Genomic DNA, 56,902 nt, shown 5'->3' on the forward strand with positions numbered 1-56,902 from the left:
GGCTACACGCTGGCCGAGATCAGGGGCAAACATCACCGGATGCTTTGTCCGCCGGACTTCACCGGCTCGCCCGCCTATGGCCAGCTTTGGGAACGACTGCGCGGCGGCGAGTTCGTGGCACAGGAATTCGAACGCCGGAGCAAGAGCGGTGCCCCGGTGTGGATTCAGGCGTCCTACAATCCTGTGACCGATGGCCGGGGCCGGGTCTGCAAGGTCGTGAAATTCGCAACCGACATTACCGGCCGCATTACCGCTGCCGACCGCCTCGCTTCTGGGCTTCAGGCTCTCGCCGAGCGTAACCTGGCATTCCGCATCGATCAGCCGTTCATTCCAGCCCTCGACAGGGTTCGCAACGACTTCAACACCTCCGTCGGCATTCTGCAGGATGCGCTTTTGAGGGTGCTGGAGAGCGGCGACATGATCAGCGAACGCGCCGGCACGCTGCTCGGACTGAATGCCGACCTTGCCGACCGCACCGGCAAGCAGGCTGCTGCGGTGGAGGAGACAACCGCCGCCATGCAGCAGATCGCCATCAACATCAAGGACAACACCCACCGCGCCGAGGAAATGGGCGATATCGTCAGGGAAGCGCAGGTTTCGGCCAACCGCTCCGGCGAGGTGGTGGGCAAGACGATCAGCGCCATGGGCGCCATCGAGGAATCCTCCCAGCGCATTTCCTCGATCATCGGCGTCATCGATGAAATCGCCTTCCAGACGAACCTGCTGGCACTGAATGCGGGCGTGGAAGCTGCCCGCGCCGGAGAGGCCGGCAAGGGCTTTGCGGTGGTGGCTCAGGAAGTGCGCGAACTTGCCCAGCGCTCCGGTAACGCCGCCAAGGAAATCAAGACCTTGATCAACGCTTCGTCGGATCAGGTCAGAAGCGGTGTCGCGCTGGTGGATGAAAGCGGCAAGGTGCTATCCACCATTGCCAGCCAGGTCGACCGCATTGGTGCCAATATCGCCGCCATCGTCGTCTCGACGCGCGAACAGGCCACCGGGCTCGATGAGATCAACCGCGCGATTAAGGACATCGACCGTAGCGCGCACGAAAACCGCGAAATGGTGAACCGCAGCCGCACGGCAAGCGAAAGCCTTGCCGGCGATGCGGAAGACCTGCGCCGCATGGTCGGAGCCTTCCACCTGGGCGGCGGCGCCGCGCCTCGCCGGACGGCACCAGCACCAACACCCGCGCGGCGCACTGAAAGTCGCCCTGTCCACCATTCCGTTGCATCGGTTACCGCCCACGCGGCACCAGTGCAACCCGCCCCCTCGCCTGCCCGCGCCTTGCAACAGCGTGTCGCAGCCGTGACTTCCGCTTCAACAGCCGCAGACACCAACACCTGGGAGGAATTCTGATGGCATTGCCTAACACCACCAATGACGCGAACGAACCGCTGGAACTGATCGCATTTCGCGTCGGTGATCAGGAATTCTGCATGCGCACGACCTCGATCCGCGAAATTCGCGGCTGGTCACCCGTGACCCCGATTCCACAGGCACCCTATGATGTTCTGGGCGTCATCAACCTGCGCGGCTCGGTCATCCCGATTGTGGATCTCTCCCACAAGCTCGGCATGGGCCCAACCGCCTCGAACGACCGCAGCGCCATCATCGTCGGCGAAGTGCATGACATGGTCGTCGGCATGCTGGTGGATCGCGTGTCCGATATCCTCACGGTTCCCGCTTCCAGTCTGCAGCCGGTACCGGAACTGACGACCTCCTTCGACAAGTCCATCGCCGAAGGCATTATCGCCGCCGAAAGCGGCATGATCTGCTTCCTCAACCTGCAGCGCCTGTTCCGCGGCAAGGAGCTGGACGAACTGGCCGCCTGAGGCACTTGAAAAACGCCAACATGAACGCGATGGAATTTTCAACGATTCCATCGCTTCAAATTTCATTTTGAGCGCATAAATTCGAATTTTCTGCCGATATATGATCGGTCGTTCAACGATATATCGCTTACCGTTCTTGCGGGGAACAATTCGCAAGGACGAAGAACATGAACGACACGATGCGCAGCATCAGCGCCGACGTCCCATCCACGCTCGGGGCCGCCGGTCTTCTGACCATTGATCTCGGCGCACTCCGCGACAACTATCTGGCGCTCGCCCGGCGAGCTGAACCTGCCCGCGCTGCCGCCGTCGTCAAGGCCGACGCCTATGGGCTGGGCGCAGAGAAGGTCGTGCCGGTACTGCTCGAGGCCGGTTGCCGGGATTTCTTCGTCGCGCATTTTTCCGAAGCCCTGAAGCTTCGTCCTTTGATCGCAGCCGATTGCCGTCTCTTTGTGCTGAACGGCCTTCTGCCGGGCGACGAGCAGACCTGCGCCGATACCGGCATCATTCCGGTTCTCAACGGCCTTGAACAGATCGCCCTCTGGAAAGCCGAGGCCCGTCGCCGCGATACCGTTCTGCCCGCGGCCCTCCAGTTCGACACCGGCATGTCGCGCCTTGGCCTGTCGCTGGACGAGGCAAAGGCACTCGCCGCCGATCCGTCTGGTCTCGAAGGCATCCACCTCGAAATCGTCATGAGCCATCTGGCCTGCGCCGACGAGCCGGAAAACCCGGCCAACACCGCCCAGCTTGCCAACATGCAGATCGCTGGCGCTCTCTTTCCGCAGACGCCGGTGTGCTTCTCCAATTCCGGTGGCCTGTTCCTCACACCGGACTATCGCGGCGCGCTGTGCCGCCCCGGCATCGCGCTTTATGGCGGCGTGCCGCAGAACGGCATGGAAAACCCCGGCAAACCGGTGGTTACGCTCTCCGTTGCCGTCGTGCAGACCCGCACTGTGCCCGCCGGCACCGCTATCGGTTACGGGGGTTCGCTGGTGGCCGACAAGCCGATGCGCCTCGCCGTCATTTCCGCCGGTTATGCCGATGGCATTCCGCGCTGCCTCAGCAACCGGGGCGCCGCTTATTACAATGGCGTGCGCCTGCCCATTGCCGGCCGCGTATCCATGGACAGCATCATTCTCGATGTCACCGCCCTGCCGGAAGGCGCGTTGAAGCTCGGCTCCATGGTGGAACTGATCGGCCCCCGGCAGACGCTGGAGCAGATCGCCGCCGATGCGGGCACCATCTCGTATGAAATCCTTACCTCGCTCGGCAAGCGTTACCGCCGGGTCTATCGTAATCCGCAGCCGTTGAAGGCCTGATCAGGAGGCTCCCATGAAAGTCGTCATTCTCGGTTCTGGCGTCGTTGGCGTCACCTCCGCCTGGTATCTGGCCCGCGCCGGCCACGAAGTCACCGTCATTGACCGTCAGCCGGGTGCAGCGCTCGAAACGTCCTTTGCCAATGCCGGCGAAATCTCGCCCGGCTATTCCACGCCCTGGGCCGCTCCCGGCGTTCCCATGAAGGCGCTGAAGTGGATGTTCCAGAAGCACGCCCCGTTCTCGATCCGCCCGAAGGCGGTAGCCGAGGCGTGGCCGTGGATGATGCAGATGCTGGCGAACTGCAACCACGCCAGTTACATCGTCAACAAGGGCCGCATGGTGCGCGTGGCCGAATACAGCCGCGACTGCCTGATGGCGCTGCGTCAGGCGACCGGCGTGCAATATGACCACCGCACACAAGGCACGCTGGAAGTGTTCCGCAACCAGCAGGCCCTCGACGGCATCGCCAAGGATGTCGAAATCCTGAAGTCGAGCGGCGTTCCCTTCGAACTGCTGGACCGTGACGGCTGCGTCGCTGCCGAACCGGGCCTCAAGGCATCGAGCCACAAGATCGTCGGTGGTCTGCGTCTGCCCGGCGACGAGACCGGCGACTGCTTCATGTTCACCACGGCGCTGGCAGAAAAGGCAGCCGAACTCGGCGTGAAGTTCCACTACAACACCGCCATTCACCGCGCCCGTACCGATGGCAACCGCATTGTCGCCATCGAAACCTCGATCGGCGACGTGACCGGCGACGTCTTCGTCGGCGCGCTCGGCAGCTACACCCCGGCCTTCCTGAAGCCGCTTGGCCTCAAACTGCCGGTCTACCCGATTAAGGGCTACTCGATCACGGTTCCGATCGTCGATGAAACGAAGGCCCCGGTTTCGACCGTCATGGACGAAGCCTACAAGGTGGCCATCACCCGCCTCGGCGACCGTATCCGCGTCGGTGGCACGGCGGAAATCGCCGGCTTCAACCTCGATCTGCCGAAGGCGCGTCAGGAAACGCTGACGCTCTCCGTCGAAGACCTGTTCGGCGGCGCCGGTGACCAATCCAAGGCGATCTTCTGGACGGGCCTGCGGCCCTGCACGCCGGATGGCACGCCGGTCATCGGCCCGACGCGGTACCCGAACCTCTATCTCAACGCCGGTCACGGCACGCTCGGCTGGACCATGTCCTGCGGCTCTGCCCAGGTGCTTGCCGATCTCATCTCCGGCCGCAAGCCCGAGATCGAGACCGCCGACCTCGCCATCAGCCGCTACGCAGCCTGAAACCTGCGAAGCGGCCAAACAGGGCAGCCGGGGTGGGTCTCTTTCCATCCGCCCGCCTCGGCTGTTCTGCCATGCTGACCGGAGGCGCCCTATCGTGCTTTCTTGGGCGCGGCGAGAACATTGCGAATGGAAAAGGACGAGTGGATGCGCGACACACCGGGCAGGCTGGAGAGGATTTCCTTGTGAATGCGCTCGAAGTCCTGCGCGCTTTCCGCCTCCACCCGCAGGAAGTAGTCGGAATCCCCGGTCATGAGGTAGCATTCGCGGATTTCGGGATATTTGCGCACGGCGGATTCGAAGCGGTTCAGATATTCCTCTGTCTGCCGGTCGAGCGTGATCTGCACCATGACGGCGATGCCATCGCCCCCCGCAGCACTCGCCACAATCGCCGTATAGCCGCGAATGATGCCTTCCTGCTCGAGAATATTGATGCGGCGCAGGCAGGCGGATGGCGAAAGCCCCACCTCCTCGGCAAGCTTGGCATTGCTCATGCGGGCGTTCAGCCGAAGCAGACGGATGATATTGCGGTCGATGGCATCAAGGCCGGACATGGATACACTTTCGAAGGGCGGGAGCAGCCCCGCCGCTGGCTTTATGGCTTGCCATCCGGCAGCAGGCTTTTAAAACAGGAAACCGATTTTTTGCACACCAGCCCGCCCCCCGCAACTACAGGAATTTCAACATGACCAAGACCGTCCTGATCACCGGCGCCACCGCCGGCTTCGGCGCCGCCAGCGCTCGCCTTTTCGCCCAGAATGGCTGGAACGTCATCGGCACCGGCCGTCGCGCCGACCGTCTCCAGGGCCTGAAGGATGAGTTGGGTGATGCCTTCCATGCCGCCGTCTTCGACATTACCGACGAGGACGCGATGCTCGCCGCTATCGAGGCCCTGCCGGAAAAGTTCAAGGGCATCGATCTGCTGATCAATAATGCCGGCCTCGCGCTTGGCACCGGCCCGGCCCCGACGGGCACCAAGCTTTCCGAATGGAAGACGATGATTTCGACCAACGTCACGGCGCTGGTCACGATTACCCATCACCTGCTGCCCACGCTCATCGAGCGCAAGGGCGGCATCATCAACCTTGCCTCCGTCGCCTCAACCTATCCCTATTCGGGCGGCAACGTCTATGGCGGCACCAAGGCCTTCGTGCGCCAGTTCTCGCTTGGCCTACGTTCGGATCTGCATGGCAAGGGCGTACGCGTCACCTCCATCGAGCCGGGCATGTGCGAGACGGAGTTCACCATCGTGCGCACCGGCGGCAACAAGGAAGCCTCGGACAATCTCTACAAGGGCGTGAACCCGCTGACGGCGGAAGACATTGCCGGCACGCTCTACTGGGTGGCGACGCTTCCGCCCCACATGAACATCAATGCGGTGGAACTGATGCCGGTTCACCAGTCCTTTGCCGGTTTCCAGGTGTTCCGCGAAGCCTGATCAGTCCGCATATTTCTCAAGGGCGGCGCGAAACAGCGCGCCGTCCACATTACCGCCGGAAGCAACGGCAATCGCCGTGTCGGACTTCAGCTCTCCACCGCGAAACAGCGCGGCGGCCACCGCCACCGCTCCGCCCGGCTCGATCACGATCTTCAGCCGCGTGAAGGCGAGCGCCATCGCCCGCAGCACTTCGTCTTCATTCACCGCAATGCCTGCACCGCACAGACGCTTCAGGATCGGGAAGGTGATGTCTCCCGGCTGCGGCGTGATGATCGCATCGCACAGTGAGCCGGAAAGCTGCGCATTGCGCTGGATCGTGCCCGTCGCCAGTGAGCGGGCGGTATCGTCGAACCCCTCCGGTTCGCAGGAGCGCACGATCAAGCCCGGCGCCTGCGCCTCGAGCGCCAGCGCAATCCCGCTCGTCAGTCCGCCGCCGCCGCAGGGCACCAGCACCTCACCGCCGGAAACCCCTTCCTCCAGCGCCTGTTCGGCAATTTCCAGCCCGACGGTTGCCTGACCGGCAATCACCAGCGGCTCGTCAAAGGGCTTCACCAGCGTCAACCCGCGTTCGGCGGAAAGCGTCGCGCCGATGGCGTCGCGGTCCTCGGTCGCCCGGTCGTAGAGTACCACCTCGGCCCCGAAGGCGCGGGTGTTGGCGATCTTCAGCTTCGGTGCATCGGAGGGCATGATGATGACGCAGGCAATGCCATGAAGCCTGGCAGCATAGGCCACACCCTGCGCATGGTTGCCGGAGGAAAAGGCGATGACGCCGCGCTGGCGCACGTCGGGCTCAAGCCCGGACACCGCCGACCAGCCGCCGCGAAACTTGAAAGAACCGGTGTGCTGCAGGCATTCCGCCTTTACGAACACCCTCCGCCCGGCCACCTCATCCAGAAATGGCGACGACAGAAGCGGCGTGCGCCGCGCGCGGCCGGCAAGACGGCTGGCTGCGGCTTCGATCATGGCAAGGCTGGTCATTCGGGGCTCCGGTCGTGGGCAGGGCAGAAAGGAATGGCTTTCGGGCCGCTAGACTCGTGTGCCGCCAACAGCTTGTCCAGCCTGGGATTGTCCGGGAGACAATCCGGCGCGTCACAGCATCGCAACGGAAAATGGCTCATTCACACCGGTCCGGCTTGCCTTTTTCGGGAATTTGGTGCCATTACCCGCGCAAAAGGTCGCGCCTCCGGCCCTTCGGGCCACACCGCTTCGATGAAAGGCTTTATTCCGTGAGCAGCTCCCTCGACATCGCCCGCCAGACCATCCGCATCGAAATCGAAGCGCTGGAAGCCATGGTCAACCGCCTCGGCGCCGACTTCGAAAAGGCGGTCGACGTCATCATGGAAGCGCGCGGGCGCGTCATCGTCGTCGGCATGGGCAAGTCGGGCATCATCGGCCAGAAGATCGCCGCGACGCTGGCTTCCACCGGCACGCCGGCCTTCTTCGTGCATCCCGGTGAAGCGTTCCACGGCGATCTCGGCATGATCAAGCCGATCGACGTCATCCTGATGATTTCCAACAGCGGCGAGACCGAAGAGGTCGTGCGCCTGCTGCCCTTCATGCAGCACCAACAGAACAAGATCATTGCCATGACGGGCAAGAAGGAATCGACGCTGGCTCGCAACGCCGACCTCGTGCTGGACATTTTCGTGGAGCGCGAAGCCTGCAACAACAATCTGGCACCGACCACCTCCACCACCGCGACACTGGTGATGGGCGATGCGCTGGCCGTCGCTCTTTCGGAAAAGCGCAACTTCCGGCCGGAAGACTTCGCCCGCTTTCATCCCGGCGGCAGCCTTGGCCGCAAGCTGCTGACCCGCGTCGTGGATGTGATGCACAAGGACAACCTGCCCCGCTGCAGCATGGATGCCAGCTTTCGGACCGTCATTGGCGAAATCACCGCCGGTCGCCTCGGTCTGGTGCTGGTGATGGACGACGGTGAACTGCGTGGCATCATCACGGACGGCGACGTGCGCCGCGCCTTCGAAAAATACGAGAACATCACCACGATCTCGGCCGAAGCGATCATGACCCGCACGCCGAAGACCGTCACCTCCGACAAGCGCTTTTCGGAAGCCGAAGAACAGATGCTGGCCCAGAAGGTCAATTCGCTCGTCGTGGTCGATGCGGAGAACAAGGTGGTCGGCGTTCTCCAGATCTACGACGTCAACCGCAAGATCTGAGCGGGAAAGGGCGGCGCATCCGCCGCCCTCCCGATTACTGCAGTTCGACCGCGACATCCTCGACGGCCGGCGCCTTGTCGATCAGCCCGCCCTCTTTCATGAACGCGCCGAAGCGGGCATAGCGTTCGCGGTCGAGCGCCGCCGGACGCTTGGCGAAGCGGGGCAGCGTATCGACCCAGGCCTGCTTGTTGAGGGCATCGTCGAGGTTCGGATAGGCCTTGACGAAGAGCGCCCAGGCTTCGTCCGAGTGGTTGGTCAGCCAGATCGCCCCTTCTTCCACAGCGCCGAGGAAGCGCTTCAGGCGGTCGTCCTTGAGAAGATCGGGCCGCGTCACGAAGATCAGCTCGTCATAGACCGGCACGCCGTTTTCTTCCGGGTAGAAGGCGCGCGCCGTCTTGCCCTCCAGCTTCATCTGCGTGTGTTCAAAGTTGCGGAAGCCGCCGACCGTCGCGTCCACCTGCCCGGAAATCAGCGCCGGTGTCAGCGCGAAGTTGACGTTGATCAGTTCGACGCCGTCCTTCTTCGCCCCGGCATTTTCCAGCATGCGCCCGAGCATGACCTGCTCGAACCCGGCAACCGAAAAGCCGACCTTCTTGCCCGCCAGATCGGCCAGCGACTTGATCGGCCCATCCGCCAGTACCGTCACAGAATTCAACGGCGTTTCCACCAGCGTGCCGAAGCGCACGAGGTTAACCCCGGCAGCATGATCCAGATAAAGGTTGGGCTGATAGTGGATGCCGACCTCGGCCTGCCCCGAAGCAACCGCCCGTGGCACGATGGAAGGATCGGCGGGTGGCAGAAGCTCGACGTCGAGCCCGGCCTTTTCGAACAGGCCGCGCTCCTTCGCCACCACCAGCGGCGCATGGTCGGGATTGACGAACCATTCGAGCAAAACCGTCAGCTTGTCGGCAGCCTGAACCTGGGTGGCGGCAAGGCCAAGGGCCAGCGCCAGTGCGAGTTTGCGGATCATGATGTTTCCTTCTTCATTGGGAACGGATTTCAGGCGGCGGGCGCCCAGCGGATGAAAAGCGGTGCGGCGCGATGGACGATGGCGCGCAGAAGAATGGCTTCGACGGCGAGGATCGCCATCGCGGCAAAGACCGTGCCCGTCTGCATGCGGGCATTGGCCTCAACCATGACATAGCCGAGCCCGGCAGAGGCCCCGACCCATTCGCCGACAACGGCCCCAAGCGGCGCCAGAGGTGCAGCCACTCGCAATCCGGAAAAAAGCGCCGGCAAGGCCAGCGGAATGCGAATGTGGCGGATCGTCTGCCAGCGGCTCGCCTCGGTCAGCGCGGCGGCATCGATAATGTCGGAGTGAATGTTGCGCAGCCCGTCGGCAAAAGCGGAGGCGACGGGGAAGAAGATGATGATCGTCGTCATCACCACCTTGGAGGCCATGCCGAAACCGAACCACAGGACAAGCAGCGGCGCGATAACGAAGACCGGGAAGCTTTGCAGCACCACCACCGCCGGCCACACCAGCCGTTCCACCCTGGGCAGCGCAGTCACGACGAGCGCCGTCACGATGCCGAGCACGGAGCCGGCAACGAAGCCGGCAAGGATTTCCGACAGGGTGATCAGCGCATGGGTGGCAAGAAAGCCCGGCCGCGACCAGAAGGCCTCCGCCACGGCCTGCGGTGCCGGCAGGATGTAACGCGGCGGCGCAAACACCCAGACCATGGCCTGCCAGAGGCCGAGCAGAAAAAGCGTGTTGCGCAGGCTTGCGCCGAGAAGCCGCATGGTCAGGCCACGGGAACGCAGAATGGGCGGCAAACGGTCAACGGCATGGGGCGATCTCCAGCAAACGAGCCACGGAAATCCGGAATGCGCGAAGAAGAAGGAAAGCCTCGACGATGACGGGCCGCAATTTCCGTTCCTACGCCGGCATGACCCGGATCAGGTTCAAGGGTCCGGCTCACCGCCATCTCAGCACCGTTTGGTGCTCCCCTCGGAATGGTGGCGAAGATGCGGGAGGTGCCCCCTAAAGTCAAGCGCGGACAAATACGCATGGGCTTGGCGAAAAAATCGGCATTGAGAACAAATTTCCACCGAACGGGCCTGTTCGCGCCGGGGAACCGGTGCTATGGGAGCCGCGTGATCAAGCCCGGCAGTTCCCCGGCTTCGCCTCCCTTCCCCAAAGCGGGCGACGAGCAGCCGGCGCCCTGTTGCGGCCTGGCACATCCTTGACCATCCACTGCTGGAAGTAACGCTATGACCCAACGCCTTTCCCTGCCGCGTGACCGTATTTCCGTTCTCCTTCTCGAGGGCATCAGCCAGACGGCGGTGGAATATTTCAAGTCCTCCGGTTACACCAACCTGACGCACCTCACGAAGGCGCTGGACGGCGACGCCCTGAAGGAAGCCATCGCAAGCGCCCACATCATCGGCATCCGTTCGCGCACGCAGTTGACGGAAGAAATCTTCGCCGCCGCCAACAAGCTGATGGCTGTCGGCTGCTTCTCCGTCGGCACCAACCAGGTGGAACTGGACGCTGCCCGCAAGCGCGGCATTCCGGTGTTCAACGCCCCTTATTCCAACACCCGTTCGGTGGCCGAACTGGTGATCGGCGAAATCGTCATGCTGACGCGCCGTATCTTCCCGCGTTCGGTGGCCGCCCACGAAGGTGGCTGGGACAAGTCCGCCAACGGCAGCCATGAAATGCGCGGCAAGACGCTCGGTATCGTCGGCTATGGCAATATCGGTTCGCAGCTCAGCGTGCTCGCAGAGGCGATGGGCATGACCGTGCGTTACTTCGACGTCGCAGACAAGCTGCGTCAGGGCAATGCCGAACCCACCGCAACGCTCGCGGAATTGCTGGCGACCTCCGATTTCATCACGCTGCATGTGCCGGAGAACGATTCGACGCAGAACATGATCGGCGAAACCGAACTGCGCACGATGAAGAAGGGCTCCTTCCTCATCAACAATTCGCGCGGCACGGTTGTCGATCTTGAGGCGCTGGCCAAAGCGTTGAAGGACGGCCACCTTGCCGGGGCGGCTGTTGACGTGTTCCCGGAAGAGCCCGCCTCCAACAAGCAGCGCTTCGAAAGCCCGATTCAGGGCCTCGACAACGTCATCCTGACGCCGCATATCGGCGGTTCGACGGAAGAAGCGCAGGAGCGCATCGGCACCGAGGTTTCCCGCAAGCTGGTCGAATATTCCGACGTCGGCTCGACGCTCGGCGCGGTCAACTTCCCGCAGGTGCAACTGCCGCCGCGTCCGAACGGCACACGCTTCATCCACGTCCACGAGAACCGTCCGGGCATGCTGAACAGCCTCAACACGATCTTCTCGTCGCGCGGCCTCAACATCGTCGGCCAGTTCCTGCAGACCGATGGCGAGACCGGCTATGTGGTGATCGAGGCCGAAGGTGCGGGCGACTTCGCCGACGACGTGCTGGAAGCGCTGCGCGCCATTCCGGGCACGATCCGCACCCGCCTGCTCTACTGATCCCGATCGGGTTCATGACAACAAAAAAGCCCGCCCGGCAGATATACCGGGCGGGCTTTTTCGTTTGCGGGGCAAGAAGGGCGAAAACGCGCCTCCCTCCCGTCTCAAAAGTCCTCCCAACCCTCATGCTTCAGCGCGGCCGAACCTTGCGAAGCGAAACTGGACTTCAGTTGCGAGGTCATGCGCTGGACCGGATTGGCGGCGCGCGTAACAGGCGCTTCACGAACCGGCTCGTGGCGGGTGCTTTCACCACCGGTCCGGAAGGCGGCAATCATCCGGCTCAGCGATTCCGCCTCGCGGTTAAGGCCGTGGCTGGCGGCGGTTGACTGCTCGACCATCGCGGCATTCTGCTGGGTGTTCTGGTCGATGAGGTTGACGGCGGTGTTGATCTCGGCAAGCCCGGTTGCCTGCTCGCGGCTGGTGCCGGCGATCTGGGCAACGAGACCGTTGATTTCCTGCACTTCGGACACGATACCATCGAGCGAGACGCCCGTGTCGCCCACCAGCGAGACACCAAGCTCCACCTTCTCCGAAGACTGGCGGATCAGCGCCTTGATCTCCTTGGCGGCCGCCGCCGATCGCTGGGCAAGTTCTCGCACTTCGGTGGCGACAACGGCGAAGCCCTTGCCGGCCTCGCCAGCCCGGGCGGCCTCGACACCGGCATTCAGCGCCAGCAGGTTCGTCTGGAAGGCGATCTCGTCGATCACGCCAATGATATTGGAGATTTCGTTGGACGACCGTTCGATCTCGCTCATGGCTTCCACGGCACGGCGCACCACGGTACCGGATTGCTCGGCATTGGCCTTGGCACGGGCCACGAGCCTGCCGGCATCCTGCGCCTTGTCGTTAGAGTCCTTTACTGTCGTGGTAATCTCTTCGAGCGCCGCCGCGGTTTCCTCGACAGAGGCTGCCTGTTGCTCGGTCCGCTTGGACAGGTCGTTGGCCGCAGCCTGGATTTCACGCGAGCCGGCGTTGATTGCCACGACAGCATCACGAATGCCCACGACGGTATCGCGCAGTTTCCCGGTTGTCGCGTTGAAGTCGATACGCAGTTTCTCCAGCTTTTCGGCGAAAGGCGTATTGATGGATTGGGTCAGATCACCTGCGGCCAGTGAGGCAAGCCCTTGTGCCAGCGCATCGACGGCGAAACGCACTTCTGCATCCGCTTTGGCCTTTTCCTGCTCGCGGGCCAGACGGTCGCGTTCCGTGGCCGAACGCCCCATTTCCGCTTCCGCCTCCAGACGGCGGTTCTCGATGGCCGCCTCGCGGAAGACATTCAGGGCCTTGGCCACCGTGCCGACCTCATCGCCCCGCTCGACGCCATCAATCGGCGTGTTCGTATCGCCGGCAGCGAGGGAGCGCATGCGCTCCGTCACACGGTTCAACGGGCGGCTGATGCCGTAGGTCGTGAACATGAAGGAAACAACAAGCGACAGGATCGTCAGGCTCCCGGCAGAAGCCGCCAGCCAGAAGATGTTGCTTTCGGTGGTAGCCTTCATATCGTTCGAATTCTTGAACACGCTTTCACGGATCGCAACCGCCATAGCACGCATGTCATCGGCGAGCGGCACCAGTTTCACATCCGTCCGGGCGAGAAGCGCTTTTGCTTCATCGTTCCTGTTCTGGCTTCCAGCCTCGACCGCCTTGCCAAAATCATCGCGAATGGACTGGAAGGTTTTCATGAAGCCGTCGATCTTCGCCTTGTCCAGCCTGTCGGTTTGCGGGATCTGCTTGAGCCGCTCCTCGAAGGTCGCAATGCTGTTCCTGAAGGATTCCATGGCTTTGGTGTTTTCCGGCGTGCCGGCATCATAGACAAGCGTCTGATATGCACTGTAGCCCATGTTCTGAAGATAGAGTGTCGCCCCCGTCAGGCTGAGCGATGCCGATACGTCTTCATCGATGAAGTGCTCATAATCGGCACTCATCTTCTGCATCGTGACATAAACAAACCCGGTGCCTGCAACCATCATGGCCGCCATGGTCGTGACGACCATGAGAAATTTCATGCGAATGGAAATATTGGACAAGGTGCCCATGATTGATAACCCGGCAGCAAGAGATGACTTTTCACGCTGTCGATTTTGTGGGTCAAAAATTAAGAGAATGTAAAAAAACAAGTATTGTTTGAATGTAACGCTGGAATAAAAAAGAACAAATAGAGTTTGTCAAGTTGCTGTCAGGAATGTAAACCCTGAATGGCATCATCACAACCTGTGGGACTGGTGATTCCGGTATGTTTAAGCAATGCAAGAGATACGCCTTCTCCTCCTGAGCGCGCCGGAGACACGCGTGGCCTAGCGGAATGATGCGAAATACGCGGACAGTTGCGGCCCCATTGGCACATCGAGCCGAAGATTGAGGCCGGGCAGCGCCGCACGGAACCAGCGGTCGTAAATCTGCCCCATGTCGGGCGAGGCATAGATGCGCCGGAGCGCGGCATTGACCGCATCGTGAAAGGCGGTATCGTTGCGACGCATCATGAAGCCATAGGGCAGCACGTCGGAGACGGGTTCGCTGGAGATTTGGTAGGCTTCCGGCCTGCCGGTGGCCTTGACCATGACTTCCAACAGGATGTCATCCATGGCAAAGGCCGAGGCCCGGCCGGACGTCACCAGATCGAAGGCGTCGCTGATTGTCTCCGCGGTCACGACAGACGCCTGCAGCCGCCTGTCACGGTTCAGCTTGCCCACCTGACCGATATTGACCGTTCCCAACGCCACCGCAAGGCTGCGCCCCTTGAGAGCATCGATGGTGTGCAGGTCGTTTTTCGCCAGCGCCACGAAACGCGTGGTCGTGAAGAAATGGCCGAGCGCAAAGGCGGCGCTGCGGCGGCGCTCCTGCGTGTTGGTGCTGGCCTCGCATTCGAGATCGTACTGCCCTTCGTTCAGCAAAGGAACGCGATCAATTGCCGTGCGGCGCACATAGACGATTTCCAGGCGCTCCAACCCGAGCTGTCGCTTCAGATCATCGGCGACCCGCAGGCAGATATCGATAGAGTACCCGGTCACGGTGCCATCGGGCGTGCGATAGGAAAAGGGCGGGGTCTGGCCGTAACCGATCCTGAGCGTGCCTTCGCGCCGGATGCGCTCCAGCGTGCTGGCCGGCGCCTGCGCGAGGGCAGGCCCAAGCTGTGCAACCAGCACCACAAGGGTGATAAACAGCCCGAGGGCACATTGACGCCCGGTTACGCTCCTCGGCATACCAGCCCCTCCCTTACTGCTCGTAAAGCCGCGGCGCGGCAAAGACGGCCTTCATGTCATCCGAGAGCGGCAGCTTCATGTTGTTCCCGTCCGGCGGCATGGGCTGCGTGAACCAGCGTTCATAGAGCCTTGCAATCTCGCCATTTTCGAAAAGTTGCAGCATTTCGCGGTTGAACATGTCCTTGAACGCCAGATCGCCGGGAGGCATGGCAATGCCATACGGTTCCGGCGGGCTGAGCGCTTCACGGGAAATCACATACTCACTGGGATCCGGCGAGGATGCCACCAGCCCCGCCAGCAGGATATCGTCCATGACGAAGGCCGAAGCCCGGCCTGTGCTGACCAGATCGAAGGCTTCCTGATGGCTGCGGCTGAGCAGAACGGAAATGTTCAGCTTTTCCTTGCGGTTCAGTGCGTTGAGCTGTTCGACGTTCACTGTCCCTGTCGTCGTCGCGACACTGCGGCCGGCAAGGTCGACCAGCTTTGCAAGCCCGTCCTTGCGGCGGGCAACGAAACGCGTGGCGCTGACGTAATGAGGGTAGGAGAATTCGGCCAGTTTCCGCCGTTCCGCCGTGTTCGTCGTGGCTGCACATTCGACATCGATCTTGCCGGCGCCGATCATGATAAAACGCGTCGCAGGCGTCACCGGCACGAAACGCACCTCCAGTCGCGTAAGACCAAGACGCCTGCGCATCGCCTCTACGACCTCCAGACAAATTTCGACGGAATAACCGGTAACCTTGCCATCGGCGACATAGGAGAACGGCACCTCACCCTGCCGGTGACCTATGAACACCGTGCCGGTGCGGGCAATGCGGGAAAGCGTGTCCTCGGCCCATGCCGGAGCAACGGCCGAAAACATGGCGGCACACGAAAAAATAAAAGCTGCAATTCTCGTCATGCCCCAGTCACAGCTCCTCTTGCCCGGCAAGATCCCCGACCTTTCGACAATCCGTCTGCACAGATCATGCACCGACGGCAAACCCGCGCCCGCTCTCATCCAGGAGATCGTCGCTGTAGAACGCGTAGGCGCTGCGTCCTCCGCGCTTGGACGCGTAAAGTGCCATGTCCGAGCGCGTCAGAAGCGCGTGGGCCGTCTGCCCATGAACCGGGGCGCTGGCAATGCCGACGCTGGCGCCGATCTGCAGTTCCAGATTCTCGATCGCAAAGGGCGTGCACAGCGCCTCGACGATACGGGTCGCCAGACGGCGCGCTTCCTTTTCGGCATCCTGCGACACCTTCTGCAGCACGGCAAATTCATCGCCGCCCAGCCGCACGGCAATATCATCCGGCCCGAGCAGCAACGACAGGCGACCGGACACCGCCACCAGCAACGCATCGCCAATCGCGTGGCCATGCGTATCGTTCACCTGCTTGAAGCGATCAAGATCGAGCATCAGGAAATTGGCTTGCTGCCCCATCGACAGGGCTTCCATCGCCTTGTCCAGCGCCTTGTTGAGCCGCGCCCGGTTGGGCAGACCGGTCAGGTGGTCATGGTGAGCCATGTATTCGAACTGCAGCGTGGCCTCACGCGCCTCACGCAGATGCTCGCGCTCGACCACCGCTTCGCGCAGCGTTTCGATCGCATCGGCCAGACGCCCGATTTCGTCGTCCCGGCCCTGGAAGGGCGTCACGACGCCCGTGTCGTTGTTGGCAATGCGCGTCAACGCCTGAATCAGCACCGGCACGGGGCGGAAAAGCCGGCGCATCAGAAAGGCCACGAGTCCCGTCATCACCGCCAGCACTGCGACCAGCACGAAAAGCGACTGCCGCACCAGTTCGTCACGGGTCTTGAGCAGGTCCGCCGTCCGGCCGATGCTGGAGACGAGCAGGCCGTGCAGTTCACCCGAAAGCCCCTTCACCGGCAGCACGCTGACCATGTATTCCTCACCGCCCACCACCGCCGAACCGACGAAGAACGACGCCTTCTGCGGCGTCGGCGCGCCCTCGCCGGCAAAGACCACCGGCAGGCCGGCGGCACCGCCTTCCGAATCCGCCGTCGAGACGAACCCCTTGCCCTCGGCATCGGGCTTGAAAAGCCAGACGGCATGTTTCGTCTGCGCCGAAGCGAGCGACAGCACATCGACCGGATCGAACCCCGTGGTCAGAATGGAGGTCTCGTCGCCAATGGGCAGGTCGCTGATGACACCCACAACCTGGCCGGAGGGATCGTTTTCCACAGCCAGCGCCGTGTAAATCCCCCGCATGACGGAACTGACGGTCTGCGCATTCATCGCAGCCTCGTTGCGCCACTGTTCCCGCGAACCACGTTCCAGCATCACGAAACCGGCCCCAGCCCCCGCCGCATAGGCCAGAAAGACGCATAGAATCATGAACAGCGCCACCTTTCCCAGAAGGGAATGGCGCCAGTTCGGTCGATCGCTCGGACTCGGATTCGCGTTTTCCAACGGATGTTCATCCGCTGTATTCGCCGCCTCACTCATCATGACTTCAGCCTTGAAGGATTTTCAGGTGGAATCGCTTCACTCGCAAGCGGTGCAGTTCGGTTCGTTGCCTTTTATATCAGCCGAGAATATCGCGCCGGCCCACTTAATATAGCGTAACTATAACCAGTGGTTGCTCGTTCGTTAAGAATAAAATTTGACCCGAGTCAATTTCACGAGAAAATACGGAGTGTTTGGGAGAAATCGCTTCCAATCTGCGTCGAAGTGCGACACAGAACTCATCATCCACTAGCAAAATCAAGTGGAAAACCTCTGAACGGCTTGATCTCTTTCAGGACAAAAGTGGTTTGCATTTCCTTGATACGGGGCAAGCGCCGGATAACCGTCATGGCAAAATCTGCATATGTGTCGAGATTGGGCGAAACGACCTGCAGCAGAAAATCCGAATCACCGGCAATGGAATAGCAGGCTACAACCTCCTCGAGCTTGGCGACTTCCTCCGAAAACGCCTCCGCCTCCGCCTCGCTATGGCTGTCGATCCGCACGCGGATGAAGGCGAGGACGCCAAGGCCGATCCTGCGGCGATCGAGCGTGGCGGTATAATCGCGGATCACGCCCTCGTCTTCGAGTTGTCGGACCCGCCGCCAGCAAGGCGACGCCGAAAGACCGACCTGAGCCGACAGCGCCTGATTCGTCAGGCGCCCGTCCCGCTGCAGGGCTTCCAGAATGCGAATATCGACGGGTTCGAGCTTTTCGGACATATCCTGCCTGTAATTTTCATAAATCAGGTAAGTTCTACCAGATTTTGAAAAATAGTCGCAAGGAAAGGCAGGATCGTTCCGCGCAGGCGCGCTAATGTTTCGACGCCACCTCCACAAGGACGAACCGTGACCGAAAACATCCGCATTGCCATCATCATCAACCCCGCCCTGCCGCTCGGGCTCGTTGCAAACACTGCTGGCGCCATCGGTATCGGGCTTGGCGCAAGAATACCGGAGCTTGCTGCGCGGTCTCTGAGCGATGCGAACGACCGCACCATCGACATCAGTTCGCGCCTGCCGGTGCCAATCCTGCAGGCCGATGGAGAAACGATCCGCACAGCGCTGATAAAGGCGCTGGAAAAAAGGGGAGAGGATACCGCCATCGTGCCCTTCCCGGCCTTCGCCCGGTCGCTGCACGCCTATGCGGACTATGAGGCGACCTTTCCCGGTCGCGACCTCGCCGAAGAGGAGATCGACGGCCTCGGCATTGCCGGGCCGTCGAAGTGGGTCAAATCACTGACCAGCTCGCTGAAGCTCCTGCGTTGAGTTCAGCCTGCCTTTTTGGCAGCGAGATCGAGCGCGACATCGACGATCATGTCCTCCTGCCCGCCGACCATGCGGCGGGTGCCGAGTTCGATCAGGATTTCGCGCGCATCGACACCGTAGAGCTTCGAGGCATTCTCCGCGTGGCGCAGGAAGCTCGAATAGACACCGGCATAGCCGAGCGACAGGCTCTCACGGTCGACGCGGACCGGGCGGTCCTGCAACGGGCGCACCAGATCGTCGGCGGCGTCCATCAATCGGTAGAGATCGCAGCCCGTGTCGATCTCCATACGGTTGAGAACGGCAATCAGCGCTTCGAGCGGCGCATTGCCGGCCCCCGCCCCCATGCCCGCCAGCGAGGCATCGACGCGCACCGCCCCCGCCTCAATGCCCGCCACCGCATTGGCCACGCCGAGCGTCAGGTTATGGTGGGTGTGTACCCCGATTTCCGTCTCCGCCTTCAGCCCCTCGCGCAGAACCTTCACCCGCTCGGCATATTGCCCCGGCAGCAGCGCCCCGGCGGAATCCGTTACATAGACGCATTCCGCGCCGTAGCTCTCCATCAGCTTCGCCTGCTCCAGCAGCTTTGCCGGTTCGGCCATGTGCGACATCATCAGGAAGCCGATCGTATCCATGCCCAGCGCCTTCGCCGCCTCGATATGCTGGCGCGACACATCGGCCTCGGTGCAATGCGTGGCCACACGCACCGAACGCGCTCCGGCCTTGTAGGCTTCCTTCAGATCATGCACCGTGCCGATGCCGGGAATGAGAAGAACGGTGACGGCCGCATGCGTGCACACTTCGGCGACGGCAGAAATCCATTCGACATCGGAATGCAGGCCGAAGCCATAGTTGAAGGTCGAGCCGGCCAGACCGTCACCATGCGTCACCTCGATGGCGTCCACCTTGGCCCCGTCCAGCGCCCGCGCAATCGCCTTCACCGCCTCCAGACGGTACTGGTGGCGAATGGCGTGCATGCCGTCGCGCAACGTCACATCCTGAACATAGAGCTTGTTGGGGTTCGGGCGGGTCATTCGGCGGCCTCCTTGGCGAGAACTCTGGCGGCCCAGCGATCGGCGCTGACGAGGGCGGCAGAGGTCATGATGTCGAGATTGCCGGCATAGGCCGGAAGATAGTGGGCTGCCCCCTCTACCTCGAGGAAGATGGTGGTCTTGAGCCCCGTCGAGAGACCGATGCCCGGCACCATGACCGGGGCATTGTCGCCGATCACTTCGAACTGCACCTTCTGTTTCAGGCGATAGCCCGGCACATAGGCCTGCACGGTCTTCACCATCTCGGCAATCGAGGCTTCGATGGTCGCGGGGTCTGCCCCCTGCGAGAGCACGAACACCGTGTCGCGCATGATGAGCGGCGGTTCCGCCGGGTTGAGGATGATGATCGCCTTGCCACGCTCGGCCCCGCCCAGAAGCTCGATGGCCTTGGAGGTGGTCTCGGTGAACTCATCGATATTCGCGCGCGTGCCGGGGCCGGCAGACTTCGAGGAGATCGAGGCAACGATTTCGCCATAGATCGTGCGCTTCGAGACCCGCGCCACGGCATTCACCATGGGAATGGTCGCCTGACCGCCGCACGTCACCATGTTGACGTTGGGTTCATCGAGGTTGGCGTCGCCATTGATGGCGGGAATTGTGAAGGGACCGATGGCGGCAGGCGTGAGATCGATAACCTTCTTGCCGTCCTTCTGCAGGATATCGTTGTTCGATACATGCGCCTTGGCCGAGGTCGCATCGAACACCACCTGGATGTCCTTGTATTCCGGCAGACGCAGTAGCCCCTCGATGCCTTCATGGGTGGTGGCGACCCCCATGCGCTTCGCCCGCGCCAGACCGTCGGACTCGGGATCAATCCCCACCATCGCCCCCATTTCGATGTGACGCGATGTCCGCATCACCTTGATCATCAGGTCGGACCCGATATTTCCCGATCCGATAATCGCGCATTTCAGTTTGGTCATGACTTTTCCCTTCGAAAATCAGGCGGCAACGGCAACGAGACGACCGAGCTTCTCGCCATCGGCCAGGAGATCGGCGCTGGAGGATTCGTGAACGATACGGCCCCGGTCGAGCACCATGGCGCGGGCGGTCATCGACAGCGCCAGACGCGCATGTTGCTCCACCACGATCACCGAAAGGCCGGTGTCACGGATCAGCCGTGTCACCACGGCGGCCAGTTCCTGCACGATGATCGGCGCCAGCCCCTCCATCGGTTCATCGAGCAGAAGCAGGCGCGGATTGGTCATCAGCGCGCGGGCAATCGCCACCATCTGCTGTTCGCCGCCGGAAAGCTGGTTGCCCATATTGGTGCGGCGCTCCTTCAGGCGCGGAAACACTTCGTAGACCGCCGCCAGATCCCACGCCCCGTGCCGTCCGACCGTGGTCAGATGTTCCTCGACGGTGAGCGAGGGCCACATGGCGCGTTCCTGCGGCACCCAGCCGAGACCGGCGCGGGCGCGGGCATGTGGCGAGGCACCGGAAATATCGGCGCCGGCAAAGCGGATCGTGCCGGAATGGCGGCGCGTCAGCCCCATCAGCGTGCGCATCAGCGTCGATTTGCCGACACCGTTGCGACCGAGAAGCGCGATGCTTTCGCCGGGCTTCATGGTGAAAGAGATGTTGTCGAGAACCCGCGCCAGGCCATAGCCGGCGCACAGCCCCTCGACCGTCAACAGGTCAGTCATGGCCGCCCTCCCCGAGATAGACTTCGCGCACGCGCGGATCGCTCATGATCTCGTCGGGGGCGCCCTCCGTCAGCACCTTGCCGCCGACCAGAACCGTGATGCGCTGCGAAAAACGCCGCACCAGTTCCATGTCGTGCTCGATGAAGAGGATAGAGACATCGGAGGGCAGCCGGGCGATGACGGAGAAAACCTCCGTGCTTTCGCCCGCCGGAATGCCCGCCGCCGGCTCGTCCAGCAGCAGAATGCGCGGCCTTGTCGCAAGCGCCAGCGCAATTTCCACCAGTCGCTGCTTTCCATAAGCCAGCGTCTTCACCTCCTCGCCCGCCTGCGGTTCAAGGCCGAGATCGGTGATGAGATCGAGCGCCTCCTCGATTTCCGCTGCGTGCGCGTTGAGCGGCCGGAACCAGTGCTGCGCCATGCCCTTTCGCTCGAGAATGGCAAGCAGCACGCTTTCGAGAACCGTCAGTCCCGGAAAGAGGTTGTTGATCTGGAAGGTGCGCGCAATGCCCTTGCGCACCCGCCTTTCCTGCGCATCGGCGGTCACATCCTCGCCACCGAGAAAGACCCGGCCCGAAGAGGGCGGCAGAACGCCGGTCAGCATGTTGATGAAGGTGGTCTTGCCCGCACCGTTCGGACCGATGATGGCGTGCCGCGCGCCGACAGGAAGCTGGAAATTGATATCGCTGTTGGCGACGAACGAACCCCAGACCTTGGTCAACCCTTCGGTGGAGAGTGCGATATTGGCGTCGGGCGAGAGAATGCTGGTATCGGTTCTCACTGAGCCGCCCTCCCGAACCGCGCCTTCAGCGAAGGCACGAGGTTAAACAGGGCGCCGACAATGCCGCCGCGGGCAAAGAGCACGACCGCCATCAGCAGCAGGCCCATCCAGAACTCCCAGTAAACCGGGTCGATATCGGCGAGATAATCATGCGCGATCATGAAGATCGCCGTTCCGGCCAGCGCGCCGTAAAGACGGCCCGTACCGCCCAGCACCAGCATGACCAGGAACTCCGCCGCACGCGGCACCGAAAGCGAGTCGATCCCGACGAACTGCGTGGTCTGGGCCAGAAGCCCGCCCGCGATACCCGCCACGCCGGCGGAAATCGTGAAGGCGATGCGCAACCGGCTGTTCACCGAAGCGCCGAGCGCCGGCATGCGGTTGACACCCTCGCGGATGGCCCTGAGCGACAGGCCGAAGGGCGAGGACACGACGAAGCGCAGAAAGATGAAGACGACGAGCGAGACGCCGTAGACATACCACCAGGCGGTCTTGCCGTAGAGATCGAAGGCGAAGACACCGAAGATCGGCGAAACTTCGAAGCCCGACAGTCCGTCCATGCCGCCGGTGATGGAGGACAGGCGGTTGGCCAGTTCATAGACGACGAGACCGATGCCGAGTGTCACCATCAGCCGCGTCAGGTCCTTGCCGCGCACCACGAGGAAGCTCGCGAAGAAGCCGATCATGAGCGATGCCGCCCCGGCCAGCAGAAGACCGGTCAGCGGTTCGCGCCAGCCATTCGCGGCCAGAAGCCCCGCCGCGTAGGCGCCGATGCCGAAGAAGGCGGCGTGGCCGAGCGACACGATCCCGGCATAGCCGAGCACCAGATCGAGCGCGAGCACGGCGACCGCATAGGTCATGATCGACACACCGAGCGCCAGATTGTCGGGAAAGACGAAGTAAGCGACCGCCGGCAGGAGCCAGACCACGGCCTCGAACAGGCGCGGGCGTGGGCTGGCCAGCCGGTCGACGGCGACCGAGCGATGGTTCATGCGGGAACTCCCGGAACGAGAAGCAAGCGGGCGGGACGAATGGGGAAGACCGGAGACGATGGTCATGCGCGCTTTCCTCCGAGGCCCGAGGGAAAGGCGAGCAGCAGCACGATCATCAACACGTAGATGATGAAGGCACCGGCTTCCGGCACGTAATATTTGCCGGCAACGTCGAAGATGCCGAGGATCATGGCGGCAATGAGCGGCCCGCGAATGGTGCCGGCCCCGCCGACCACGACGACGAGCAGGAAATAGACCATGTATTTCAGCGGAAAGCCGGGATCGAGGCCAAGCACTTCGATACCGAGCGCGCCCCCGAGACCGGCAAGGCCGGTGCCCAGCGCAAAGCACAGGCTGAAGATCAGCCCGACATTGATGCCGAGGCCGGCGGCGGCATCCTGATTGTCGACGGCGGCGCGAACCTGCGCACCGAAGCGGGTCTTCGAGAGCGTGAGATGCAGCGCAACCGTGAGTGCCGCGACAACGGCAATCAGGAGCAGGCGATATTTGCCCAGATCGACACCGGCAACCCGCGTCTGGCCCTGCAGGAAATCGGGCATGGCGCTCATCTGCTGGCTGGCGCCGAAGAAGTAATGCGCTGCGGCAATGGAGGAAAAGACGAAACCGACGGTGAACAGCACCTGATCGAGATGCGTGGCCTTGTAGAGCCGCTGGAACAGCAGCCGTTCGGCGACGAGGCCGAGCAGCGCCGAGCCCAGAAAGGCAAAGGGCAGCGTCAGCAGAAAGGACATGCCCAGCTTCTGGCCGAGATAGACGCTGACATAGCCGCCGGCCATGGCAAAGGCGCCGTGGGCGAGGTTGATGAAGTTCATCAGGCCCATCGTGATCGACAGGCCGACACCGACGAGGAACAGCAGGCTTCCGTAAGCCAGTCCGTCGAAGAGAATGCCGATGATGTTGCTTGTCATGCTGACCTCCGGAAATGGCGGACGGGACGGCGCAGATCGCCGCCCCGGTTCGTTCGGCGTGCCTTACTTCGCGGCGGCGCTATCGCGGCTTTCCGGGAATTCGTGGAACTCCACATTGGCGAACCTGCCATCGACCTTCTCGACCTTGCGGACATAGATCGTCTGCACGATGTCGCGGTTCTTCGCGTCGATCTCGATCGGGCCACGCGGGCTTTCGATCTTCTCGCCCTTCAGGGCTTCGGTAATGACCGGGCCGGAGGCGTCGCCCTTGGTCTTTTCCAGACCGTGATAAAGCACGGCCATGCCATCATAGGCGGACACGGACAGGAAGTTCGGCCACTTCTCGTTCGGGTAGTCGGCAAGATAGGCCTTCACGAAGGCTTCGTTCTTGGCCGACTTGTGGGCCATGGAATAATGCCCGGTCGTGACGACACCCAGACCGGCATCGCCCGTCTGGGTAATCGTCAGTTCGTCGGTGAGATCGCCCGTGCCGAGCATGACGATACCCTCGGCCGCCAGACCGCGCTGGTTGAACTCCTTGATGAAGTTGATGGCGGCTTCCCCCGGCGGCAGCCAGGCGAACACGGCATTCGGCTTGGCATCCTTGATGCGCTGCACGAAGGGTGCGAAATCCGGGTTCTGGGCGGGAACGCGCAGCGATCCCGCCACCTCGCCGCCGGTGGACTTGAGGCCACGAATGAAGGCAGCTTCGGCGTCGTGACCGGCGGTGATGTCGGCAACCACGGTATAGATCGTCTTGAAGCCCTGCTCGCCGGCATAACGACCCGCCGGTTCGGTGATCTGCGGCAGCGTCTGACCGATGCGGATCATGTAGGGGCTGGCCTCCGTGATGCCGGAGGACGAGGCATTCATGACGATCATCGCCTTTTCCGCTTCCTTCGCCATCGGCGCGGCGGCAAGGGCAGACGCCGTGAAGGTGAAGCCGGCGAGAATATCGACCTTGTCACGCACGATCAGATCCTGAACCGCGCGGCGGGCGCGGTCGGGCGCAATGCCGCCATCGTCCTTGATGACGAGTTCGATCTTCTTGCCCGCGACGGTATCGCCATGTTCCTTCATGAACAGCTTGATGCCGTTCTGCATCTGCTGGCCATATTGGCTGAACGGGCCGGACATCGGCAGAACCAGACCGACCTTGATCGTGTCGGCGGCAAAGGCGGGGTGGGTTACTGCGAATGCGACCGTTGCGGCCGCGCCCAGCAGAAATTGACGTCTGATCATCTCAAATCTCCTCCTCTTTGATGGTGATCTTTTCTTTGGCGGGTATTGGGTGAAGAAAGGCTCTCCTCAACCTTCCTGTTTTCCGAAAAGGGCGCGCACCGCGCCGAGCCCTTCGATGCGGGCCTCGAACCGGTCGCCGGCAACCACCGGAACCATCGGGCCGAGCGCGCCGGTCAGAATGAGATCGCCGGCCTTGAGCGGCGTGCCGAAGCCCGCCATCTTGCGGGCAAGCCACAGCGCGGCATTGATCGGATGACCGAGGCAGGCAGCGCCCGAGCCTTTCGAGACGATCTCCTCGCCACGCAGCATGGTCATCGGCAGAAGTTTCAGGTCGAGCCCGGTGAGCGGCACGGGCACACCGCCAAGCACGACGAGGCTGGATGAGGCATTATCGGCCACCGTATCGTTGAAGCGGATATCCCAACCGGCAATGCGGCTGCCCACCACCTCGATGGCCGGCAGGGCAAAATCGACCGCCTGGATGAGTTCGCTCAACGTTACATCCGCGTGGGACAGATCGGCCTTCAGCACCAGCGCCACTTCAGCTTCCGCCTTCGGCTGCAACAGCCGGGCAAAGGGAATTTCCTCATCATCGCCATAGATCGTATCGGCGAAGATCGTGCCGAAATCGGGCTGGTCGACACCGAGCTGCGCCTGCACCGCCTTGGCGGTGAGGCCGATCTTGCGACCAACGACGCGGCGACCCTTCGCCACCTGATGCTCGACATTGAGGCGCTGCACGGCATAGGCCGTCTCGCCGCCATCGTCGGGCATGCGGGTGCGGATCGGTGCGATCGCGATGCCGCTCTCCTCGGCCTGACGGAGTTCGGCGGCAAGCGTTGCAACGAGATTTGTATCGACCATATCCTGCTCCTTCGGGGGCGACCTTGGTGATGGCCACACCCCTTCATTTTCACGAGTGCGTTATTCGGCGGCGACGGCGGTGCCCTGCGTTTCCGCCTGGGCTGGCTTGGCCGTGTAGGCCATGACGTGGGCGAGTGCGCGCGACACATCCGTGACCCTGAGCGGCGAGGACGTGGCGGCAACCACGCGGTCGGGCCGCAGGAAGACCACCGATTCCGGCCAGTTGCCGAACCAGTCCTTGAGCCGCCCCTGCGTATCGCCGATCTCGACGACGCCTGTCAGCGGATCGGTTCTGAAGCCGAGCGCCTCGTCCGGGCGGCTGCCAAGCTGCACATCCGGCTTGACGCTGATGAAGACGGCGCCGAGCGAACGCCACATGGCGACCTGATCGGGCTCCATATACTGGATCGGATTGCTGCCCCATGCGATGATCGCGAAGTTCGGACCGATCACCTCGTCCATCCGCACCACCTCGCCGGTCGCCCTGCGCACGCGCGGCTGGATGAAGAGACGCCCCACCGGGCTCGTCTTCGGATCGCCGGCATGGCTCGGCACGACAACGCCTTCGGTAAAGCGCGGCATCGGCTTGAAGCGCATTTCCAGAAGGTAGCGCTTCACCGACGGCACGAGGTTCAGCACTCGGGTGACGGCATCGCGAACCGTGTTGAGGAAGGGATAGGGCGGGTTGAACACTTTGCCGACCATGACCGAGAGGTCGATCATCTTGCGGGCGTGGTCGCGGCGTTCGCTCTGGTAGGTATCGAGCAGGCCGGGACCAAGCTGGCCCTTGACCACCATGGCCAGTTTCCAGCCGAGATTGGCGGCATCACGAATGCCGGAATTATAGCCCTGCCCCTGCCAGACCGGCATGATATGCGCGGCATCTCCTGCGAGAAGCACACGGCCGACGCGGAAACGGCTGGCAAGGCGCGCATTGTGATTATAAACGCGCTGACGGATGAGCTTGGCTTCCTCCGGCTTCTCGATGACCTTGGAAAGAAGGGCGCGCATGACCTCCGGGCGGCTGAAATGCTCTTCGGTCTCGTCCTTCATCACCATGAATTCGAAGCGGCGCACGCCGTGCGGCAGGGCGGCGGAGACATAAGGCCGCTTTGGATCGCAGACGAGATAGAGGTTCGGCGTGCTGATCGGATCGTTTTCGACATCGATGACGATCCACTGGTTCGCAGCCGTCGCGCCCTCGAAGGCAAGGCCGAGGGATTCACGCACCGGGCTGCGTCCGCCATCCGCGCCCACCACATAATCCGCCTCGACGGTGTAGTGCCCGTCCGGTCCCTCCAGTGTGGCCAGTACGCGCTCGCCATTCTGCTCCTGCGTCACGAAACGCGTGGCGAAGCGGATCTCCACATGCGGGAAGCGCGACAGGCCTTCATAGAGAATCCGGTCGGCCTGCGGCTGAATGAAGGCGTTGCGGCGCGACCAGCCGAATTCATCCGTGCGCGGCTCGATGGAGGCCCAGCAACGGCCCGAAGCGGTGAGGAAGCGCATCCAGTGCAGCGGCGTGGTGTGCGGCTCGATCTTGTCGGCCAGACCGACGCCCTGCATCGTGCGCATGGCCTCGTCATCGATACCGATGGCACGCGGATAATCGATCAACTGCGGCAGGCTTTCGATGATGAGTGTCCTGACACCGTAGCCGCCGAGATAATTGGCCAGCGTCAGGCCAACCGGGCCCGCGCCGACAATCAGAACTTCCGTCTTAAACGCCGGTTTGGCGGCGGTTTCAATCGCGGTTGCGGGCGCGTTTACGGGCGAACTTGCGGACATGGACTCAATCCTGAAATCTTCTGGCCCCGAAATCCGGGCAATGGAAAACACCTGCCGCACAGACACGAACCGGCGATACCGCAGGCCGATGCCTTGCGGAAAAGGGTCGATACCCGGCAGGACGGAACAGATGCGGCTCGGCAGAACCGCACGCATCAGCGCTCGGGCTCCAGGCCACGGCGCGCGACGACAGATGCAAACGGTGGCGCTAGGCCCGGTAAAGGTCTACGATCATTGGGAACTCCTCCTCGGCAAATCCTGAAGGCGGTCTCCTTCCGCTTCAGAATGAAAAACAGCTAGCAGCACCATTGCCAAAGTGACAATGGTCATGTCAGTTCTGTGCACTCAGTGCACCACCGGGAACAAAGAGCGCAATGACGACCAAAGACGAATCCCCCTACAAGATGGTGCAGGGTCTTTCCCGCGGTCTGGCCGTGCTGAAGGCACTGAACCAGGCCGAGGGTGGCTGGGCGACGATCCGCGAACTGGCCGAAGCGACGGGACTGCACCGCACCACCGTGCGCCGCCTGCTGGAAACCCTGCAGAAGGAGGGAATTCTCCGCCGCTCGGCATCGGATGACAGCTATCGCCTGACGCATGACGTGCGTGCGCTCAGCGACGGTTTCCGCGAGGAGGAATGGATTTCCGAAGCCGCCTCGCCTGTTCTGGGCGAGCTTCTGCTCAAGGTCGTCTGGCCATCGGATTTTGCCACGCTGGACGGATTGTCCATGCGCGTGCGCGAAACGACGCACCGTTTCTCACCCCTTTCGTTCCATAAGGTCACCGTTCGCCGCCGCCTGCCGCTCGCCACCACGGCGGCAGGCCGCGCCTATCTCGCCTTCTGCGATGAAGAAGAAAGAAACGACCTGATCGCGCAACTCGGCGCCCAGCCGGGCTCACCCTTTTCCGGAACGGGGCCGGGGCGTGATGCGCTGCTGGCACTGCTTGCCCAGCACCGCGAGGCCGGGCACGCCTATAACAACGGCGAGTGGCAGACGGAGCAGAAGATCCTGGCGCTGGCCGTGCCGGTCTTCCATGCCGGCAAGGTGGCGGGATGTATCAACATCGTGATGCTGCGTTCGGCGATCACGCTGACAGAGGCACGCAAGAAATACCTCGCGTCCCTTCATGCCGCCGCCCGCAAGATCGAGGATTATCTCGCCACGTCGCGGGAATGAGGCACCAAGCCGATGACGATCTCGTCGAGCGCAATATAGACAGCCTCGGCGCGGGTTGTATCGGCGGAATAATAGATCATCTGGCCATCGCGACGTGTCGTGACCAGCCCGGCCTCCCGCAGTCTGCGCAAATGCTGGGAGATCGCCGAAGCGGAGGCGCCAAGCGTCTCGGCAAGATAACCGGATGAGGCCTCGTTGGCGAAAAGAATGCCCATCACCCTGAGCCGTTGCGCATTGGCCAGCGCTTCCAGAACAATCGTCACATCATCGATCTGCCCTGGAAACCGGCAGGTTTCCCCATGCCCAGTGCCAGCAACGCATGCCCGATCCATTCCGATTGCTACCCCCATAATTTTAGGGGAAAGGAACACAGCTTGGCGAATCCGTCAAATGCGAAATTTGCTGATTTCGCAACGGGATTTGTGAAGGGGAATTCACACATGACGGGTGCACGATATGAAAAGCGCGAATTTTCAAGCACCGCGGCGACGGTTCAATCGCGAGGCGGGCATTTGAAGCATATGCAACCGTTCGACCGGACCGCATGCATATCGCAAATATGATACAAATTGCGCTGTAAACTGAAAAAAGGGGTCGGTTGCCCGCCCCCTCTTGCGTTCTGTTCTCACTCGGCAGCCTTCGGGAAACCTGCCCCGAAATGCAGGCCCGCAGAACCCGTCGTGTCGCGGCCTCGGCTGCCCGGCCTCGTGTCGATCGGATCCCCGTACCAGGTCAGGCCTTCCGGGAAATCTTCCTTCTTCCATTCGATGGCTTCCCAGTCCGGATCGAAGATCAGGTAGCCGCCGGCATAGATTTCGACGCGGTGGTCGGAACCTGGGTCATGAACGTAGAGATACATCGCCTGGCCGATGCCGTGCTTGCCGGGACCGACGCCGTAGGACACATCCAGATCGCGCAGCGTATCGGCCGCCGTCAGAACATCGGAGAAGTCCTGCATGTTGAAGGCGACGTGGTGAAGCTGCGCCTTCTTTTCCAGGCGGTTGGCGACGATGGCGAGGTCGTGCACCTGCGGGGTCACCGACATCCACGACGCCATGATGGTCTTCGGGCTGTCCGGCAGATAGGCAAATTCGCGGCGCTTGAAACCGAGATTGTCGCGTACCCACTGTTCTGCCTGATTGATGGTGGACGGCGAGGTCTGGATGTTGAAGTGGTCGATGCGACGCACGCCAAGGCCGCGACGCTTCGACGAGTTCGACGGCAGGCGCGAGCGCATGGCCTCTGGCGCCAACGGCTTTTCAATGTCGTAGTAAAGCTCGAACGGGTGATCACCGCCCGGCAGCAGGAAGCGGATCGCCGTGCCGCGACCGGCTTCGGTTCCGGCCGGAATTTCCAGCACGTCCATGTCCTGCTTCTTCAGTTCTTCGTAGAACAGTTCCACATCCTGTGGACGCTTGACGCGGAAGGAATAGGAATTGACGACGGCCTCGTCCTGCTCGGTCAGAACCAGCGAGTGGTGGCCAAGTTCCTGATAGCAACGCAGGTAGGAGACGTTGCCACGGCGCTCCACCTCTTCCATGCCGAGCGTGTCGCGGAAGAAGAACAGGGATTTTTCGAGATCCTTCGTTCCAAGATTGATGGTGCCGCACTGGGCAATCTGCGGCCCCGGATCGTAGCGGTCGGATAGTTTGGACATTCGGTCTCCTCCGAAAGCGAGTGAAACTGGAGGCCGTGTTGAAAGACGCGTGAAACCCGGCCCGCCGAACGGATATCCGGCTGGTTGATGGCAGGGCGACAGCGACGTGCAAGCGCAGGCCTCTGGCGGTTTTCTCAAGATGAAGCGGAACCCTAACCAGCGCATCAGGCTGGCCTCCCGGGGCACCGCATGGGCCAAGAGGTAACAAACCCGATCCCGATCTTACAATGCGCAACTCCACCCCGTGCACTGAGTGAACAAGCGACGGCAGCGACACAGCCCCGGGGCTGGTAAAATCCGGTCTCAGCGACCAATTGGTGCACTTTGTGCACACAACGGCGCGCGCGATTGCGCGGGAACCTCTTCCATTGCTAGCAATCGTCAAGCGCGACCAGCAACGGTCACGCGGGTTGAGAGGGGAGGCTCAACCGTGGAGGCCCCGGCGTTTCGCCATGCCGCTTAAACCCGTCTCCGTGTTCCGCGCCCTCCCTCCGGCACGCCATCTTTCAAGCCGCAGGAGTCCCCGATGGGTCAGGAATTCACCGAATCCTCCACCAGCCGTTTCATTCGCATCCGCGAAGGCGACGAGGAACTGAACATCCACTACAATGATTGCGACCCGAAGACGGGCGGCGAAACCGTGGTGATGCTGCATGGCTCGGGCCCCGGCGCCAGCGGCTGGGCCAACTTCAACCGCAACATCACACCGCTGACGGATGCGGGTTTTCGCGTCATCCTTCTCGATTGCCCCGGCTGGAGCAAGAGCGACACCATTGTCTGCACCGGTTCACGCTCGGAGCTGAACGGCCGCATTCTCAAGGGCCTCGTCGACCAGCTTGGCATCGGCACCGTTCACGTCATCGGCAATTCCATGGGCGGCCACAGCGCCGTTGCCTTCGCCCTGGCCAATCCGGCCAATGTCGGCAAACTCATCCTGATGGGCGGCGGCACCGGTGGCGTCAGTTCGTTCGTGCCCATGCCGACCGAAGGCATCAAGCTGATCGGCGCACTCTATCGCGATCCGACCATCGAGAACCTCAAGCGCATGATGGCCGTCTTCGTCTATGACGCCTCCGAACTGACGGAACAACTCTACCAGACGCGCCTCGACAACATGCTGGCCCGCCGCGATCATCTGGAAAACTTCGTCAAGAGTACCACCGCCAACCCCAGGCAGTTCCCTGATGTCGGCCATCGCCTCGGCGAAATCGCCGCCGAAACGCTGATCATCTGGGGGCGCAACGACCGGTTCGTCTCGCTCGATGTCGGCCTGCGCCTCGTCGCCGGCATCCAGAACTCGGAACTTCACGTCTTCAACAATTGCGGTCACTGGGCGCAATGGGAACACCACGGCAAGTTCAACCGCCTGGTGCTCGATTTCCTCACCCATTGATCGGAAAGGCGCTTCCGGATATTGCCCTCCCGCTCCGGAAGCGCCCCTATCGCCTTGCCCGAAACACCGCCCCGTGCTAGATCCGCAACCGGTCGGCAGTTCACCAAGGCGTCGCTGTTCCCGGAAGGGAAAGCTAAACCTGCCATCATTGACGGCAATCACCCGATCCATGGAACGCGGTGCCGCGTCGTAAGCCAGCGACCAACGACTTTCAAAGCCGGCCCGTCATGGATGATTGTAATGTCCAGAACCCGTTTCCCCCTCATGGCCGAGGATATTTCGGCCTTTGCCCGCACGCTCTCGCGTGAACTGGCCGCCAGCGACACCCCGCCCGGCCATCTCTCCCTGCTGAACATGCTGGCGCGCTCCAGCGGCTTTCGAAACTTCCAGCACCTGCGTGCCGCCCACGCGGCCGGTGAACGGCTGGCGGCCACACCGCTGCCAGCGGAACCGGTCGATCACGACCTGGTCGAGCGCGCTGCCCGCCAGTTCGGGCCGGAAGGTCGGCTGCGACAATGGCCTTCACGCCATGGCATCCAGACTCTCTGCCTGTGGGTGCTGTGGTCGCGCCTGCCCACCGGTCTCGAAATGAATGAGAAGCAGGTGAACGCCACGCTGAATGCCAACCACGATTTCGGTGATCCGGCGATCCTGCGCCGAAGCCTGTTCGGCATGGGACTGGTGACGCGTGAGCGAGACGGAAGCGGCTATCGCCGGCAGGAACGCCGGCCACCGCCCGAAGCCCGCGCGCTGATCCGGCTTCTTGAAAGCCGCGGCGCAAGGGCGGCCTGAACGCTCAGGCCGAGAAGAGCAGAATCTCTGCCTGCGTTGTCGCGGGCAGGCTGGAAACCCGCGCGTGGGCAAAGCGGAAGGCTTCGTCCAGCGCGGAAAACTTCTGCGCCTGCCACATCAGATAATCCGCCAGAAAGGCCTCCGACAACCAGAGCGTCCGGTTTCCGCGCGTACCGATCCAGCCGACGAAACCGGCCTCTTCCGTCTTCTTGAACATGGTCTTGATGTTGGTGACGGAAATTCCGTACTGCTGCGCCAGCGCCGGCACGGAAACGGGACCAACGACAACACGGCCTTCGACCGCGCTGAATGCGTCGATCTGGTTCATCAGTTCATGCAGGATCATACCGCCGAATTCCGCGAAGAGAAACGCACGGATACTGTCAGCCGGATAACGCCATACGGGATTGGCAATGAGGCGTTCGGCAGCACGCGGCTGGGCCAGGCGGAAAATGCGTGGATCGGCGACACAGATCTTCTCGCGCTCACCACCGTCCAGACGGTCCAGGCCGCGCATATGGCCCATGAACCAGCTCATCATCGCCCGGTCACTGGCCTCGGTCGTTTCGAGAAACCGCATCCGCTTGTCGGTACCGTGCACGACTTCGCGCAGGAATTTGTAGGCCAGCAATTCCTTGAGAAAGGCATCCGCCGTGTTGCGGCTTGCCGCACCGATGGTCGTGGCAATGCCGATGAACCGGGCCGGGTTGAGGCCGGAATTCGGATCGTCCTCCCGCCTCTGGATCGAAAGCGCATACATCGATTGCGTCATCAACCATTTGCGGTGCGACGCCTTGAGACGCGCCAGCCGGGGCGTATCCCGATGAATGGTAATGAGATGGCCGGCTATATCGCGGTCAACCATCGGAAACAGCGGATGCGCAACAAGCATTGCGGGTGTCATGGCACCGGCAATAAGCAACGGATCGTCCTGTTGCGTTTGTACATTTCCCATCAGCGGCATACGAAAGCCATCGCTCAACGATATGATAAAGTTTCGAACTCAGAACGGTATGATATATTTGTATGACAGTTTGCGGACTACGCCATTCCATAGGCCATGGAAAGCAAACCGCGGTCATTATCTGGGTCGAATTTACCGTTACCGCTCGCTCAAAGGAAGCCTAACACACAAAACCGCCGGACGAAAAGACGTCCGACGGCTTGAAGCGTTCGAGAAAGCTGACCTCAGCGCACGGCATCGACCACGAGAAGAATCGACCCGACCGTGCGACGGGCCTCCAGATCCAGATGCGCCTGCTGCGCATCGGCCAGCGGATAGCGCGCGCCGATACGGACATCGAGACTTCCCTTCGCCAGCAACGAAATGAAAGCTGTTGCCGCCTCGCGATAGGCAGCAACGTCTGCCATGTAGGCGAAGGCGCTCGGGCGCGACAGGCAGAGCGAACGACGCGGCCCAAGCTGCGACAGTTCCACCGCCGGTACCGGACCACCGGCCTGACCGATGCTGGCAACCATGCCGAACGGCCTGACCGCCTCAAGCGTTCTTGCGAGTGTTTCGCCACCTATGCCGTCATAGGCCACGTTCACGCCCTTGCCACCGGTCAGGGCCAGAACGGCCTCCACGAAGTCGCGGTCCCGGTAAAGCACGGTGTGGTCCGCGCCGGCCGCGCGCGCGAGTTCCGCCTTCTCCGGTGAACCGACCGTGCCGATGACCGTGGCGCCAAGAAGCTTTGCCCACTGGCAGAGAATGAGGCCAAGCCCGCCCGCCGCCGCGTGAACGAGAACGGTCGTGCCCGGTCCGACGGGAAAGACGCGGTGAAGCAGCATATGGGCGGTCACCCCGCGCAGCATGCTGCCGGCTGCCGCCTCCTCGCTGACTGTTTCCGGCAGCACGATCATGCGCTCCGCCGGCACGGTGCGAGCGGAGGCATAGGCGCCGGTAAACGGCAGGGCATAAGCCACCCGATCGCCCACCGACAGGCCTTCGACCCCCGGTCCGAGCCCCTCGATCACACCCGCGCCCTCGACGCCCAGAATGGCAGGCATCTTCGGCAGCGGATAAAGCCCGCTGCGGTGATAGACATCGACATAATTGACGCCGGCAAAGCGTTGGCTAACCAGCACCTCGCCCGTTGCAGGCACAGGCGTTTCCACGGTTTCAAGAACGAAGCGGTCGGCGGCACCGACCTCATGAATGCGAACGACTTCTGTCATGTGAGGGTCTCCTGTGATGGGATGCCCTCTTTTCGCATGGGTGATTTTGCCATAAAATTCCCGAATATTGCGCACTACTTGGGGATTTTTACACAGGATGAATTGGGACGACCTGCGCTTTTTCGTCGATCTGTCGGAAACAGGGAGCCTTTCCGCCACGGCGCGCAACCTGCATGTGGACCACTCCACCGTTGCCCGCCGCATCGCCGCGCTGGAGCAGGCGCTCGGCCTGCGCCTGTTCGACAGGCTACCGCAGGGCTATCCGCTGACGGCGGAGGGTGAGCGCCTGAAGGAACAGGCGAGCCGGTTGCGTGACGACATCATCGCCATCGAGCGCATGGCGGAAGGCGACCGCACCGGCATTGCCGGCACGGTACGCGTCAGCGCACCGCCTGCCTTCGCCAGCTTCTTTCTCGTGCCGCGCCTTGGTCTTGTCCGCGAGCGGCATCCAGGCATCCGGCTGGAGATGTCGGGCAATCTCGCAACGGTGAACCTCACCCGCCGCGAGGCCGACATCGCCATCCGCATGACGAAGCCGGAGGGCGCATCGCTGGTGGCCCGCCGGCTGGGGGCGAGCGGCTACGGCCTCTTCGCCGCGCGCAGCTATGCCGCCCGCCACGCCGTCGAAGACATGGCTCTGCTCGGCTACGAGGAGAACATGGATCATGTGCCACAGCAGATCTGGCTTCGAAACTATGCGGCGGGACGCCCGCTCGTGTTCCGCACCAGCGATCTCGGCGGTCTCTACCACGCCACCCGCGCGGGCCTTGGCGCCGCCGTCCTGCCCTTCTTCCTGACGGCGCATGACGACAGTATTGTGTGTCTGCGCCGGCACGATGTTCCGTCCCGCGATATGTGGCTGCTGGTCCACGAGGACGTCCGCCGCTCGCCCCGCGTCCGGGCCGTGATGGAAGCGCTGACCGAAATCATCCAGCGCCACAGGGCGATGATCGAGACAGGATTGCCGGAAGAGCGCGACGCTGGCTGAAGGTTGCGCACAACCGCGTGAAGTTCCTGTTTTCCCCTTCTCGAAACATAGGGAAAGGCCTATCTAGGCGGCACCGCCGAAGGAGTTCGAGAACCATGCTGACCCGCCGACAGATCATTGCCGCCGCCCCTGCGGCCTTCGCCTTCGCGGCGCTTGGTGCCGGTGCGGCACAAGCACTCGAAATCTCCGAAAAGACGGTCTTTTTCGATCCGGATGCGCCAGTCCTTGGCAACCCCAAGGGCGATGTGACCGTGGTCGAGTTCTTCGATTACCAGTGCCCCTATTGCAAGAAAAACCATCCGATGATCCGCGACGTGGTGAAGGCCGACGGCAATATTCGCTTTCTGATGAAGGACTGGCCCATTCTGGGCGATGCCTCGGTTTATGCCGCGCAGGCCGCGCTGGGCGCCGCCCAGATCGGCCGTTACGAAACGGCCATGGAAGCGTTGATGAAGTTCAAGGGCCGCCTTTCGCCCGACAGCGTCAAGCAGACCCTTGTCGACGCCGGCCTGAAGATGGACGACATCACCGCCGCCGTAAACAAGTACAACCAGAAGATTTCCGGTCTGCTGGACCGCAATTACGGCCAGGCCACCGCCTTCGAATTCGTTGGCACGCCCTCCTTCGTGGTCGGACGCACCACCTATGCCGGCGTTCTCGACGACAAGATGCTGAAGGTGGCCATCGCCGAGGCCCGCAAGAAGAAGGCGGGTTGATCGCCTCTATTTCGCCGTCCAGCCGCCATCGATGGAAATGGTCGTGCCGGTGATGGAGCGCGCCATCTCGCCCGCGAGATAAAACGCCATCTCCGCAATCTCTTCCGGCTGCACGAAGCGACGCGTCGGCTGCGGCGCCAGCATCACCTTCTTGATAACATCTTCCTCGCTCATGCCGTGCACGCGGGCCTGATCGGCCACCTGCGCGGCGACCAGCGGTGTCCAGACATAACCGGGGCAGATCGCGTTACAGGTAATGCCCTGTTCCGCCACCTCCAGCGCCACTGTCTTGGTAAGACCGACCACGGCATGCTTGGTCGCCACATAGGCGGACTTGAACGGCGAGGCACGCAACCCGTGGGCCGAGGCGATGTTGATGATGCGCCCGAAACCGCGTTCCTTCATGCCGGGAAGGGCCGCTCGAATCGTCAGGAATGCACTGTCCAGCGACACCGCAACGATCCGCTGGAAATCCAACGGATCAAGCTCGTCGACGGGCGCCACCTTCTGGATGCCGGCATTGTTGACGAGAACGTCGATGCGTCCGAAGCGTTCGAGCACCGAAGAGGCCAGTCCAGTGCTTTCCGCGCTGTCGGCAAGGTTGGCGGCAAAATAGGACGGCGCGTGCGGCGTATCTCCGCCGATGGTGGCCAGCGCTTTCGCCGCCTTCTCCGGTGTCTCGATGCCGTTCACCGCCACGCGATAGCCGGCTTCGGCATAGCGCCGTGCAATGGCAAGCCCGATCCCGCTGGTCGAGCCGGTTACGAGGGCGACTTTGGGTTCCTTCGGGTCCACCATGGCCTAATCCTTCAATTGCGGCAGGTTGCGGAAGAGATCGAGCGCTTCCGGGTTGGCAAGCGCATCGGCGTTCTTCACGACGCGCCCGTGGATCGTATCGCGCACGGCGATTTCGGAAATCTTGCCCGAGCGCGTGCGCGGAATGGCGGAAACGGCAATGATCTTCGCCGGAACGTGCCGCGGTGTCGCACCGGCCCGGATGCGGGCGCGGACGGTCTTTTCCAGCTCGTCCGTCAGCGGCGCATCGCCCTTCAGCCACACGAAGAGAATGACGCGCTGGTCACCATCGATATCCTGCCCGACGGCAACTGCCTCCTCGACAATCTCCACCGTTTCGACCTGACGATAGATTTCCGCCGTACCGATGCGCACACCGCCGGGGTTCAGCACGGTGTCGGAGCGCCCGTGGATGACGTAGCCGCCGGAGGGACGTTTCTCGGCGTAATCGCCTTGCGCCCAGATGCCGGGAAAGAGGTCGAAATAGGCGGCGCGGTAGCGCGAACCGTCCTCGTCGCCCCAGAACTTCACCGGCATGGACAGATGCGCGTTGCGGCAAACGAATTCGCCCGCCACACCGGAAACGGACCGGCCCTCGTCGTCCAGCGTATCGACATCCATGCCGAGCATGGCGCCCTGCAATTCGCCGCGATGGACACCCTGCAGCGGATTGCCGCCGAGGAAACAGGCGCAGATATCCGTGCCACCCGAAATCGAGGCGAGATGCACATCCGCCTTCCAGTCTCGGTAAATATGGTCGAAGGAGGGGGCAATCAGCGGCGACCCCGTGGAGAGGATGGTCCGCAGTGTCGAGAGGTCGTGGCTTTCGCACGGCTTCAACCCCGCCTTCAGGCAGGCATCGATGAACTTGGCAGAGGTGCCGAAGGTGGCAATACCTTCAGCATCGATCAGGTCGATCAGCCGTGCCGGCGTCGGATAACCGGGATTGCCGTCATAGGTCACCAGCGTTGCGCCGAGCGCCAGACCGGAGACCTGCCAGTTCCACATCATCCAGCCGCAGGTGGTGAAGTAGAAGAAGCGTTCGCCAGCGCGAATGTCGCATTGCAGCTTCTGCTCCTTCATGTGCTGAAGCAGAAGGCCGCCGCCGGAATGGGTGATGCACTTCGGCTTGCCGGTGGTGCCGGAGGAATAGAGGATGGCAAGCGGAGCCTTGAATGGCAGGCGGTTGAAGGCAATCGCCTGCGGCTGATAGGGCGCGACGAAGGCATCGAGCGTGAGGCAGCCGAGATCGGCCAGCGAAGCGGGAATACTGTCGCCGATCAGCACGATCTGCCGCGGCGCAGCACTTTCGGCCACGGCGCGAATGGTCGGCGCGACATCGATACGCTTGCCGGCATAACCATATTCCGGCAGGGCGATCAGCACCTTCGGGCCGATCTGCGAAAGCCGGTCGGAAGCGCCGGCGGGACCGAAATCCGGTGAGCAGGACGACCAGATCGCCCCGATGGCGCTTGCCGCGAGATAGCCGATAATCGCTTCGAGGTCATGGGTAACGATAGCGCCCACGCGGTCGCCTTCCCGGACGCCCGCGGATGCCAGGGCCTGCACTAGACGCGAAACCGCATCATAAAGGGCGCGGCGTGTGATGGTGCGGCGCGTGCCATCGTCGCGCAGCGCGATCACGGCAAGGCGATCATCGGCATCGCGCAGCAGATTTTCCGCATAGTTCAACCGCGCACCGGGATAGAATTCGGCTTCCCGGATCGTCGGACCGGGCGTAAACGCCGAAACGCCCTTGTCGCCGATGATGTCGAGCTCATCCCACAGCATCGCGTGGAAGGCATCCGGCTCGCGAATCGACCAGTCGAGCAGGCCGGCGTAATCGTCGGGGCGAACGCCATGCAGCCGCGCGGTGCGACTGGCGAAGGCGTGGAGGGCGGAACCTTCGACGCGCTCGGTGGAGGGAACCCAAAGAAGATCGGTGGAGGCGTGCGCGTTCATTCTTCCCCTCCCCTCAGCATTTCCACGATGGCCGAGAAATCGCGGTCGCCGCTGCCGCCGGTGATGAAATCCTCGTAGAGACCGGCAGCGGCGGCACCCAGCGGCGTCGACGCACCGGAGGTCCTGGCGGCTTCCTGAGAAAGCTTGAGATCCTTCAGCATCAGCGCCGCCGCGAAGCCCGGACGATAGCCGTTATTGGCGGGTGTGGTCGGCACCGGACCGGGCACGGGGCAATAGGAGGTGAGCGCCCAGCACTGGCCGGAAGACGTGGAGGCAACGTCGAACAGCGCCTGGTGGGAGAGGCCAAGGCGCTCACCAAGAACAAAGGCTTCCGACACCGCGATCATCGAGATGCCCAGGATCATGTTGTTGCAGATCTTGGCGGCCTGGCCAGCGCCGGCGCCGCCGCAATGCACGATCTTCTTGCCCATCTTTTCCAGAATGGGCTTTGCGACGCCGAAGGCTGCATCCGCACCACCGCACATGAAGGTCAGCGTCGCACCCTTCGCCCCGCCCGTGCCGCCGGACACCGGCGCATCGACAGAGAGGCAACCGGCGGCAGCGGCCAGCTCATGCGCCTTGTTCGCGCTCGCCACATCCACCGTCGAGCAATCGATGAGCAGCGTGCCGGCTGGCACCAGCCCGACAATTTCGCCATGTACGGCCACCACATGCTCCCCCTTCGGCAGCATGGTCACGATGACCTCCACGCCGGAAACGGCATCGGCCAGCGTCGCGACGGCGCTCACACCTTCCGCTTCGGCAGCGGCACGGCTTGTTTCGGAAAGATCGAAGCCCTTCACCGCATATCCGGCCTTCGCCAGATTGACGGCCATGGGCAGGCCCATATTTCCAAGACCGATGAAAGCGATGTTATGCATGGGAGGCTCCTTATCGATTGTCGGCGAGGATCATGTCGGCGGCCTTTTCCGCGATCATGATCGTCGGTGAATTGGTGTTTCCGGAGGTGATGGTCGGCATCACCGACGCATCGGCCACGCGCAGCCCCTTCAGGCGGCGAAAGCGCAGGCGCGGATCGACCACGCTCGCCTCGTCCACGCCCATGCGCATCGTGCCAACCGGATGGAAGATCGTCGTGCCGATATCGCCCGCAGCCTTCACGAGATCGTTGTCGTTCTCGTAGGATGGGCCAGGCTTGTATTCCTGCGGCTTGAACCGCGCGAAGGACGGTTGCGCCACGATGCGGCGGGTCAGCCGAATGGCGTTGATCGCCACCTGCCGGTCACCTTCCGTGGAGAGATAGTTGGGGCGGATGTCCGGCTGGGCCGTGAAATCCGGCCCCTTCACATGTACGGAACCCCGGCTCTCCGGCCTGAGGTTGCAGACGCTTGCCGTCATCGCCGGGAACGGATGGACGGGCTCGCCGAACTTGTCGAGCGACACCGGCTGGACATGATATTCGAGATCGGCCGTTTCCTTCTCCGGCGAGGAGCGCGTGAAGACCCCGAGCTGGCTCGGCGCCATCGACATGGGCCCCGAGCGCTTCAGGGCATATTCAAGGCCGATCTTCGCCTTGCCGAACAGCGTGGAAGCCTGCTCGTTCAGCGTCGGCACGCCGGAAACCTTGTAGATCATGCGCAGTTGCAGATGATCCTGCAGGTTTTCACCGACGCCGGCGACTTCGTGGCGAACATCAATGCCGGCCTTCTGCAGAATATCGCCGCGACCGACACCGGAGAGTTCCAGAAGCTGCGGCGAACCGATGGCGCCTGCCGAAAGCACCGTTTCCTTGCGGGCGCGAGCCGTCTTCAGAATGCCGTCATGCAGGAACTCGACGCCCTTGACGGCATCGCCCTCGATGATGAGCCGCTTGGCATGGGCATTGGTTAAAACGGTCAGGTTGGCGCGGTTCTTCGCAGGCCGCAAGAACGCCTTGGCCGTGTTCCACCGCCAGCCGGCCCTCTGGTTCACGTCGAAATAACCGGCGCCTTCATTGTCGCCCTTGTTGAAGTCGTCGGTGGCGGGAATACCGGCTTCCTGCGCGGCCTGCTGGAAGGCGTCCAGCACCGCCCAGCGCACACGGGCCTTTTCCACGCGCCATTCGCCGCCGGTGGCGTGCAGATCGCTCTTGCCACGATAGAAGTCCTCCGACTTCAGGAAATAGGGCAAAATATCGTCCCAGCCCCAGCCCTCGCAGCCGAGCTGCCGCCACTGGTCATAATCGCGGGCCTGGCCGCGCATGTAGATCATGCCGTTGATGGACGAGCAGCCGCCCAGAACCTTGCCGCGCGGATAGATCAGCGAGCGACCGTTGAGGCCCGGCTCTTCCGCCGTGCGGAAGCGCCAGTCGGTGCGCGGATTGTCGATGCAATAGAGATAGCCAACGGGGATGTGGACCCAGTGATAATTGTCACGACCGCCTGCTTCCAGCAGTAAAACGCGGTTGTTCGGGTCTTTCGACAGGCGGTTCGCCAGAACGCAGCCGGCACTGCCTGCTCCGATGACGATGTAATCGTAGTCGCCCATAGTCTTTCTCCAAGGGGGGCCCGTTCCCGCGTCCAGAGGGGACGCGGGTGGGGCATGCCATGCATTGCGATTTCAGGTGTTATCGGCGGTGTTCGAAGCCAAGCTTCCGCCCCAGCCGCGAGGCGTAGAATTCACCCACCAGCCCCCGACGGAACACCAGAACGCAGACCATGAATACAAGGCCGGTGATGATGGTGACGGGGAAATCCGAGGTGGCGAGGTAGTTCTGCAGCGTCACCACCAGACCCGCGCCGAAGATCGGGCCGATCATGGTGCCGATGCCGCCGAGCAGCGTCATCAGGATGACTTCGCCCGACATCTGCCAGGTCACGTCCGTCAGCGTGGCGAACTGGAAAACCAGCGCCTTGAGACCGCCAGCGAGACCGGCGAGCGTTGCCGACATCACGAAGGCGCCGAGCTTGTAGTGCTGCACGGAATAGCCGAGCGAGATGGCGCGCTGTTCGTTCTCACGGATCGACTTCAGGATCATGCCGAACGGCGAGTGGACGAAGCGCCAGATGACCAGAAGCACGATCACGAAGGCGGCAAGAACCGTGTAGTACATGTTCGTCTGGACGCTGAGATCGAGCAGGCCGAACAGGTGGCCGCGCGGCACTGACTGCAAACCGTCTTCGCCATGGGTAAAGGGCGCCTGCAGGGAGAAGAAATAGAACATCTGCGACAGCGCCAGCGTGATCATGGCGAAGTAGATGCCCTGGCGACGGATGGCGACGAAGCCGATGACGAGGCCGAGAAGGGCGGCACCGGCCATGCCGATGATGATGCCGATTTCCGGCGTCACGCCCCATTCCTTCACCGCATGCGCCGTGAAGTAGGCAGCCCCGCCGAAGAAGGCGGCATGGCCGAAGGACAGAAGCCCGGTATAGCCGATCAGCAGGTTGAAGGCGCAGGCAAAGAGCGCGAAGCACAGAAGCTTCATGATGAAGATCGGATAGATGAACATCGGCGCGGCGATGAGCGCTGCGAGACCGATGGCCATGAGGCCGATCTTGACCGGGCCGAGACCGGCAGGCGCTTCCGCGGGCAAGACGGTCGCCGAAGCGTGGTGCGAGTGGATGGCTTTGGACATGATCAGGCGTCCTTTCCGAACAGGCCGGCGGGGCGGATGAGCAGCACGATCGCCATGATGACGAAGATGACGATGTTGGAGGCTTCCGGATAGAAGACCTTGGTGAGACCTTCGGCGATGCCGAGCATGTAGCCGGTGACGATGGCGCCCATGATGGAGCCCATGCCGCCGACCACGACCACCGCGAAGACGACGATGATGAGATTGGTGCCCATGAGCGGCGACACCTGATAGATCGGCGCAGCCAGCACACCGGTGAAACCGGCCAGACCGGCGCCGAGCGCGTAGGTCAGCGTCAGGAGCACGGGCACGTTGATGCCGAAAGCCTGCACCAGCGTCGGGTTTTCGGTGGCGGCGCGCAGATAGGAGCCGAGCCTGGTCTTTTCGATCAGCGCCCAGGTGGCAATGCAGCCGACGAGCGAAACGACAACCACGAAGGCGCGGTAGTTCGGCAGGAACATGAAGCCAAGATTGGTACCGCCGGCAAGCTGCGGGGGAACCGAATAGGGCTGCCCGGCCGCCCCGTAAAGCCAGCGGAACGTGCCTTCGATGACGAGAGCGAGACCGAAGGTGAAGAGCAGCCCGTAGAGCGGATCGAGATCATAGAGACGTGACAGAAGCAGGCGCTCGATGATCGCACCGAACAGCGCCACCACCAGCGGCGTAATGACGAGGGCCGCCCAGAAGTTGATGCCGAGATATTGCAGGCCGAGATAGGCGACGAAAGCACCGAGCATGTACTGCGCGCCATGGGCAAAGTTGATGACGCGCAAAAGGCCGAAGATGACGGCAAGGCCAAGCGACAGCATGGCATAGAAGGAGCCGTTGATGAGACCGACCAGAAGCTGCCCGAGCAGGGCCTGGATCGGAACGCCGAAGATCATGGTCATGGTTAAACCCCCAGCACCTTGTTGAGTTCGCCCATGCGGTTCGGCAGATCGCTGACCGGGAAGTCACCGACCATCTGGCCGTGATCCATCAGGTAGAAGCGATCCGTGATCTTCGCGGCGAAACGGAAATTCTGTTCGACAAGCACCACGGTCATGCCGCGGCCCTTGAGTTTCTGAAGCACCTCGCCGATGCGCTGCACGATGACCGGCGCAAGGCCTTCGGTCGGCTCGTCCAGCAACAGCACCTTGATGCCGGTGCGCAGGATGCGCGCCATCGCCAGCATCTGCTGTTCGCCGCCCGAAAGCTTGGTGCCGGGGCTGGTGCGACGCTCCAGCAGGTTCGGGAAAAGCTCGTAGATTTCATCGAGATCCATGCCGCCCGCGGCAACGACCGGCGGCAGCATCAGGTTTTCCTCGACGGTGAGCGTGGCGAATATGCCGCGCTCTTCCGGCACGAAGCCGATGCCGTGCTTGGCTGTCTTGTGCAGCGGCACCGAAAGCATGTCCTTGCCGGCCAGCCTGATCGAACCCTTGCGGTTGCGGATCATGCCCATGATGGTTCTGAGCGTCGTCGTCTTGCCGACGCCGTTGCGGCCGAGAATGGTGATCATTTCCCCTTCGCCGACCTTGAGATCGACGCCGTGGAGCGCCTGGCTTTCACCATACCAGGCTTCGAGATTGGTAACTTCGAGAAGGGCGGTCATGTCAGGCCTCCTCCGTGCCCATATAGGCGGTGCGAACACGCGGATCGGCGGAAACCGTCGCATAGTCGCCTTCGGCGAGAATTTCGCCGCGCTGGAGCACGGTGACGTGATGGCAGATATCGGCGACGACCTTGAGATTGTGCTCAACCATCAGCACCGCGCGGGTCTTGGCCACTTCGCGGATGAGATTGGCGACATGCGAAACGTCCTCCCCGCCCATGCCGGCCATCGGCTCGTCGAGCAGAAGCACTTTCGGGTCGAGCGCCAGCGTCGTGGCGATCTCGAGAACGCGCTTGCGGCCATAGGACAGGTCGGCGGCCAGCGCATATTTTTCCCGCGTCAGGCCAACCGAGGCGATCAGCTCCTCGGCCCGGGCGTTCAGCCGGTCGAGCGAAGACATGGGCAACCAGAACTGCGTGGCGAGATTGTTCGGCCGCTGCAACGCGACGCGCACGTTTTCAAGGACGGTCAGATGAGGGAACACCGCCGAAATCTGGAAGGAGCGCACGAGACCCATGCGCGCCACCTTGTCCGGCGGCGTTTTGGTGATGTCCGCCCCCATGAGGGTGATCGTTCCGCCCGTCGGTTGGTGGAACTTGGTCAAGAGGTTGAAGACCGTGGTCTTGCCGGCTCCGTTTGGGCCGATCAGCGCATGCACCCGGGCATGATGAACGTCGAGATCGACATTCTTCACGGCGGCAAAAGCGCCGAAACTCTTGGAGAGACCGCGCGCCGAAAGCACGACGCGGGGTTCCTCTTCTGTACGAAGGACGGGAGCGATCGTCATGAGGGCGATCCTTTTCTTACTGCGTGACCAGCGGGCAGCCGCTCTTGGCCGGATCCAGGAAGGCTTCCTTGCCCGGAATGGTGGCGAGAACCGTGTAGTAATCCCACGGGGTGGCGCTTTCGCCCGGCTTCTTCACCTGCATCAGATACATGTCGTGGATCATCTTGCCATTCGCGCCGACATGGCCATCCTTGGTGAAGACGTCGTTGACGGGCAGTTCCTTCAGCGCCTTGGCAACGGCATCGGCATCATCCGTGCCGGCCTTGTCGATGGCCTTGAGATAGGAAGTGACGGCGGAATAGGTGCCGGCATGAACCATGTTCGGCATGGCGCCCGTGCGCTTGAAGAAGCGTTCGCCGAACTTGCGGGATTCGTCGTCACGGTTCCAGTAGAAGCCTTCCGTCAGCGTCAGGCCCTGTGCAGCTTCCAGACCGAGACCGTGGACCTCGGCCAGCGTGAAGAGAAGAGCCGCAAGACGCTGGCCGCCCGCGACGATGCCGAATTCAGCCGCCTGCTTGATGGCGTTGGAAGTGTCGAGACCGGCATTCGCCAGACCGATGACCTTGGCGCCGGAAGACTGGGCCTGCAGCAGGAACGAGGAATAGTCCGTCGAGGCGAGCGGATGGCGGACGGAGCCGAGCACCTTGCCGCCATTGGCCTTGACGAAGTTGGCGGTGTTTTCTTCCAGCGAGTAACCGAAGGCATAGTCGGCGGTCAGGAAGAACCAGCTATCGCCGCCCTGCTTCACCAGCGCGCCGCCGGTGCCGACTGCGAGCGAATAGGTGTCATAGGCCCAGTGGAAACCGTAGGGCGTGCACTGCTTGCCGGTGAGTTCCGTCGTTGCGGCACCGGTATTGATGGTGATCTTCTTCTTGTCCTTCGACAGCGCCTGCACAGCAAGGCCGACCGACGAGGACGTCAGTTCCATGATGCTGTCCACCTGTTCGGTGTCGTACCACTGGCGGGCAATGTTCGAGGCGACGTCCGCCTTGTTCTGGTGGTCGGCGGTCACCACTTCCACCGGTGCGCCCAGCACCTTGCCGCCAAAATCTTCCACGGCCATTTTCGCGGCCTCGTAGGAATACTTGCCGCCGAAGTTGGCGTAGACGCCGGACTGGTCGTTCAGGATGCCGATCTTGACCTTGCCGTCCGAAATATCGGCGGCATGAGCGGCAGTACCGGCCGCCAGAGCGATGGCCGTGGACAACAGAATGCTCTTACGCATGACTTCTCCTCCCAGAGATCGATAGCGTGTCAAAAATCCACTTCGGTCCAATTCCGAACGAAAACCCTGTTTCCGTCTCTCCCGGTCTGGAACCTGTGAGGTCTCGCCGCTCTCCTCAAAGCAGCGCTTCCGGACCGTAGACTTGACAAAATCCGGCGTTGACACAAGAGCAAGGCCTCATCAAATTGCGAACAGGTTCCGTTCATTTTTGAACAGATGAGGCTATATTGACCCCCTTCACCTGGGACGATCTCCAATATTTTCTGGCCGTTGCGCGCACCGGCCAGCTCTCCAGTGCGGCACGCACGCTGCGCACCAGTCACGCAACTGTGTCCCGGCGCATCGACCGGCTCGAATTCACCTTGAAAGCCAAGCTCTTCGAGCGCAATCCGCGCGGCTATGAGCTGACGACGGTGGGCCGCCGGCTGGTGGAAACGGTGGAGCGGATCGAGGCCGAAGCCGAACGTTTGCAGTCGGATATTTCCGAAGGCGGAAGCCTGCTGCGTGGCGTGGTCCGCATCAGCGCGCCGGAAGGGTTTTCCAACTTTTTCTTCGTCGAAAGACTGAAGGACCTCGCCGTTTCCCACCCGAACATCACGGTGGAACTCATCACCATCCAGCAGATCATGGCGCTTTCGCGCAAGGAAGCCGACGTGGCGGTCACGCTCGACCCGCCCAAGGCCGGGCCCTATGTCAGCGAAAAGGTGATGGACTACACGCTGCATATCTATGCGGCGCGCTCCTACCTCACCGGCAAGCCGCCGATCACCGGCAAGGAAGATCTGCTCGGGCACTTCTTCATCGGTTATGTGCAGGACATGATCTTCTCGCCGGGGCTGGACTATCTCCGCGACGTTCACACCGGCTTGCGGGCCAGCTTCCAGTCATCGAGCATTTTTGCACAGTTGACGGCCACCCGCGGCGGTCGGGGACTGTGCATCCTGCCGCGCTACATCGCCGAACGCTTTCCGGAACTGGAAATGGTGCTGCCCGACGATGTCGAGCTTCGCCGTGGCTACTGGCTGACCTGCCACCAGGATCTGGCCGACGTGCCGCGCATCCGCTCGGTCATGGATTTTATCCTCACGACGTCGCGCGTGAACGAACGGCTTTTCGTGCGCGCGGAGTAGAGGGGCCGGCAATTTCCGCCCCCTCCTTTCGACCGTCATGACCGGATTTGATCAGCCCGCTCAGAAATCCCAGTCTTCGTCTTCGGTCGCAACCGCCTTGCCCATGACATAGGACGATCCGGAACCGGAGAAGAAGTCGTGGTTTTCATCGGCATTGGGTGACAGCGCCGAAAGGATCGCCGGATTGACCTTGCAGGCCTCGGCCGGAAACAGCGCTTCATAGCCAAGGTTCATCAGCGCCTTGTTGGCGTTGTAGTGCAGGAACTTCTTCACGTCCTCGGTCAGTCCGACACCATCATAGAGCGCCTCGGTGTATTTCGCCTCGTTGTCGTAAAGCTCCAGCAGCAGATCGAAGGCGAAATCCTTGATGTCCTGACGCTCGGCTTCGGAAAGCCGGTCCAGCGCGCGCTGGAACTTGTAGCCGATGTAATAGCCGTGCACGGCCTCGTCACGAATGATGAGACGGATGAGATCGGCGGTGTTGGTAAGTTTCGCCCGGCTGGACCAGAACATCGGCAGGTAGAAGCCGGAATAGAACAGGAAGCTTTCGAGGAAGACGCTCGCCACCTTCTTTTTGAGCGGATGGCCGCTGTCATATTCGCGCATGATGAGCGCTGCCTTCCTTTGCAGGAACTCGTTTTCCTCCGACCAGCGATAGGCGTCATCCACATCCGCTGTGGAGCAGAGCGTGGAAAAGATGGAGGAATAGGAACGGGCATGGACCGCCTCCATGAACGAGACATTGGACAGCACCGCCTCCTCATGCGGCGTCACGCTGTCTTCCATCAAGCGCACCGCGCCGACACCGTTCTGGATCGTGTCGAGCAACGTCAGCCCGGTGAAAACGCGGATGGTAAGCTGCTGCTCTTCCGGTTTCAGCGTTGCCCAGGAGGGAATGTCATTCGACAGCGGCACTTTTTCTGGCAACCAGAAATTCGAGGTCAGCCGGTTCCAGACCTCCAGATCCTTGTCGTCCTCGATGCGGTTCCAGTTGATCGCGCGAACGCGGGCGACGGGCTTTACGGCTATGTTCATCAGAAAATCCCTTCAAGAAGCGGTGCAAAGCCCCCTCATCCGCCTGCAGGCACCTTCTCCCGGGAGAGAAGGAATAGCCGCAAAGTTCACCCCGATCATCCCTCCCCCTCGAACAGAGGGACAGGGTGAAGGGGCAACCGCGTATGAGAGGCGCGCCTTAAATCACAATGTGCACGAAACGCAGCCCTGAACCTGCGTTCCCTCCAGCGCCATCTGGCGCAGGCGGATGTAATAGATGGTCTTGATGCCCTTCTTCCACGCATGGATCTGGGCACGGTTGATGTCGCGGGTGGTGGCCGTATCACGGAAGAACAGTGTCAGCGACAAGCCCTGGTCGACATGCTGGGTCGCTGCCGCATAGGTGTCGATGATCTTTTGGGGACCGATCTCGTAGGCATCCTGATAGTAATCGAGATTGTCGTTAGAGAGGTAGGGCGCGGGATAATAGACGCGGCCGATCTTGCCTTCCTTGCGGATCTCGATCTTCGAAACGATCGGGTGGATCGAGGAGGTCGAGTGGTTGATGTAGGAGATCGACCCCGTCGGCGGCACCGCCTGCAGGTTCTGGTTATAAAGACCGGTTTCCATGACGCGCGTCTTCAACGCCAGCCAGTCCTCACGCGTCGGAAGCGCTACGCCCGCCTTTTCGAAGAGTTCCGTCACCCGTTCCGTCGCCGGCACCCAGTCCTGTCCGATGTATTTGTCGAAATACTCGCCCGAGGCATATTTCGAGTTCTCGAAGCCGCTAAAGCTTTCGCCGCGTTCCGCCGCAATGCGGTTGGAGGCCGAAAGCGCGTGGAACGTCACCGTGTAGAAATACATATTGGTGAAGTCGACACCCTCTTCCGAACCGTAGAAGATGCGTTCGCGGGCGAGATAGCCATGCAGGTTCATCTGACCGAGGCCGATGGCGTGGCTTTCGCTGTTGCCCCGCGCCACCGAAGGCACCGAACCGATGTGGCTCATGTCGGACACGGCTGTCAGTGCGCGGATGGCGGTGTCGATGGTCTTGCCGAAGTCGCCCGAATCCATCGCGTTCGCGATGTTCAGCGAACCGAGATTGCAGGAAATGTCCTTGCCGAGATGCTCGTAGGACAGATCCTCGTTGAACCGGCTCTCCTCGCTGACCTGCAGGATTTCCGAGCAGAGATTGCTCATGCTGATGCGGCCCGCAATGGGGTTGGCGCGGTTCACCGTGTCTTCGAACATGATGTAGGGATAGCCGCTCTCGAACTGGATTTCGGCAATCACCTGGAAGAATTCGCGCGCCTTGATCTTCTTCTTGGTGATGCGTGGATCGTCCACCATCTCGCGATACTTTTCCGTCACCGAAATCTCGCTGAGCGGTACGCCATAGATGCGCTCCACGTCATAGGGCGAGAAGAGGTACATATCCTCGTTGTTCTTCGCCAGTTCGAACGTGATGTCGGGGATGACGACGCCGAGCGACAGGGTCTTGATGCGGATCTTCTCATCGGCATTCTCGCGCTTGGTGTCGAGAAAGCGCATGATGTCCGGATGATGGGCATGCAGATAGACCGCGCCTGCCCCCTGCCGCGCGCCAAGCTGGTTGGCGTAGGAGAAGGAATCCTCCAGAAGCTTCATCACCGGAATGACGCCGGACGACTGGTTCTCGATCTGCTTGATCGGCGCACCCGCCTCGCGGATATTGGTGAGCGACAGGGCCACGCCGCCGCCGCGCTTGGAGAGCTGCAAAGCCGAATTGATCGACCGGCCGATGCTTTCCATATTGTCCTCGATCCGGAGCAGGAAGCAGGACACGAGTTCGCCGCGCTGCTTCTTGCCGGCATTGAGGAAGGTCGGCGTCGCCGGCTGGAAACGCCCGGCGATAATCTCCGCCATCAGATCGCGGGCGAGCGCCTCACTGCCGCGCGCCAGCGTCAGGGCCACCATGCAAACGCGGTCCTCATAGCGCTCCAGATAGCGCTTCCCGTCGAAAGTCTTCAGCGTGTAGGAAGTGTAATACTTGAACGCGCCGAGGAAGGTGGGAAAGCGAAACTTCTTTGCATAGGCTTCATCGAACAGGTCGCGCACGAAGTTGAACGCATACTGGTCGAGAACCTCCTGCTCGTAATAGCCCTCCGACACCAGATAATCGAGCTTTTCCCTGAGGTTATGGAAGAAGACCGTGTTCTGGTTGACATGCTGGAGGAAATATTGCCGGGCCGCCAGCCGGTCCTTGTCGAACTGGATCCGGCCCGCCTCATCATAGAGGTTCAGCATGGCGTTGAGCGCGTGATAATCGAGCGCGGTGTCGCCGCTCTTCGCCGGCTTGTTGAGTGTCATCTGGTCCAAAATCGTCCAAGTCCCTGGGTAACGTTGTCGATGTCCTCCGCCGTTCCAAGAAGCTCGAAACGATAGAGGAAGGGCACGGCGCATTTCGCGGCGATGATGTCGCCGGCAAGCGCATAGGCTGTGCCGAAATTGGTGTTGCCTGCCGCGATCACGCCGCGAATGAGGGCGCGATTCCGCGGATCGTTGAGGAAGCGGATCACCGGCTTCGGCACCGCCCCCTTCTCACCCCCGCCGCCATAGGTCGGCGTAACCAGCACATAGGGCTCGCTCACCGATGGGACGGGTTCATCCGCATCGATGGCCAGGCGCAGCGCGGGTAGACCCAGCCTCTCCACGAAACGGTGGGTGTTCTCCGACCGGCTGGAGAAATAGACGAGACCGCCCATCGCGATGCCGCCTTACGCCATGACGGTTTCGGAAAGGCTGCCGATCAGGTCCGGACGGAAGCCAGACCAATGCGTCTTGCCGGCAACGACCACCGGCACCTGCCGGTAACCCAACCCCTGCACGAGACTGTAGGCATCGGCATCCACGGAAATGTCGACGATCTGATAGGCGACGCCCTGACGGTCGAGCGCGCGGGTGGTCGCGGTGCACTGAACGCAGGCGGGCTTGGAATAAACGGTCACGGTCATGGTATCCTCGTGAAGACAGGGCGTGAAAGATCGTTCCGGCATGTCGCCATGCCGGGCATAAGACGAAGAAAAAAGGCAGGCCGAACAGGCCCGGCGGATCAGGGAACGGAAGAACGCGGATAAACAGAAACAGGCATGGCCTTCACCCCGAAGCTTTGAAAAGACGGAGCTTCGCAGGCAACGGCGCGCGCGGCATGATGCCGAACGATAACCGCGACCTGCCGGACACCCCGCCGGCGGACGTTCACATGCTGAGGCAGGTCTCCTGGCTCACGGCTCAGCGCACCCGCCCCACCTTCCCGGACCAGCATGGTCCAGTGGCATATTGGAACGGGCGCTCGCCGCTTACAGTTGCGGGGGCAGCTCTGGATTCAGGGCCTCGAAAGGCCCCTCACCAAATTCCCGTCTTAGCCCACAATCTTGCGAATCGCGGGAACCTCAGACACAAGATATAGTAGTCATCGTGAATTTTTCGTCAACACGTATCATCATCCATCCACTGTTCATTCGGCATTAACCACGTCTGCGGCGGAAAATGCCCGTGAAGAGGCAACGGAAAATCCGTTGAGAACAGCAGATAAGAGAGAGATGAAGGTGGGCGCGGCGGATCAGACTGCGAAGCTGGCGCGCGAGGGAAAGTCCTGGCGATGGAGCGCGAACGCATAGAGATCGTCTGCCGACATGGGCTTGGCAAGGGCATAGCCCTGCAACGTATCGCAGCCGAGATCGCCGAGGATCTTCGCCTGCTGCATGGTCTCGACACCTTCGGCAACCGTACCGATGCCGAGTGCCCGCCCCATTTCGATCATCGAAGCCACAAGCCGTCGGCGAGCACCTGAGGCGTCTACCGAGGCGACCAGCTTCCGGTCAATCTTCAAGCGGTCGGGCGCCAGATCGAGCAGATTGACGATCGAGGCGTGGCCCGTGCCAAAATCATCAATCTCTATGCCGACATGGGCACGCTTCAGGCGTGCGATAGCCTCTTTCACCTCATCACCGACATCGTCGAAGGAAATCGATTCGAGAAGCTCGAAGGACAGCGATCCCGGTTCGAAACGCAGCGATTCGAGATGGGAGAACAGGTCCTTGTCCTGCAGGCGCGACAGCGAGATGTTGACGGAAAGCTTTGGAATATCGAGCCCCAGCCGGCGCCACTCGCCGAGTTGGGCCAGTCCCTTTTCCAGCATGATCTCGTCGATCTTGCCGACCCGGTCCAGATCACTGGCAATCGACAGGAACTCACCCGGCGGCAGAAGGCCGCGGGTGGGGTGATTCCAGCGCGCCAGCGCCTCGACGCCAACGATCCTGAATGAATGGGCATCGAATTGCGGCTGGTAGAATGGCAGGAATTCATCGCGCTCCAGACCGGAGACGAGTTCATCGGACATCATCCGAACATGCACTGCCGCAAGCCTCAGCTTGTCGGTGAACTGCTCCATCCGGTTCTTGCCGAGCTTCTTTGCTTCGTAAAGGGCGATATCGGCATTCACGAGCAGATCCTGGATCGTGTCATCCGCGGCGGACTGGATAGCAAGGCCGACACTGCAACTGACACGACATTGGATGTCCTCGATCACGAAAGGTCGCGCCATGCGGTCGATAATGTCCGCGGCAAGCGCACGCGCTCTCAACGCCGGATCGGTACCACGAACGACGACGACGAATTCGTCGCCGCCGACGCGGGCTGCAAACTCATCGGGCGCCAAGGCTGCCAGCAGCCGCTCACCGACATTGACCAGCAGGCGGTCGCCGGCTGCATGGCCGAGCGTGTCGTTGATTTCCTTGAAACGGTCGAGATCGACATGGAGAACCGCGACCTTGCCGACCGCCCCATAGCCCTCGCAGGACAACAGATGCAGGTCGAGATAGCGGCGGTTGGGCAGGCCGGTCAACGCATCATGGAGCGAAAGGTGTTCAAGATTCTGCCGCGCCTGACGCAATTCGCTGTTCTGCGTTTCGGCATGCTGCTTGGCATCCCGCAGGGCCTGGTTCAAAAGAACATCTTCCGTCACATCCCAGTTCACACCCACGACCCGCGGCCCGCTACTGGTGTGATATATGTTGCCGATGGCGCGGATATGGCGAACCTCTCCGTCCGGCCGAACGATGCGGAACTGTGTGTTCAGCACCTCACCTGTGTCGATGGTCCGGCGAAGTAACCGCTCCGCATCACCCACATCATCAGGGTGAACCGCACGGCTCCAATCCGCATAAGAAAACTGGCTTTTCTCCGGTGGCGCCGAAAAGATGTCGCGCAGGCGCATGTCCCACTCAAGGCTGCCGGCAACCGTATCCAGTTCCCAGACGCCGATGGAAGAGGCGGAGAGCGCCATCTCCAGACGCCCGGAAAGGCGCGCCATTTCGGCCTCACGCTGTTGCAGGGCCAGCGTCTTGCGCTGGCGCTGGCGGGAAAGAATGCCCGCCCACAACAGCGGCAGCAGAATGCAGATGGCGATGCCGCCGTTTTCCAGCCGCGAACGTGTCAATTCAGGGGAAGTCACCAGCCATCCGCCTCGCGGCACGGCCAGAAGCGTCCAGTGAACATAACCGAGATCGATGGCGACGCTGACGGGCGACCGACCGCCGACATCCCCGGACGAGAAAAAGCGCTGACCGGCGGTGCCTTCCTCTGTCTTCACCAGTGCAAAGTCGAGGGTTTCGCCAAGTGCCGTCAGGCCAGTGGTCTCGTAAAGCCTTTCGACATCGAGCACGGAGGATACGATCCCCCATTCCGCTCCTGTATCCTGACGAATGACCGGATAGCGGATGACGAGCCCCTTGCCGCCCTGCACGAGATCGATGGGACCGGTGACAACCGTTTGCCGCTCCTGCATCACCTTGATGACAGCAGCCCTCTGGTCGGGCCGGGTCCGGTAATCCAGACCGATCGCCTTGCGATTCGGCTCCATCGGATAGACCAGCCTTATGACGAGATCGGGAGCAGCCGCGACACTTCGGAGGTTGGTGCGAGTGTCGAACAGGCCGCTGGCAAAGGCGGAATACTGATCCTGCGTCATATCGGGGTTGAGACTGAGCGCGGACACAAGGCCACGGCTGAGCTTGATATCACCGCCGACGGAGGTCGCTATACGCGCACCAACGGCGGCCAACTGTTCCTCGACCGCCGACCGTTGATCAAGATTGAACTGAGCGACCTGTTCGCGGTCGACACGCCACATGGCTACAATGACGACAAAGCACGCAATGACCGCAGGCAGGAAACCGGCCAGCGTCATCAGACGCTGCCGGCTCGAAAAAAAGTCATCCGGTCTTTGCACACCCATCTTGCGCAGGTCTCCACGAATGCAGCAGTCTAACGGATAAACCGTTAAATCTTAGCTGCACCTCATGAAGAAAAAACACAACGTATCGTCGTGTCACTTGCAGATGCGCAAGATAAACGACAAGTCGCCCTCAGTAGCCCTTGCGCTGACCGGAAGGCTTGCCATCCTTTGACTTGGGCTTGCCCTTGAACGGCGGCTTGCCGTCCCGCGGCGGATAATCCTTGCCGGACTTGCCTTCACCCTTGCGGTGCGGCTTGGCCTTCGGCTTGTCATCACGGAAGGGCGCGCGGGGACGCTCGTCACCATCCGTGCGGGCCGACGGGCGGGTATTGGCGGCGCGGCTCAGATCCGGCACGCCGTCCAGCCGCTTCACGCGCATGCCGCGCTCCAGCGTCTTGTCCTTGCCGATGGCCTGCATGAAACCGTCCGCGTGATCAGCGGCGATTTCCACGAAGGTTTCGTCCTGCTGCATCTTGATCGCGCCGATCTCGCTCTTGCTGAGCCCGCCATTACGGCACAGCATGGGGATCAGCCAGCGCGGCTCGGCATTCTGCTTGCGGCCAACCGAAAGCGAGAACCAAACGGCCGGGCCGAATTCACCGCGCGGCGTGCGCGGCGTCACCGGAAACTCCTGACGCGGCTGGCCGTCGCGCGACTTGCGTCCGCCGTCGGCGTGGATCGCCACTTCGGCAATGTCTTCCGGCGCGGTATGCTTGGCGCGGTAAAGGCTGACGAAAGCCGCCGCGAGCTTGTCGACACCGTGAGCGGCGATCAGCCGTTCGGCCAGTGCACGCTCGTCATCGCTCGGCTTGGCCGAAAAGACCGGATCGGCCAGCAGGCGCTCATCATCCCGGCTCGTTACTTCCTCGGCAGATGGCGGGCGTGCCCAGGTGGCGGTCACGGCAGCGCCGGCCAGCAGGCGCTCGGCCTTGCGGCGCTGGTTGACGGGTACGATCAGCGCGCTGATGCCCTTGCGACCGGCGCGGCCGGTACGGCCCGAACGGTGCAGCAGCGTCTCGGAATTGGTCGGCAGATCGGCATGGATGACGAGTTCGAGACCCGGCAGGTCGATACCGCGGGCCGCGACGTCGGTCGCCACGCAAACGCGGGCACGCCCGTCGCGCATCGCCTGCAGCGCATGCGTCCGTTCATTCTGCGTCAGTTCGCCGGAAAGGGCGACGACAGAGAAATTCCGGTTGATGAGCCGCGCCGTCAGATGATTGACGGCGGCGCGCGTCGAGCAAAACACGATGGCGTTCTGCGCTTCGTAGTAGCGCAGAACGTTGACGATGGCGTTCTCGCGATCGGACGGGGTAACGGCCAGCGCACGATATTCGATATCGCCATGCTGCTTTTCCTCGGTCGTGGCGGCCACACGCACGGCATTGCGCTGATAGCTCTGGGCGAGCTTGGCAATGGGAGCGGAGACCGTGGCCGAGAACATCAGCGTGCGGCGGTCTGCCGGTGCGCCTTCCAGAATGAATTCGAGGTCTTCGCGGAAGCCGAGATCAAGCATTTCGTCGGCTTCATCCAGCACGACCGCACGCAGCGCGGAAATATCGAGCGCATTGCGGCGAATGTGGTCGCAGATACGGCCCGGCGTACCGACGACGATATGGGCGCCGCGCTCCAGCGCCCGGCGCTCGTTGCGGATATCCATGCCGCCAACGCAGCTCGCGATGACCGCGCCGGTCAGTTCATAAAGCCATTCCAGCTCGCGCATGACCTGCATGGCCAGTTCGCGGGTGGGCGCGATGACCATGGCAAGCGGCGCTTCGGCGCGGCCGAACGTGTCGCGACCCGCCAGAAGCGTCGGCGCCATGGCAATGCCGAAGGCAACGGTCTTGCCCGAGCCGGTCCGCGCGGAAACCAGCGCATCGGCCCCCTCGAGCGCCGGATCGAGCATGGATTGCTGAACCGGGGTGAGGGTTTCGTAGCCACGCTTCGCCAACGCCTTGGCAATCGCCGGAA

51 protein-coding genes and 2 riboswitches (2 of these 53 running past the window's edge) are annotated in these 56,902 nt (G+C 62.1%); of the genes, 14 read left to right on the forward strand and 37 right to left on the reverse strand.

Translation table 11 applies throughout. The features are described from left to right. The 4 genes from GGQ66_RS03640 to GGQ66_RS03655 all read left to right on the forward strand — a co-directional run. A protein-coding gene (locus tag GGQ66_RS03640) for a methyl-accepting chemotaxis protein (protein WP_183789486.1) crosses the window boundary here: on the forward strand, nt 1-1,356 show its 3' portion. 495 nt of this gene lie to the left of the window's left edge; the window shows 1,356 of its 1,851 coding nt (coding positions 496-1,851); the start codon falls outside the window, past its left edge; its stop codon occupies nt 1,354-1,356. Next, entirely contained in the window at nt 1,356-1,832 is a 477-nt protein-coding gene (locus tag GGQ66_RS03645; protein WP_183789488.1) for a chemotaxis protein CheW, read from the forward strand. Before GGQ66_RS03640 ends, GGQ66_RS03645 begins: the two co-directional genes overlap by 1 nt. Nucleotides 1,833-1,999: 167 nt before the next feature. After that, on the forward strand, nt 2,000-3,151 hold the full coding sequence (gene alr / locus GGQ66_RS03650) for an alanine racemase (protein ID WP_183789490.1): 1,152 nt from the start codon (nt 2,000-2,002) through the stop codon (nt 3,149-3,151). 13 nt (nt 3,152-3,164) lie between these two features. Beyond that, a complete protein-coding gene (locus tag GGQ66_RS03655) occupies nt 3,165-4,421 on the forward strand; it encodes a D-amino acid dehydrogenase (protein WP_183789492.1) in 1,257 nt (418 codons plus the stop codon). An 89-nt stretch (nt 4,422-4,510) separates the two neighbouring features. Here the strand turns inward: GGQ66_RS03655 and GGQ66_RS03660 are convergent, their stop codons facing one another. Continuing rightward, the gene (locus GGQ66_RS03660; protein ID WP_183789494.1) at nt 4,511-4,972 is read right to left on the reverse strand and encodes an Lrp/AsnC family transcriptional regulator; all 462 of its coding nucleotides are present in this window, start codon (nt 4,970-4,972) and stop codon (nt 4,511-4,513) included. A 131-nt stretch (nt 4,973-5,103) separates the two neighbouring features. Here GGQ66_RS03660 and GGQ66_RS03665 point away from each other — a divergent pair, with 131 nt between their 5' ends. Then, complete coding sequence (locus tag GGQ66_RS03665; protein WP_183789497.1) at nt 5,104-5,856, forward strand: SDR family NAD(P)-dependent oxidoreductase; 753 nt, start codon at nt 5,104-5,106, stop codon at nt 5,854-5,856. Here GGQ66_RS03665 and GGQ66_RS03670 read toward each other — a convergent pair whose 3' ends face one another. Further along, nucleotides 5,857-6,834 (reverse strand): threonine ammonia-lyase, encoded by a 978-nt coding sequence (locus GGQ66_RS03670; protein ID WP_183789499.1) that lies wholly within the window; start codon nt 6,832-6,834, stop codon nt 5,857-5,859. 248 nt (nt 6,835-7,082) lie between these two features. Here GGQ66_RS03670 and GGQ66_RS03675 point away from each other — a divergent pair, with 248 nt between their 5' ends. Continuing rightward, nucleotides 7,083-8,036 carry a KpsF/GutQ family sugar-phosphate isomerase gene (locus tag GGQ66_RS03675; RefSeq protein WP_210287169.1) on the forward strand — a complete coding sequence of 318 codons (954 nt, stop codon included), beginning with the start codon at nt 7,083-7,085 and terminating at the stop codon, nt 8,034-8,036. A gap of 34 nt (nt 8,037-8,070) precedes the next feature. Here GGQ66_RS03675 and GGQ66_RS03680 read toward each other — a convergent pair whose 3' ends face one another. Both GGQ66_RS03680 and GGQ66_RS03685 read right to left on the reverse strand, forming a co-directional pair. Beyond that, entirely contained in the window at nt 8,071-9,006 is a 936-nt protein-coding gene (locus GGQ66_RS03680; protein ID WP_183789504.1) for an ABC transporter substrate-binding protein, read from the reverse strand. 29 nt (nt 9,007-9,035) lie between these two features. Next, nucleotides 9,036-9,779, reverse strand: a complete 744-nt coding sequence (locus tag GGQ66_RS03685; RefSeq protein ID WP_183789507.1) for an ABC transporter permease — start codon at nt 9,777-9,779, stop codon at nt 9,036-9,038. 116 nt (nt 9,780-9,895) lie between these two features. After that, nucleotides 9,896-9,998, reverse strand: a riboswitch (TPP riboswitch). Between the two features lie 252 nt (nt 9,999-10,250). Between GGQ66_RS03685 and serA the strand changes: the two genes are divergently transcribed. Beyond that, entirely contained in the window at nt 10,251-11,489 is a 1,239-nt protein-coding gene (gene serA, locus GGQ66_RS03690; RefSeq protein ID WP_183789509.1) for a phosphoglycerate dehydrogenase, read from the forward strand. Nucleotides 11,490-11,593: 104 nt separating this feature from the next. On the opposite strand, the gene GGQ66_RS23250 is transcribed toward serA, so the two are convergent. From GGQ66_RS23250 to GGQ66_RS03715, 5 genes are all read right to left on the reverse strand, one after another. Further along, a complete protein-coding gene (locus tag GGQ66_RS23250) occupies nt 11,594-13,525 on the reverse strand; it encodes a methyl-accepting chemotaxis protein (RefSeq protein ID WP_183789511.1) in 1,932 nt (643 codons plus the stop codon). Between the two features lie 258 nt (nt 13,526-13,783). Next, nucleotides 13,784-14,689 carry an amino acid ABC transporter substrate-binding protein gene (locus GGQ66_RS03700; RefSeq protein WP_183789513.1) on the reverse strand — a complete coding sequence of 302 codons (906 nt, stop codon included), beginning with the start codon at nt 14,687-14,689 and terminating at the stop codon, nt 13,784-13,786. A gap of 13 nt (nt 14,690-14,702) precedes the next feature. Then, nucleotides 14,703-15,551 (reverse strand): amino acid ABC transporter substrate-binding protein, encoded by an 849-nt coding sequence (locus GGQ66_RS03705; RefSeq protein WP_237358772.1) that lies wholly within the window; start codon nt 15,549-15,551, stop codon nt 14,703-14,705. A 103-nt stretch (nt 15,552-15,654) separates the two neighbouring features. Then, the gene (locus GGQ66_RS03710; RefSeq protein ID WP_183789517.1) at nt 15,655-17,022 is read right to left on the reverse strand and encodes a sensor domain-containing diguanylate cyclase; all 1,368 of its coding nucleotides are present in this window, start codon (nt 17,020-17,022) and stop codon (nt 15,655-15,657) included. Nucleotides 17,023-17,375: 353 nt separating this feature from the next. Further along, nucleotides 17,376-17,855: an Lrp/AsnC family transcriptional regulator gene (locus GGQ66_RS03715; RefSeq protein WP_183789660.1), complete on the reverse strand. Its 480-nt coding sequence runs from the start codon at nt 17,853-17,855 to the stop codon at nt 17,376-17,378. Nucleotides 17,856-17,981: 126 nt separating this feature from the next. Here GGQ66_RS03715 and GGQ66_RS03720 point away from each other — a divergent pair, with 126 nt between their 5' ends. After that, nucleotides 17,982-18,401: a DUF2000 domain-containing protein gene (locus tag GGQ66_RS03720; protein ID WP_183789519.1), complete on the forward strand. Its 420-nt coding sequence runs from the start codon at nt 17,982-17,984 to the stop codon at nt 18,399-18,401. A gap of 2 nt (nt 18,402-18,403) precedes the next feature. Here the strand turns inward: GGQ66_RS03720 and dmpG are convergent, their stop codons facing one another. The 9 genes from dmpG to GGQ66_RS03765 all read right to left on the reverse strand — a co-directional run bounded on the left by dmpG (nt 18,404) and on the right by GGQ66_RS03765 (nt 27,689). Continuing rightward, on the reverse strand, nt 18,404-19,432 hold the full coding sequence (gene dmpG, locus GGQ66_RS03725) for a 4-hydroxy-2-oxovalerate aldolase (RefSeq protein ID WP_183789521.1): 1,029 nt from the start codon (nt 19,430-19,432) through the stop codon (nt 18,404-18,406). Beyond that, nucleotides 19,429-20,373 (reverse strand): acetaldehyde dehydrogenase (acetylating), encoded by a 945-nt coding sequence (locus GGQ66_RS03730; RefSeq protein ID WP_183789523.1) that lies wholly within the window; start codon nt 20,371-20,373, stop codon nt 19,429-19,431. The genes dmpG and GGQ66_RS03730 overlap by 4 nt, the downstream gene beginning before the upstream one ends. 18 nt (nt 20,374-20,391) lie before the next feature. After that, a complete protein-coding gene (locus GGQ66_RS03735) occupies nt 20,392-21,096 on the reverse strand; it encodes an ABC transporter ATP-binding protein (RefSeq protein ID WP_183789525.1) in 705 nt (234 codons plus the stop codon). Beyond that, nucleotides 21,089-21,874, reverse strand: coding sequence for an ABC transporter ATP-binding protein (locus GGQ66_RS03740; RefSeq protein WP_183789527.1), 786 nt, complete (start codon nt 21,872-21,874; stop codon nt 21,089-21,091). The genes GGQ66_RS03735 and GGQ66_RS03740 overlap by 8 nt, the downstream gene beginning before the upstream one ends. Beyond that, entirely contained in the window at nt 21,871-22,866 is a 996-nt protein-coding gene (locus tag GGQ66_RS03745) for a branched-chain amino acid ABC transporter permease (protein WP_210287170.1), read from the reverse strand. Before GGQ66_RS03745 ends, GGQ66_RS03740 begins: the two co-directional genes overlap by 4 nt. A 62-nt stretch (nt 22,867-22,928) precedes the next feature. Further along, complete coding sequence (locus GGQ66_RS03750; RefSeq protein ID WP_183789531.1) at nt 22,929-23,795, reverse strand: branched-chain amino acid ABC transporter permease; 867 nt, start codon at nt 23,793-23,795, stop codon at nt 22,929-22,931. Between the two features lie 63 nt (nt 23,796-23,858). Further along, a complete protein-coding gene (locus tag GGQ66_RS03755) occupies nt 23,859-25,037 on the reverse strand; it encodes an ABC transporter substrate-binding protein (protein ID WP_183789533.1) in 1,179 nt (392 codons plus the stop codon). A 66-nt stretch (nt 25,038-25,103) separates the two neighbouring features. Further along, nucleotides 25,104-25,901, reverse strand: a complete 798-nt coding sequence (gene mhpD, locus GGQ66_RS03760; protein ID WP_183789535.1) for a 2-keto-4-pentenoate hydratase — start codon at nt 25,899-25,901, stop codon at nt 25,104-25,106. Nucleotides 25,902-25,961: 60 nt separating this feature from the next. Next, nucleotides 25,962-27,689, reverse strand: coding sequence for a bifunctional 3-(3-hydroxy-phenyl)propionate/3-hydroxycinnamic acid hydroxylase (locus GGQ66_RS03765; RefSeq protein WP_183789537.1), 1,728 nt, complete (start codon nt 27,687-27,689; stop codon nt 25,962-25,964). 374 nt (nt 27,690-28,063) lie between these two features. On the opposite strand from GGQ66_RS03765, the gene GGQ66_RS03770 reads away from it, so the two are divergent. Continuing rightward, on the forward strand, nt 28,064-28,867 hold the full coding sequence (locus tag GGQ66_RS03770; RefSeq protein WP_183789539.1) for a DNA-binding transcriptional regulator: 804 nt from the start codon (nt 28,064-28,066) through the stop codon (nt 28,865-28,867). Here GGQ66_RS03770 and GGQ66_RS03775 read toward each other — a convergent pair. Further along, a complete protein-coding gene (locus tag GGQ66_RS03775) occupies nt 28,843-29,130 on the reverse strand; it encodes an ArsR/SmtB family transcription factor (RefSeq protein WP_210287171.1) in 288 nt (95 codons plus the stop codon). The genes GGQ66_RS03770 and GGQ66_RS03775 overlap by 25 nt on opposite strands. A gap of 362 nt (nt 29,131-29,492) precedes the next feature. Next, on the reverse strand, nt 29,493-30,524 hold the full coding sequence (locus GGQ66_RS03780; RefSeq protein WP_183789543.1) for a VOC family protein: 1,032 nt from the start codon (nt 30,522-30,524) through the stop codon (nt 29,493-29,495). A 526-nt stretch (nt 30,525-31,050) separates the two neighbouring features. On the opposite strand from GGQ66_RS03780, the gene GGQ66_RS03785 reads away from it, so the two are divergent. Then, complete coding sequence (locus GGQ66_RS03785; protein ID WP_183789545.1) at nt 31,051-31,917, forward strand: alpha/beta fold hydrolase; 867 nt, start codon at nt 31,051-31,053, stop codon at nt 31,915-31,917. A 240-nt stretch (nt 31,918-32,157) separates the two neighbouring features. After that, on the forward strand, nt 32,158-32,709 hold the full coding sequence (locus tag GGQ66_RS03790) for a DUF2087 domain-containing protein (protein WP_183789547.1): 552 nt from the start codon (nt 32,158-32,160) through the stop codon (nt 32,707-32,709). Between the two features lie 4 nt (nt 32,710-32,713). On the opposite strand, the gene GGQ66_RS03795 is transcribed toward GGQ66_RS03790, so the two are convergent. After that, nucleotides 32,714-33,631: a hypothetical protein gene (locus tag GGQ66_RS03795; RefSeq protein ID WP_183789549.1), complete on the reverse strand. Its 918-nt coding sequence runs from the start codon at nt 33,629-33,631 to the stop codon at nt 32,714-32,716. Nucleotides 33,632-33,897: 266 nt separating this feature from the next. Further along, the gene (locus GGQ66_RS03800) at nt 33,898-34,887 is read right to left on the reverse strand and encodes a quinone oxidoreductase family protein (protein WP_183789550.1); all 990 of its coding nucleotides are present in this window, start codon (nt 34,885-34,887) and stop codon (nt 33,898-33,900) included. 97 nt (nt 34,888-34,984) lie between these two features. Between GGQ66_RS03800 and GGQ66_RS03805 the strand changes: the two genes are divergently transcribed. Then, complete coding sequence (locus GGQ66_RS03805; protein WP_183789552.1) at nt 34,985-35,875, forward strand: LysR family transcriptional regulator; 891 nt, start codon at nt 34,985-34,987, stop codon at nt 35,873-35,875. A 95-nt stretch (nt 35,876-35,970) separates the two neighbouring features. Continuing rightward, on the forward strand, nt 35,971-36,591 hold the full coding sequence (locus GGQ66_RS03810; protein ID WP_183789554.1) for a DsbA family protein: 621 nt from the start codon (nt 35,971-35,973) through the stop codon (nt 36,589-36,591). A gap of 6 nt (nt 36,592-36,597) precedes the next feature. Here GGQ66_RS03810 and GGQ66_RS03815 read toward each other — a convergent pair whose 3' ends face one another. The 9 genes from GGQ66_RS03815 to GGQ66_RS03855 form a co-directional block, all read right to left on the reverse strand. Next, complete coding sequence (locus GGQ66_RS03815) at nt 36,598-37,389, reverse strand: 3-hydroxybutyrate dehydrogenase (RefSeq protein ID WP_183789556.1); 792 nt, start codon at nt 37,387-37,389, stop codon at nt 36,598-36,600. A 3-nt stretch (nt 37,390-37,392) separates the two neighbouring features. Next, on the reverse strand, nt 37,393-39,348 hold the full coding sequence (locus tag GGQ66_RS03820; RefSeq protein WP_183789558.1) for an acetoacetate--CoA ligase: 1,956 nt from the start codon (nt 39,346-39,348) through the stop codon (nt 37,393-37,395). Beyond that, nucleotides 39,345-40,229, reverse strand: coding sequence for a 3-hydroxyisobutyrate dehydrogenase (gene mmsB / locus GGQ66_RS03825; protein WP_183789560.1), 885 nt, complete (start codon nt 40,227-40,229; stop codon nt 39,345-39,347). Before mmsB ends, GGQ66_RS03820 begins: the two co-directional genes overlap by 4 nt. A 10-nt stretch (nt 40,230-40,239) precedes the next feature. Further along, entirely contained in the window at nt 40,240-41,835 is a 1,596-nt protein-coding gene (locus GGQ66_RS03830; protein WP_183789562.1) for a GMC family oxidoreductase, read from the reverse strand. 79 nt (nt 41,836-41,914) lie between these two features. After that, entirely contained in the window at nt 41,915-42,925 is a 1,011-nt protein-coding gene (locus GGQ66_RS03835) for a branched-chain amino acid ABC transporter permease (RefSeq protein ID WP_183789564.1), read from the reverse strand. 2 nt (nt 42,926-42,927) lie between these two features. After that, nucleotides 42,928-43,815 (reverse strand): branched-chain amino acid ABC transporter permease, encoded by an 888-nt coding sequence (locus GGQ66_RS03840; protein ID WP_183789566.1) that lies wholly within the window; start codon nt 43,813-43,815, stop codon nt 42,928-42,930. A gap of 2 nt (nt 43,816-43,817) precedes the next feature. Next, entirely contained in the window at nt 43,818-44,519 is a 702-nt protein-coding gene (locus GGQ66_RS03845) for an ABC transporter ATP-binding protein (RefSeq protein ID WP_183789568.1), read from the reverse strand. A 1-nt stretch (nt 44,520) separates the two neighbouring features. Further along, nucleotides 44,521-45,306: an ABC transporter ATP-binding protein gene (locus tag GGQ66_RS03850; RefSeq protein WP_183789570.1), complete on the reverse strand. Its 786-nt coding sequence runs from the start codon at nt 45,304-45,306 to the stop codon at nt 44,521-44,523. Between the two features lie 16 nt (nt 45,307-45,322). After that, nucleotides 45,323-46,531, reverse strand: a complete 1,209-nt coding sequence (locus GGQ66_RS03855; RefSeq protein WP_183789572.1) for an ABC transporter substrate-binding protein — start codon at nt 46,529-46,531, stop codon at nt 45,323-45,325. 224 nt (nt 46,532-46,755) lie between these two features. Here GGQ66_RS03855 and GGQ66_RS03860 point away from each other — a divergent pair, with 224 nt between their 5' ends. Beyond that, nucleotides 46,756-47,661, forward strand: a complete 906-nt coding sequence (locus GGQ66_RS03860; protein ID WP_183789662.1) for a LysR family transcriptional regulator — start codon at nt 46,756-46,758, stop codon at nt 47,659-47,661. Between the two features lie 60 nt (nt 47,662-47,721). On the opposite strand, the gene nrdF is transcribed toward GGQ66_RS03860, so the two are convergent. From nrdF to GGQ66_RS03890, 6 genes are all read right to left on the reverse strand, one after another. After that, the gene (gene nrdF / locus GGQ66_RS03865; RefSeq protein WP_183789574.1) at nt 47,722-48,696 is read right to left on the reverse strand and encodes a class 1b ribonucleoside-diphosphate reductase subunit beta; all 975 of its coding nucleotides are present in this window, start codon (nt 48,694-48,696) and stop codon (nt 47,722-47,724) included. A 162-nt stretch (nt 48,697-48,858) separates the two neighbouring features. Then, on the reverse strand, nt 48,859-51,003 hold the full coding sequence (nrdE, locus tag GGQ66_RS03870) for a class 1b ribonucleoside-diphosphate reductase subunit alpha (RefSeq protein WP_183789576.1): 2,145 nt from the start codon (nt 51,001-51,003) through the stop codon (nt 48,859-48,861). Further along, on the reverse strand, nt 51,000-51,398 hold the full coding sequence (gene nrdI / locus GGQ66_RS03875) for a class Ib ribonucleoside-diphosphate reductase assembly flavoprotein NrdI (RefSeq protein ID WP_183789578.1): 399 nt from the start codon (nt 51,396-51,398) through the stop codon (nt 51,000-51,002). Before nrdI ends, nrdE begins: the two co-directional genes overlap by 4 nt. A 12-nt stretch (nt 51,399-51,410) precedes the next feature. Then, the gene (gene nrdH / locus GGQ66_RS03880) at nt 51,411-51,647 is read right to left on the reverse strand and encodes a glutaredoxin-like protein NrdH (RefSeq protein ID WP_183789580.1); all 237 of its coding nucleotides are present in this window, start codon (nt 51,645-51,647) and stop codon (nt 51,411-51,413) included. A 238-nt stretch (nt 51,648-51,885) separates the two neighbouring features. Further along, a riboswitch (cobalamin riboswitch) is annotated at nt 51,886-52,103 on the reverse strand. 152 nt (nt 52,104-52,255) lie between these two features. Continuing rightward, entirely contained in the window at nt 52,256-54,931 is a 2,676-nt protein-coding gene (locus GGQ66_RS03885; protein WP_183789582.1) for a bifunctional diguanylate cyclase/phosphodiesterase, read from the reverse strand. Between the two features lie 130 nt (nt 54,932-55,061). Continuing rightward, nucleotides 55,062-56,902: the 3' portion of a DEAD/DEAH box helicase gene (locus GGQ66_RS03890; protein WP_183789584.1), read on the reverse strand. Its footprint extends 22 nt past the window's final position; the window shows 1,841 of its 1,863 coding nt (coding positions 23-1,863); its start codon lies off the right edge, out of view; it ends in the stop codon at nt 55,062-55,064.

This window comes from Allorhizobium borbori, assembly GCF_014196535.1.
Lineage (GTDB): Bacteria > Pseudomonadota > Alphaproteobacteria > Rhizobiales > Rhizobiaceae > Ectorhizobium > Ectorhizobium borbori.

Excerpts from the sequence above, each read along its gene's own strand:
- GGQ66_RS03645 (WP_183789488.1), top strand. The coding sequence starts at position 1,356 with ATGGCATTGCCTAACACCACCAATGACGCGAACGAACCGCTGGAACTG.
- alr (WP_183789490.1), top strand. The coding sequence starts at position 2,000 with ATGAACGACACGATGCGCAGCATCAGCGCCGACGTCCCATCCACGCTC.
- GGQ66_RS03655 (WP_183789492.1), top strand. The coding sequence starts at position 3,165 with ATGAAAGTCGTCATTCTCGGTTCTGGCGTCGTTGGCGTCACCTCCGCC.
- GGQ66_RS03660 (WP_183789494.1), bottom strand. The coding sequence starts at position 4,972 with ATGTCCGGCCTTGATGCCATCGACCGCAATATCATCCGTCTGCTTCGG.
- GGQ66_RS03665 (WP_183789497.1), top strand. The coding sequence starts at position 5,104 with ATGACCAAGACCGTCCTGATCACCGGCGCCACCGCCGGCTTCGGCGCC.
- GGQ66_RS03670 (WP_183789499.1), bottom strand. The coding sequence starts at position 6,834 with ATGACCAGCCTTGCCATGATCGAAGCCGCAGCCAGCCGTCTTGCCGGC.
- GGQ66_RS03680 (WP_183789504.1), bottom strand. The coding sequence starts at position 9,006 with ATGATCCGCAAACTCGCACTGGCGCTGGCCCTTGGCCTTGCCGCCACC.
- GGQ66_RS03685 (WP_183789507.1), bottom strand. The coding sequence starts at position 9,779 with ATGCGGCTTCTCGGCGCAAGCCTGCGCAACACGCTTTTTCTGCTCGGC.
- serA (WP_183789509.1), top strand. The coding sequence starts at position 10,251 with ATGACCCAACGCCTTTCCCTGCCGCGTGACCGTATTTCCGTTCTCCTT.
- GGQ66_RS23250 (WP_183789511.1), bottom strand. The coding sequence starts at position 13,525 with ATGGGCACCTTGTCCAATATTTCCATTCGCATGAAATTTCTCATGGTC.
- GGQ66_RS03700 (WP_183789513.1), bottom strand. The coding sequence starts at position 14,689 with ATGCCGAGGAGCGTAACCGGGCGTCAATGTGCCCTCGGGCTGTTTATC.
- GGQ66_RS03705 (WP_237358772.1), bottom strand. The coding sequence starts at position 15,551 with ATGTTTTCGGCCGTTGCTCCGGCATGGGCCGAGGACACGCTTTCCCGC.
- GGQ66_RS03710 (WP_183789517.1), bottom strand. The coding sequence starts at position 17,022 with ATGATTCTATGCGTCTTTCTGGCCTATGCGGCGGGGGCTGGGGCCGGT.
- GGQ66_RS03715 (WP_183789660.1), bottom strand. The coding sequence starts at position 17,855 with ATGTCCGAAAAGCTCGAACCCGTCGATATTCGCATTCTGGAAGCCCTG.
- dmpG (WP_183789521.1), bottom strand. The coding sequence starts at position 19,432 with ATGACCCGCCCGAACCCCAACAAGCTCTATGTTCAGGATGTGACGTTG.
- GGQ66_RS03730 (WP_183789523.1), bottom strand. The coding sequence starts at position 20,373 with ATGACCAAACTGAAATGCGCGATTATCGGATCGGGAAATATCGGGTCC.
- GGQ66_RS03735 (WP_183789525.1), bottom strand. The coding sequence starts at position 21,096 with ATGACTGACCTGTTGACGGTCGAGGGGCTGTGCGCCGGCTATGGCCTG.
- GGQ66_RS03745 (WP_210287170.1), bottom strand. The coding sequence starts at position 22,866 with ATGAACCATCGCTCGGTCGCCGTCGACCGGCTGGCCAGCCCACGCCCG.
- GGQ66_RS03750 (WP_183789531.1), bottom strand. The coding sequence starts at position 23,795 with ATGACAAGCAACATCATCGGCATTCTCTTCGACGGACTGGCTTACGGA.
- GGQ66_RS03755 (WP_183789533.1), bottom strand. The coding sequence starts at position 25,037 with ATGATCAGACGTCAATTTCTGCTGGGCGCGGCCGCAACGGTCGCATTC.
- mhpD (WP_183789535.1), bottom strand. The coding sequence starts at position 25,901 with ATGGTCGATACAAATCTCGTTGCAACGCTTGCCGCCGAACTCCGTCAG.
- GGQ66_RS03765 (WP_183789537.1), bottom strand. The coding sequence starts at position 27,689 with ATGTCCGCAAGTTCGCCCGTAAACGCGCCCGCAACCGCGATTGAAACC.
- GGQ66_RS03770 (WP_183789539.1), top strand. The coding sequence starts at position 28,064 with ATGACGACCAAAGACGAATCCCCCTACAAGATGGTGCAGGGTCTTTCC.
- GGQ66_RS03780 (WP_183789543.1), bottom strand. The coding sequence starts at position 30,524 with ATGTCCAAACTATCCGACCGCTACGATCCGGGGCCGCAGATTGCCCAG.
- GGQ66_RS03785 (WP_183789545.1), top strand. The coding sequence starts at position 31,051 with ATGGGTCAGGAATTCACCGAATCCTCCACCAGCCGTTTCATTCGCATC.
- GGQ66_RS03790 (WP_183789547.1), top strand. The coding sequence starts at position 32,158 with ATGTCCAGAACCCGTTTCCCCCTCATGGCCGAGGATATTTCGGCCTTT.
- GGQ66_RS03800 (WP_183789550.1), bottom strand. The coding sequence starts at position 34,887 with ATGACAGAAGTCGTTCGCATTCATGAGGTCGGTGCCGCCGACCGCTTC.
- GGQ66_RS03805 (WP_183789552.1), top strand. The coding sequence starts at position 34,985 with ATGAATTGGGACGACCTGCGCTTTTTCGTCGATCTGTCGGAAACAGGG.
- GGQ66_RS03810 (WP_183789554.1), top strand. The coding sequence starts at position 35,971 with ATGCTGACCCGCCGACAGATCATTGCCGCCGCCCCTGCGGCCTTCGCC.
- GGQ66_RS03815 (WP_183789556.1), bottom strand. The coding sequence starts at position 37,389 with ATGGTGGACCCGAAGGAACCCAAAGTCGCCCTCGTAACCGGCTCGACC.
- GGQ66_RS03820 (WP_183789558.1), bottom strand. The coding sequence starts at position 39,348 with ATGAACGCGCACGCCTCCACCGATCTTCTTTGGGTTCCCTCCACCGAG.
- mmsB (WP_183789560.1), bottom strand. The coding sequence starts at position 40,229 with ATGCATAACATCGCTTTCATCGGTCTTGGAAATATGGGCCTGCCCATG.
- GGQ66_RS03830 (WP_183789562.1), bottom strand. The coding sequence starts at position 41,835 with ATGGGCGACTACGATTACATCGTCATCGGAGCAGGCAGTGCCGGCTGC.
- GGQ66_RS03835 (WP_183789564.1), bottom strand. The coding sequence starts at position 42,925 with ATGTCCAAAGCCATCCACTCGCACCACGCTTCGGCGACCGTCTTGCCC.
- GGQ66_RS03840 (WP_183789566.1), bottom strand. The coding sequence starts at position 43,815 with ATGACCATGATCTTCGGCGTTCCGATCCAGGCCCTGCTCGGGCAGCTT.
- GGQ66_RS03845 (WP_183789568.1), bottom strand. The coding sequence starts at position 44,519 with ATGACCGCCCTTCTCGAAGTTACCAATCTCGAAGCCTGGTATGGTGAA.
- GGQ66_RS03850 (WP_183789570.1), bottom strand. The coding sequence starts at position 45,306 with ATGACGATCGCTCCCGTCCTTCGTACAGAAGAGGAACCCCGCGTCGTG.
- GGQ66_RS03855 (WP_183789572.1), bottom strand. The coding sequence starts at position 46,531 with ATGCGTAAGAGCATTCTGTTGTCCACGGCCATCGCTCTGGCGGCCGGT.
- nrdF (WP_183789574.1), bottom strand. The coding sequence starts at position 48,696 with ATGAACATAGCCGTAAAGCCCGTCGCCCGCGTTCGCGCGATCAACTGG.
- nrdE (WP_183789576.1), bottom strand. The coding sequence starts at position 51,003 with ATGACACTCAACAAGCCGGCGAAGAGCGGCGACACCGCGCTCGATTAT.
- nrdI (WP_183789578.1), bottom strand. The coding sequence starts at position 51,398 with ATGGGCGGTCTCGTCTATTTCTCCAGCCGGTCGGAGAACACCCACCGT.
- nrdH (WP_183789580.1), bottom strand. The coding sequence starts at position 51,647 with ATGACCGTGACCGTTTATTCCAAGCCCGCCTGCGTTCAGTGCACCGCG.
- GGQ66_RS03885 (WP_183789582.1), bottom strand. The coding sequence starts at position 54,931 with ATGGGTGTGCAAAGACCGGATGACTTTTTTTCGAGCCGGCAGCGTCTG.